We start from the raw sequence: 53897 nt of genomic DNA on the forward strand, positions 1-53897 counted from the left end.
CCCAATGAGTTTGCAATGAAAATCACTATGGAAAAAAGGGCCGCTTGAGGTCAAAATGCAAATCTAAGACTCTCCCCAAAACTGGAGGGAAGTCGGGGCTCAGGTCAGGCGGAATGCCCGGTCGGCGGATGAGCACCCATAAAGGCGTTACACACCCGCTCCGTTCAGCTTGTCCAAAACCAAACCCATTCGGTATGCGTCAGGTGCAGTTGGAACTCCGTAGTTAAATGCTTCAAATAACATAGCGCGCAGCTCGATCTTGTCGGCCTCATCGATTTCATATTGGGCTTGATGAATTTCACCATGGGCAGGATTATGCTTCTCAGCTGTATCGTAAATACAGAAAGCTCTACAGTGTGATTCCGGCATCGTGATTCTACGTAATACTTTGTTATCGGCGGTCAATACACCATGCCAAGATCGATCAGCTTTTCCAGAGATAAAATCTTTAACAAAATCTATAAGCTCTTGATTAGAAACAATAGATTCGCGCTGAATAGAACATCCGACAGTGAAAGTGTGAGAAAAAACTGCAGGCAAAATTCCCTTTCGGCCAACATGGATTGGCGAAAAAACAAATCGGGAGAGCTTTTCATCGTCGCTTAAACGCCCAGGGGAATACCTGCTGGTTAAAAACTTCTCGCAAATACAATCCGGACAACTTCCGTTGAACTTCCGTACCCGATCCTTATAATTTTCATTTGTGTCTGCATTAATATGCAGACATTTTCTTCCATATCTTGTTATCTTAGTTCTAAGCCAATCAAGCGTTAAGAATAGCTTGGAACACAACCGGCAGGTTCTTTGAGTCAAAAGAAATAACTCCTTTATGTTTATCGGAATTCCTTTTAACAAAATAAGCGATCCTTTGATCACCGAGAAACTCGATATCCGCATAAAGATCACTGGTGTGCCAGAACAGAGACGCGCGACCAGAAGCGGTGAGCATAGGTTCTGGTTCCTCAATCTTGCTGCTAGAAATAAGCCGAACGAATGCAATGGCCTCACGAAGAGAACCAACATTTGGCTTAACCGAACCTTCTCCATCCCAATCATGATCAAGAAGTGACCAATTTCTAAGAGTACCGATCAACCTCTCTTGAGAGGTAGTTTCCCGCGACGTAGCATCGACGAGCCCATCGTTAGCAACGGTCGCCGTGACGGATTCCGGATTAACTTGATAGGTTCTTAATGGCGGACATTTTACAAACACTTCAGTGACTGTTGGCACAGCGCTTACCGTCGGCGCCTGCGCCAAACTAACCGCCAGAAATAAGTTTGCCGCTGCTGCGGTGCCTAAATTCGTAGCCATAGTCAACCCACAAGACCAATTTTCTGTGCCATCGAATCGACAAGGATTTCAGTCAAAATCACTTTGTCGTAACTGTGTAACGCCTGCAAATGCGAGGCAACAAAATCCATACCGCCATTGTTCGATAGAGACGTCGTTTCGTAATTTGGCTGGTTAAACATGTCAGTGAGAACAGTCGTAACTAGTATGGAACGCCGCGGAGCAAATCCAACAATCTCTTCCAAACAATCTATATTCACATTTATAAGCCGTTTTGTTTGATTGTCGGGTCTCTCAAACGCACCAGTATGAACATGCCATAAGTCTTCTCGGGAGAAAATATGAGAAGGCACATATTTCGAAACATTCTTAATCAGCAGACGAGGATCACAATCCTTCATCTCGCCATCCCACACAAATTTATCCACAAAGTTAAGGCTAACGTTTAATAAATTGGCACCGGTGTCGAGATAAATTCCTATCACGGAAGAGAAATACCTTTGTGCCGAATCCCAAACAGTCGACCAATTGGAATACACATTAGTTCGAAAAGACATTAAAGTTTGTTCGACACGGAGCTCGCTCTCAATCGAGCCGTTGGACGCATTTCGATGCAACAGAACCCCCGTGATTGGAGCATGTTGCTGATGATTAATAGGAACCTGCATACCAGCTGGAAATCCAATCATCAACGGAAACACGCCTTGGATCGGCCCTCCTCCCGGCAGCTCTTCTTTGAACTGCTTGGTTATTTCATTTACGGCCGCCAATTGATCATAGTTAAGTTGCCGATCGAAGTTCACCATAATGACCGCTTGCTCGATAGAGTGCGCCGCATGAACCGGCCTGAATGAACCCTTGCAGGGTTGGATGCTTGGCATGGGTCTTCTTCCTTGGCAATTTGATTAGACTTTAAACAATAAATAGACGCGGTGATCCGAAGCCGCCATAGCTCGCCTGCAGTATCTTCTAAAATCCACGAACAACTTTTCCCGCATCGCAAACTTCTAAGCGCTAGACATCCAATTTTATTGAAGCAACATCGGAGTCCACCACCACCTCCTCCCCGCCCGAAGATCGTATTTTTTGCGCTAGATCGTTTATATGAGTCTGGAAGGCACCTTCTAGCTTACTAACGTATTCCGAGAGCCAGGCAATAATGGCAGGCCAATTGTCTTGATTATAACCGTCGAATTTTTTAGAGTAGACAATCCGACTTTGCTTTTTTTCATTCATGCGTCTCCATTCGAGTTTCTCGCCGAATGACTCTTCAATACTGGCACGTCTTTCATAAAGCTTATCAAATATCCATTTATTTTCACTGTTTGACGACCGATTCATCGATAATTCCACACGAGCTTCTTCTTTGCCAAAGATCATGGTGTACGGGCAGGCACCTAGTCCCGAACCCGCATTCAGCCAATGGTCTCGCGATGGGCTAACATTTGCAAAGATACCGACATTATCCCTGCGCAACTGATCCAGCACCTTAGTCCAAAACAACCGACGCAAGTCGTTGCGCTTTTTTTGAACGCCCTGAACCACACTTTCATCAACCTCTTTTGACGAAATCCCAATCATATAATCGGCGGCTTCTGGAGGAGGTATGATTTGTTGAAGGTCGACAAATAGCTCCTCTCCAAACCCGTAGGGCACAACTCGGAAACATTGCGCTCGTATACCGCGGCTTAGCAGCCAGAGCACCGTTGCGGTGACTTCCTTCCGGAATTTCGCGGCGATGAAGATCATTCTCTGTCCGTTTCCAGGATTCAGAACGGCCTCATCAACCTCCTCAACCTCCATAAACTCGCAAATGCGGGAAACTGCAGAGCCGCCCCCTGCAAATTTATCTAGATATTGTTGATATATTTCAATTATTTGCGTTTTATTTAAACCTGAAACATAGGCCGTATATTTTAATGCTTGCCAAGTAACATCGCGGCCTGAGTCGTCTAACTTATTTTCAACTACGACAAGGTTTCCTTGTTTATCCAAAGCGAGAAGATCCAACCTTTCGCGAGTCTCATCAAAACCGTCGAATTCCTTCTGGATAATCAACAAATCCTCTCCCAACGCATCCGGCTGATGAACGATCCACTCTTGCAGGTTGTCCCTTTCCCGCAATCCGAGATCGCCAAAATTCTTTTGCGATAGTCGTGAAATTCGATTCTGATTCCGATCAACTCGATACATTCATCTACCTATTCTGCCTGAGCCGCAGTAACATCCGCATCGCAGCCTCCCTACTTCGTGGTGAACCTGCCGATGTACCGTCCGATTAGATTGACCTCATCGAGCAGCACCTCATATGGTTCATATTTCCGGTTGTCTGAAATGATCCGGATACGCTGCGGTTCGCTGTCGCGCACCAGCTGCACACTTTTCACGACGACGCCGTTACCGTCATGAAGCACAAAAATGCCTTCCGGATGCGGGTGCTGGTAACGCATATCGACGAAGACGCGATCGCCCTCGTAGAGCCGCGGCTCCATGCTGTCGCCAACCACTTCGAAGGCACGGATATTCGGGGCCGATGAATGCAACAATTCCGACACGACCCTACCCGGCAGAATCCACTCGTCACGCACGCCTTCGGTAAGATATGTGTTGCCGTTACCGTCACTGACATAATGCTCAACCGGCAATCCGCCACCGCCAGCTCCGGCGCGCACGTCGATCTCAAGGATCATTTCCTTTGATGTGCCAATTTCCGACTGAATTGGCTTGTCAGGGCCGTCAGACGATTCTTCGTAATTTGGCGGCGCCGAACCTTGGCCAGTAAGCAGCCACGTAAAATCGACCCGATAAGCCTTCGAAATCTTTTTTACTTCATCCTGACTGGGAATGCCTCGAATGCCGTTTTCGCGACTCTTATAAGTGTTCGGGTTCCATCCAAATTTTTCGGCTGCAGCAGCAGGGCTTTTAAAGCCCGCCTTTATCCTGGCGAACCGCAGTCGTTCGGCAAATTTTTGATTTTCATTCATAGACCAAACGTACCAAAAATATTGGTACATTGTGTCTTGCATTTTTCCGGTACTTATCGTACCAATAAGAAATGACAAGCATACATTCCGTACCTGACTTGATTGACGCCTGGCCGTCTCTTGCTGTGTTCGCTTCAGACGCCGGTGTAAGTTATGAGGCCGCTAAGCAAATGCGAAGGCGTGGTTCCATTCGCGTTGAATATTGGCCAGCGCTGGTTCAATCGGTTACCGGCAATCTGCACTCAGTCTCCTATGAAATGTTAGTTCGGCTTCATGCGGGCGAACGAACGCAAAGCCACGATATCGTCGCAACAGGCGCAAAGCCCTCTCGCAAGAAGCCGGAGGCCGCATGATCCCTCAACGGCGCCCCTTCCCCACGCTCAGATATTCCTCGCTCGGGCCTCATGGCCGGTCTGTCTTCTCCCGTCTCCGGCGGCTGGGTGCGAGAAACCGCAGGATTTTTCCCGACACCAGGAGGCTGGATTGAGCGCCCCCCTTAACCCCGCCACGAACAGCCCTGTGCGCTGTTCCTGCACATGTTGTTACCGCGTTCGTTTTAGAACGAAGAGTGCAGGCCCAGAAGTTTGGGCACGTTTTGCTGAGGGGATCATCACGAAATCCCGCCTGGGACCGACGTTCGATAAAATTGAAGCATCTCAATCACGGCCGAATGAGAATTTATCTTTCGAGATGCACGCTCAAATCCCGTCAGGCCATCAACCAGATGTTCCTCAAACTCGGGATCTTGCGCCATGATTTTCATCACAACGAACAATGATTGTCTGAGTCCTTCGATTTGGCCTTTCAGGGTTTCAATTTCATCGACTTGCATGTCTTTCCTCATGGGTTTGGTTGGCCCCTCCCATGATGAAGAGGGCCGGGAGATTCGCAAGGGTCTCCCGGCCCGTTTTGTTGCCTCGACAGCGAGGCTTTCACCTAAACATGGAGGCCAATTTGAAAAAGCATGAATTGATCGACGCGCTGGCGGAAGCCACGGGCGAACCAAAAATCGCCTGCGAAAAGATGCTCGGCGCACTGGCGGATGTCATCCACAAAAATCTGAAGGGCCATGCGAAGCTCGTATTGCACGGCATCGGCACGTTCCAGCTCTCGAAGACCGCCGCGCGCCGCGGCCGCAATCCGCACACCGGCGAAGCCATCCATATTCCTGCCGGCGTCCGGATTTCCTTCAAGGCGGCAAGCGCCCTCAAGGAAGCCGTTCACTAGGCTTTAGGCTCCGGTCGCTTGGCGTCCGGGGCTTTTTTGCCATCGAAAGCGGGCGAAGCCGTCTCGTCAAAGACGGCCTCGCTCCTTCCCGGAAAACAGGTCGCCATGAGGTCCCGCACAAAGGCCTCGAGCGGCTTAAAGTCTTCAGCGTTTTCAGCAGGTTCAGGTTCTTTCTTCAAGTCAATCGCCCTCCAGAGCTCAGTCACATTGACACAGGAGCTTTTGCATGGGGCGCAAACGGAATTTGTTTTCGGATCAAAAAATGAACATGGCGGTGCAAAAAGCAAGCATGTGGATTTCCTCGATGGTCGAGCGCGAAATGCGTGGTCCGCATGACCTCAAGCCTGCCATGGAGCGGCTGGCGCGACGTTATCGCCTGCCCAAAAACCTGTTTTGGACGCTGCGCTATCGTCCGCCCAAGGACATCTTCGCCTCCGTCTACCTCAAGCTCGAAGCCGCGTATCAGGCAGAAATTACCCGTCAAGAGAGGCTTTTGGCCCATGAAATCGCTTTGTCGAACGCCAAGGGCGCGACTGCCGAGGCTCTGGTTCGCACGGCTTCTCGTTTGGCTGGCGAAACAGATATCTCGCCCCAGAAGGAAATCAAACCATGAATGATTCTGTCTCTGAAAAAATCGTCAATGCCAAGCAACTCGTCGCGCTGATCAAGGAAGCCGACCAGAAGAAAGCCAGGATGCAGAGCATTTCCGGCGAATTGGGCGAGCGCATCAAGGCCGCGATCGACAACGGCCATCTGCATCGCGGCGTTTTTGCCCTGATGGTGAAACTCTATCGTCAGGATGAACTCAAGCGCGAAGATTTCATCCGCCAGTTCAATCTCTATGTCGACATGTGCCGCGAGCATGAGCTGTTCGGGACCGAGCACGTCGACGATCTCGCCGATATGGCCGAGCGCAAGACCGATGAATCCGAGTCCGAACCCGATGCGGATGAACAGGCCGCAGCGGCCAATACCAAAGCCCTCGAGGGCGGCATCAAACCGCTCGAGGACGAAGCTACCGGCAGCTACAAACTGATCAACTGAGGCAAGCCGTGCGGATCCTCGCTCTCGACATTGCGACTGTCACCGGATTTGCGTGTGGCGAGGCCGGAACGATTCCGCGTTCCGGCAGCGTCCGCCTCAAGAAGCCCGATGAAAGCCCAGACATTGCGGCCTTCAATATGTGGGCCTTCCTGCGCGATCAGTTCGTCCTCGACAAGCCGGACCTGGTGGTAATTGAAGATTTCATCAATCCGGTTGGCCATAAGAGCGCTGCGGCCATCATTCTCGTGATCCAATGCTTTGGCGCGGCCGTTGCCTATTGCCGGGCGCAGAACGTGCCCCACCAGGCCGTGAACATGCAGACGGTGCGCAAGCACTTCATCGGCCAGGCCCGCGCCAAGAAGGAAGAAAACATCAAGCAGCTCGTGGTCAATCGCGCGCGCCTGCTTGGCTATATTTCGCGCGACTGCCGCGATCACAACCGCGCCGATGCCTGCGCCGTCTACGATTACGCCAGCGCCACCTTCGCCCGCAAAACCCCAAAATCCCTCGTCTTGTTTGGGGAGACATCCCATGCGTAAAAAGAAGAGAAAACAGGCTTACATCCCGACGATCTATCACTTCGAGCGCGACCAGCGCGTGCCTGTGCCGCCCAATCCGCTGCACCAGATCCCGCTCGAGCCCGACGACCGCAGCATGATCCTGCCGGGCACGAATGCCCGCCTGATCGCTCCGATCCTGCCACCCAGATATGTCGACCTAGGCCTGCCGCCGCCCGGCCGCTCCGCCCTCGACAAACGCAGGACGGGCATTATCGAGGAAGACGAGCCGCCCGCGAGCCGCGATTTTGACGGCCGCAGGACGCCGCGCGTCACTCTGCCTAGCCTCAAATTTCTGGAGCGGGCCTGATGCCCTACGTCTGCGCCGAAAAGATCGCGCTGGCCGTTGTGACGGCCGCTCGTTTGACGGGCGAAAATCCGCTCGAGATCGACGATCAGGATCTTTGCCGGCGCACCCGCGCGCTTGCCTGCGTCGCTTTGCAGGACGTTTATCCGCATTGTGATTTTCGGGCTCTGGCGCGCAGCGTCGGCTATTTCGGCGACGGCTATCACGGCTCGCGCAATTGCCATCTGTCGAAGAAGACAAAATGGTGGCGCGAGGACTGGCTCGATGAAGTCATCGGCGCGCTGGTCGGAGAGGACAAAGATCCCGGCCGCACCGTGGTCAAAAATCCCGGCCCTCCCTCAAAGTCGTCGCTCGATATAGTCAACGAGGCCGTTCATCGCGTTGGCCGCGGCCCTTCCTTCACGCGCGACATATCTGTTGCCCCGATATCCAGATCCGGCGGAACGATTGAGCGGCGATGCCGCACACCGCTTAAGCCGGCGCCGATCGAGACAAAAGCCCCCAGCCGCAAAATCATCGATTGGACCAACCAGGCCGAGGCCGAAGCTGCAATTCTGGCCGGCCATGTGCCGCCCGGCCGCGCCCTGCCTGTGATCCTGCCTGATCCGACGCTGCCGCCGGAAGGCTTGTCCGCGCTAGACCAACGGAGGGCGCAATCATGAGCGTGCGCTCGCGTGCCAAAGCCCTTTACGCCAGCCTCTTTGACAAGGCTGAATGCGCGTGCGTCGACGATTATGACGCCATGATCAACGGCAATCTTGATGCGGTCGCGGAATCGCTCCTGCGCCGGCGCGGCTCGCAGGTTACGGCCGCGGTCTTCTATGCCTATGCCGATTTCATCGTGACTTTGTGCCCCGGCACCAACTGGCAACCGGATCCCGTCAAGGTCTCATATCTCACCGCCAAGCCTGGCTTTGCCGAAAAATGCCGCCGCACCTGGGCGATATGGAGGCGCGCATGACAAGATCGGCCCCAGTTCCCCTTGCCGAACAGATTGCGGCTCTCGAATGCACGATCCTCGAGAAGCTCGATCATATCGAAACTCTCGAAGATCTCGTGGCGCGCAAAAAACGCGCCGAGCACGAAATTCCGCCAAAACGCCGCCGCGTCGAAGAGTTGCAGGCCGCGTTGGCGACCCTGAAAACCGCGAAAGAAAGACGATCATCATGAGCCTCGCAGTGACAAAAAAGCCCAAGGCCTCCCACGTCTTCGAGCGGGATCCGCATGAATTCTACATCGAGCCGCGCTGGTGCAGCGAACGCCTGTTCGATGTCGAACCCTTTTCCGGCCTTATCTACGATCCGGCCTGCGGCACAGGGCGCATTGTAGAGGCGGCCCTCAAAAAGGGATTGAAGGCTGCCGGATCCGATCTGATTGATCGCAGAGGCCTTGGCGAGACACAGGATTATCTGTCCCAGCCGGTTATGACGGCCAATATCGTCTCGAATCCGCCCTACAGGATCGGCGACGCCTTTGTGGCCAAGGCCTTGCGTGACGCCGGTCGCAAGGTCGCCCTGCTCCTGCCCGCAACCTGGCACATTGCAGATGAGCGCGCCCGCTGGTTGGAAACAACGCCGCTGCGCCGGATCCTCTATCTGACCCCGCGGCCGTCGATGCCGCCAGGACAGGTCATTCTCGATGGCGGCAAGGCCGGCAATGGCACCAAGGATTTCGTCTGGCTCATCTGGCACCAAAATTATCATGGCAAGCCAGAGGTCGGCTGGCTGCATCGTGACGCCTCGACGTTCAAGACCCTTGGCGCCGCCGCCAATGATGTCGTGCGCAAACTGCAACGGGGGCGCGCATGAACGCCGTTACCATTCCCGAGCCCAAACCCATCCCGCACAATCTCGAGGCCGAACAGGCGTTGCTGGGAGCGATCCTTACCAACAATGAGGCGTTCAATCGCATTTCGGATGTGATCAAGGCCGAAGATTTCTTCGAGGATCTGCATCGGCAAATCTTCGAGGTGATTGTGACGACGATCGCCGCCGGCAAGATCGCGGCCGCCGGCACGATCAAGACCATGTTGCCCGAGGCCAAGGCCGGCGACATGAGCCTGGGCAAATATCTTGCGCTCATCGTCGGTGAGTCGACGACCTTGCTCAACGTGCGCGACTATGCCCTCAACATCGTCGAAATGGCGCGCCGGCGGGCCTTGATCAAGCTGCATGAGCAAGGGCGCGATGAAGCCTACAACACCGCGTCCGGCAAGGCTCAGGATCTTGCTGGGGCGGCAATGACCGGCCTGCATGAACTGGCCCTGGGAAGCAGCACCCAGACCTCGCGCGGCATGATCGGCGATTGCGTCGGCGAGCTGCTCGAGCGGGCACAAAAGATCCTGAACAAGGAAATTCAGGACGAAGGCATCAAGACTGGCATTGAGGAACTTGACCGGGATACCGGCGGCTTTCGCCCCGGCACGCTCTGGGTGATTGCTGGTCGACCGGGCATGGGAAAGACCGTTCTCGCCGCCTCGCTCGCCCTCAAGGCCGCGCGCCGCGGTTGCGGCACCATGTTTTTCTCGCTCGAAGTGCCGAAAGAGCAGCTCAACGCGCGAATGCTCTCGGATTACACGTACATCCACAATCGTCCGATTTATTTTGGCCGCATCATGCGGGCCGAGGATCTCAGCGAGGAAGAGTTTTGGAGGCTCAAGGACGCCCACAAGCGCCTCAGGCAGGTACCGCTTGCCATGGACTTTTCCTCCCGCCTGTCGGTCGCGGAAATCGCAATGCGCGTGCGTGCCGAAAAGCAGCGCATGTCCAAGCGCGGGGTTCGGCTCGGCGTCATCTTCATCGACTATCTGAAATATATCAAGGCGTCGGACAGATACCGCGGCAACCGGGTATACGAGGTCGGCGAGATCACCAGCGGGCTCAAGCAGCTCGCCAAGGACGAAAATCTTTGCGTTGTGCTGCTTTGCCAGCTCAACCGCAACGTCGAAAACCGCGACCGCAAGGAACGCCGCCCCGGCCTCGCTGATCTTCGCGATTCTGGCGACATCGAGGCCGATGCCGATGTGGTCGGCTTCATTCATAGGGAAGCCTATTACGTCAAGTACTCGCCCGAGTTTCTCTCCGGCGATCCGGACGCCCGCTTTCAATATGAAGCGATCCAATATGACGCCGAATTGATCATCGGCAAGAACCGCGCCGGCCAGACGCGCACCATCGATCTTTGGTGCGACATCGGCGCTTCAATCATGACCGCAAGATCGAAGGGGTAAGTCGATGAGCAACCAGCCTTGGTTTAAATTCTATCCGACAGCTTGGCGATCGGAGCCGTCGCTTCGCATGTGCTCAATTGCAGCCCGCGGCCTTTGGATGGAAATGATCTGTCTGATGCATGAAGCCGATCCGAGAGGCTCGCTTCTGGTCAATGGGCAGCCAGTTACGGTCAGGCAATTGGCCAGCCTATGCGGACTGTCACTGAAAGAATGTACCGCACTGCTTGAAGAACTGGAAGAGGCAGGAGTTTTCAGCCGGGATAACCAGTCTATCTATAGCAGGCGTATGCGCCGCGATGAAGAGAAGCTCCAAAGGGATAAGGCCAATGGTAAGGGTGGTGGCAACCCGCAGCTTAAGGCTCAGGATAACCAAAAAAGCAAAAAGGGGATAAGCAGGGGGTTAACCCCCCCGTTAAGCATAGAAGAAGAAGCAGAAGAAGAAGCAGATAAGAATACCGAGGATAATAGCTCTTCATCCCTGAGCCCGGCCAAACTAATTCCCCGGCGATCAAAGCTTCAATCCGAATGTTTGCAGATCGTCGGCATGGAGCCGGTCGCCCTTGCAACGGACTGGCACGAGATCGAAGCCCTGTTGAGCGAAGGGATCACCGAAGACGACATCAAGGCAGGAATTCAGGCCGCCATGGGCGCGCCAAACTTCCGTCCGAGGTCCTGGGCAAAACTGGCCTCATGGTGCCGCAGGGCGGCCAAGGATCGTCTTGCCGGCCAGCCAAAGCGAGCCGTGCAGTTTGTCGCAAAACCCGTCAACACTGAACCGAAAATCGAATTTGGTGGCGGCTTCATCTGGCCGGAAAGCTCGGTGATTGCAGCGGTGCGCCGCTACGACGAAACCGGCTTCTGGCCCTACGAAATTGGCGAGCCGCCCGGCCATGCCCGCTGCAAGGTCCCGCAGCGCCTCATCGACATAGCCCGCAGCACGGGAGCCGCCGCATGACGCGCGGAACTTCGCATATGGCCGTCAAAACCCGATCCGGGCCAAAGGTCATCCGCGTCGAACGGCGCGACCTTTCGGTCAAGGCTGCGCCCGTCCTTGTCGTAGTCGACGACGAGCAGGCGACACGGGAGATCAGCGTCAGGCCGATCGCCAGAGAGATCCACGAGCTGTTGCGCAATGAGCCCCAGCAATTCCCGAAAATTCTCCACGGAGGCATGTAGATGACCCGCACGATTTGGCATCCGCTCGAGGGCGAAAAGATCGTCCGGGCCCCGACGCGCTGGGAACCGGAAATGGTCGCCGCCCGCCTTGTCGAATCGGTCAAGATCATCGAGGACACGATACGCATCACCCGCTCGAAAACCGGCTTCTGGCCCGAGATCGTGCGTGAATTCGAGGATTTTACCGGATTGAGCAACGAAGAACACGTCGAGCGCCGGAAGGACATCTGGAAATTGTGGGAACTTACGAGCCAACGTTACACTGCTGAGCAAATGAGCCGGTCTGACGAGGCATTCTACTGGCCGATCCAACATCTCGCCCATTACGAAGGCGCCAGACGTGTCGTCAATCTCTGGGCAACGTGTCGCGCCCGCAATAGGCCATTCTCGACAGCGTGTCGCCGCAAAGGCTGGGCGGAAACCACTGTTAAGCGTCGACTCGCGCAAGGACTGTCGACCATTACCGAGCACCTTAGGGCTGGCAACGTCGAAATCCGCGAAGCTCGTCTGGACTTGATCGAAAAAATTCGCTGAGACGAATTTAGAACCCAAAAAAAAATCTTGACGGGGTGGCCCAAATGGCCCAAATTTTTACTATCGAATCAGTCAGGCTCGGAGTATTTCGCTCTGGGCCTTTTTTGTTGGCTGAACAGAGCGTTATTTCGGGGCAAAAGATGTGAATTTGCTCGTCATTTCAAGATTATAGCAGAGTAGAGCATCGGTAGCTCGCCAGGCTCATAACCTGGAGGCAGGCGGTTCAATTCCGCCCTCTGCAACCAATCACCAGATCAAGCGCCGAGTGAGCCTGGACGCGGGCTCGAAGTGCAGGAAATCCCCGGATTGCCCAGGCAAAGCCCTGCCCGCTTGAGTCCAACCACGCATTTGAAACCAGTTCCGGGTCGCAGGCGGTTCCTTGCCGGACTCCCCCCAAAGCCTGCGATCCGGAAGCCCGGCAGACAAATGCCACAAACCAGCTAGAGGTGATTTCCAACGCTCGACTCCTGAGTGCAGGACATCAGATTTGCTCAAATGCCAGTCCTTTCAAATCCGAAGTGGGAGATATTTGCTCAAGAGGTCGCGAAAGGCGTTTCGGCCGCGCAGGCCTACGTGACCGCCGGCTATGCTGAAAGCGATAGCAATGCTTCCCGACTGAGAAGCAATGAGAAGGTCAAGGCCCGCGTCCAGGAACTTCTCGAGGATGCCGCAGCAAAGTCCGGCGTTACCGTCGAGCGCATCGTCGCTGAACTGGCCAAGATCGCCTTCGCCAACGCCTCCGATTATTTCGAGTGGAATGGAGGCGGTGTGAACATCCGTCCGTCGAGCGAACTGACACCAGATCAGCTTGCCGTCGTCGCCGAGGTGCAAGAGACCAAGGCCAAGGGGCACGGCGAGACAACGATCAAGATCAAGCTATCCGACAAACAAGCTGCGCTCGAAAAGCTGGGGCGGCATCTCGGCATGTTCAAGGATCGCGTCGAGGCTGACGGTTCCTTCCAGGTCATCATCCAGGGCAACGATGCGAAGCTGTGACATCACCGGCCTTCCAACTGACGGAGAAACAATCGGCTCTGCGTGACGCTGCGGCGTCAAGCGCCAGACATGTTTTAGCCTATGGCGGTTCACGCTCCGGCAAAACATTCGGCTTTTGCTATTGCGTCGCGGTTCGCGGATTGCTGGCGCCGACCAGCCGTCACCTGATCGCGCGCCGACAGAACATTGACGCGCGCCAGTCAGTCATGATGGACACCTGGCCGAAGATGATGCGAATGGCCTTTCCGCAGGTACCTTTTAAGCTCAACAAGGTTGACCAGTTGGCAATTTTTCCGAACGGCTCGGAAATCTGGTTCGGCGGTCTCGACGACAAAGATCGCGTCGAGAAGATTCTCGGCAAGGAATATGCGACGATTTACGCCAATGAAACGTCGCAGATTGCCTATGACACGATCACGACGCTGCGCACACGTCTGGCACAAAACTGTCTGCGAAGCGACGGAACGCCGCTTGCGCTCAAAATGTATTACGATCTGAACCCCACAGGACGCGGGCACTACACCTTTCAGGAATTTGTTCTTGGCTTGCAGCCTGCAACCGGGTTACCGCTGGCATCTTCGTCGCATACACATGTAACTCTGAACCCAGTCGATAATCCCTACCTGCCTGCCGAGTATATCGACGAGCTGCGTAATCTGCCGGAGCGTCAAAGGCAGCGCTTCCTTGATGGCAAGTATCTGTCTGAGGTCCCCGGTACACTCTGGCCACTCTCACGCATCGAAGCACTCCGTCGCCAAGAGCCTGCAACATTCAAACGGGTTGTTATCGGCGTGGACCCTTCCGGCTCGGACGGATCGGGCGGCGACTGCCAGGGCATCGTGGTGGCGGGCCTCGGCGACGATGGAGAGGCCTATGTGCTTGCCGATCTTTCGGATCGGCTTTCACCCGACGGCTGGGCACAGAAAGTCGCCAAGGCGGCCAGCGATTTTTACGCAGACCGGGTCGTTGCCGAACGCAACTTCGGAGGTGCGATGGTTGAAGCCGTCCTCCGTTCGGCTGCGCCGAACTTGCCAATTACGTTGGTGACGGCGTCGCGGGGCAAGGTTGTACGGGCCGAGCCGATTGCCGCACTTTACGAACAGGGCAAGGTTCATCATGTCGACGTCTTTCCCGAACTCGAGGAACAGATGGGCATGATGACAACGGCAGGTTACCAGGGCAGCGGCTCGCCCGACCGCGTCGATGCTCTGGTCTGGGCCATGGACGACTTGATGCTCAAGCCCGGCCGGGCGCAACTCTTGTATGGATGAATAGATGGGTCTGCTTGACTATTTCAAGGGCAAGCGCCCTGGACGCATGCGCCGGCAACCGCAGCGCGAAACAATTCAATTTCCAAACCTGATCCAGCAGACGCAGGTTGGACTAACCCGTCGGCTGGCCTACAAACCGACGCCTCGCAATCTGCGCTATTTCGCCACCACGCCTTACGCCCGCCGCGCCATTAACGCTATTAAGAACCCGATTGGACTGCTTGATTGGGAGATCGTCCCGATCAAAGGCGTTGAACTGAACACGGAAATCGAACGACAGATCGAGATCGCCAGCTACTGCATCGAGCACCCCAACGGCGACGACAGTGCCCGTACTCTGATCGAGCAGGTCATTGAGGACATGTGCCTTGGCGCCGGCGCCATTGAGACACAGCTTTCCGGAGACCCGCTGCGCCCCTTGTGGATGTGGCCGGTTGACGGTCTCACAGTGCAGCTTTATCCGCTCTGGTCAGGCGATCGATCAGAACCACGCTATGTCCAGATCATAGGCTATGGCAATTTTGCCGGATCAGGCGGTGGCCAACAGATCACTCTGCGCAATGACGAACTGATCTACATCCGCCCAAATCCAACCAGCGCATCGCCGTTCGGCATGGGCCCCTTGGAGATCGCTTTCAACTCGGTCTCGCGCCTACTTGGAGTCGGCGAGTTTGCCGGAAACGTCGCAACAAATGCACGGCCCTCGATCGGACTCGATCTGGGCGGCGGGATATCTCCCGAGATGCTCGGGGCATTTCGACAATACTGGCGCAATGATGTCGAGGGACAAGGCAACATGCCGATCTTCGGAATGGCCGAGGAAGGCAAGGACGGCAAGGTTCGCGGCCCCAATGTTCTACGCTTTTATCCTGAAGGCGATGATGGCCTCTATCTGAAATATCAGGAATTCCTGAAATCCGAAATTGCCATTGCTTTCGACTTGTCACCCCAAAATCTTGGCGTTGAACGCGACGTCAACCGATCGACCGCGGAGGTCGCTGAAGAACGTGATCGTCAACAAGCGATCAAGCCGATGGCGCATCTGTTGCAATCGCACCTGACGCGTGAGGCGCTGCATGGCCGGCTCGGATTTTCAAACCTACGTTTCCAGTTCAAAGGCATCGACCAGGAAGACGAACTCAACCTCGCCAACGTGTTCGAACGCGAATACCGCTCGAATGCGGTGACTCCAAACGAATATCGCGAACGTCGCGGCATGTCCCGCTCCGAGAATCCATTTGCCGATATGACTTTCGCCGACGTCGAAATCGCGAAGGAAGCCGCCCGGGGCGCGAAGGTTGTTGATGACCCAAATTTGCAGCCAACTGCCAAAGGCGCGAAGGCCAAAATGCCAGACCGCAAAGGAGAATAGCTATGTCACTTGATAAACGCGTCACGCAGGTGCTGGACGGATCTTCCGGCGCCTATACCGATCGTGAAATCGTCGGCATCCAGATCGGTGTCGCAAATGCCGCCGGCGGCAGCGCTGGCGCAGCTGTCACGACGGCGGTGACATTCGCCGAACCACTCCCGACAAGCTACATGGTTCTTGTCGCGGCTAATCAGGACGCAACCGCCTATGTGTCCGGCAAGACGTCGTCCGGATTCAACGTGACGCTAACGCCTCGCCTTGCCACAAACACGCTCGCCGCGGGGACGTTCGACGTCCTTCTCGTTGCATAAGGACACGCGCCATGACCGTTATGACCGATCTCAAAGCGATCACGCTGACATCCAATGCCAAAACAGTTGCGCAGGCTAAGGGAACGGACCTTAATGCGCTGGTCCTGCAGGCCGAACGCGCGACCGCCGAACTGCAAGCGATCCTCAAACAGATCATCGCCTACCACCCAACGGGCGGCGCGGACGCCACAGTTCTGACGGCGCTCAACGCCGTCGTCTCGGAACTTGCCTGATGTCGACCCCGAGGCAAAGTTCGGCCCAAACCGGAGCGTCAACCGCGAGCAAATTTCCAAAGCGCGGCTTCCCGATCGAAGAATTTACTATTTCGAGAGAAAGCCCCCGGCTGCTGGAGCTTCTGGCCGGATCCGGTGGCGACCTCCATGCCGTCGAAACCCGCCTTGCTGAAATCTCGAATATCCTGCCGAAGGCCATCGGGCAAGCAGCTCCTGACGTCAGATCCGCGTTGGAGAGCCTTGCTGCTCTCATTTAGAGGCTAAACCATGGCGAATCTGAAGAAGTCCGAGCGCGATGCACTGCCGGACAGCGATTTTGCTGTACCTGATCTCCGGAAGCTGCCCATTCATGATGAGCACCACGTAAGGCTCGCCCATGACATGCTGGAACGCACGCAGGGTTTGAGTGAGGAGCAGAGGGCCGAGGCGCGGCGCCGCATCCTACGCAAGGCAAAGGAGCTAGGCGTTGATACCGACGACTGGCGCAAGGTCAAGGCCATGCGTCTCGACGCCATGGCGCTCAACATCGCCAACGACGACGATCACCCGAACAAGATGCCATTTTCCGGCATTCTAACCCGGGTCGACGAACCAAGCGACATGCCGCCCGGCGGATCCAACGGCCGCCGCATTATCGTTTCCAGACTCGCAGCAGAGCAAGCGCTCAATTCATTGCTCGGCATGGCAGTCGATTTTACGCCGTCTTTCGACGGACACGACACGCAAGCCAAGATCGGACTTATCACGTCAGCCGAAATCGTCGGCAACGCGATCATGATCTCCGGCTTCGTTTACGCAGCCGATTTCCCTGAGATCGCCGCGCATATCAAGGCCAACAGATCCACTCTAGGTTTCTCCTTCGAAGCACAGCGGATCATGGTCGAAGATCCAGGCGCGGACATTCTCAGCATATCGGAACTGGTATTCACGGGCGCAGCCATTCTCCGCAAGGACAAGGCGGCCTACCAAACCACCTCCCTAGCCGCCTCGGCGGAAGACAAGGATATTAATATGACCCCTGAAGAACTGAAGGCTTTGCTAGGCGAAGCAATCGCACCGCTCACTGCCCGCCTCGACAAGATCGAGTCTGCATCCACTACCAAGATCGAAGCCAACCAGAACGTAATGAACGCCGTTGAGCCGCATGTCAAGGCTCTGGAAAGCTGCGCCGCTGCAATGGAAGCTTCGGGCATCGGCGCCGACCCCACCCGCGGCCATAGCGCGTTCCTGCGCCGTATGGCCGGTTCGATGCGCGCAGAGGCTGCTGTCGGCAAAATGCCGCATATTTTCCGCGACCACGACTATCCCTATTATGCCTCGGTCGACTCCCGTTCGACTGATGACGTGAAGAGAATTGTCGAAGAGGCCACAAAGCCGCTGCTCGACAAACTTTCGGCGTCTGAAACCCAGATTGCCGATCTTAAAGCTGCCGCGAGATCCGCTTTGCCCGGTCCAGAACGCAAGACTCTGCCCGCTTCAGTGTCCGCCATTCTGGCCAAAGCCGGCATAACTGAACCGGAAGGCAGCGAAAAACTGTCCGTTGCAAAGGTCGACAAAGCCCTCGCCGACGTCAACCTGCCCGTAGCCAAGCGACTGGAAGTCAAGACGGGCCTCGCCCGCGCCGGCCTTCTCTGAGCGGTAGAAAGGATATTTCAACATGAGCAAGACTGCTGCCGCATTCAAGGATCTGCAGGCCGCCGCCGACTATCTCGGCAACGGCGCCATCGAAGTGAACCGTTATGAGACCGAGATCTACGATATCATCCGTCGAAATTCGGTTTTTCTGCAGCGCGTCGACCGCAAGCCCGCGACTGGTCACCCGCATCGTTATTTCGAGCAGACCGCAATTGCCTCTGCCGCGTTTACCGATCCGCGCAACATCAGCCCGACTCCGACCGGCCCGACCCGCGTCGAGCGTTCGGCCTATATCAAGGCCATCACCAACCAGACCAACCTGTCTCTGTTTGACGTCGACGTAACTCGTCAGCAGGGCCAATTCGCCTATGTCGAGGCCAAGGACATCGAGGATGTCGTCAACTCCGTCGTTGTCTCGTCGGCTTCGGCAGTCTGGACTGGGACAGACACGTCCCTAACGACGCCGACCACGACGCAGTATGTTTCGGCGCTGACCCAGATCACCACGCAGGGCACGGTCGCCCAAGGCGCGTCGATCATAGATGGACTCAAGGCACAGATCGCTAAACTGGTGGCCAACACCACCTATGCTGTGCGTCCGACCGCGATCTACATCGATCCGATTCTTGGCGATTACATCGACCGCGAGGCAAAGGCTTCGCAGATCACGATGGACAAGGTGGAGGTGACAGCCGGCGTGTGGGTGCGCACTCTCCAGACGCAGGCCGGCCCCCTGCCGCTTATCGCTGATCCGTTCCTGGCAGGCGCCATCACCGCCGCCGGTGTTGCCGCATACGGCTTTTCGGCAGTTCCGACCGGCAACAAGGGCTATTATGCAGTGATTGTCACCGAGAATGATATTGAAATGCCGGTGATCCACGGTGGCGACGGCAATCTCAATCCGCGGCTTTTCCAACTCGGTCTGCTCTCCGGCTTGCAAGGCCAGTATGTCAGCGTCGTCTTCGACGCGCTGATCGTCAAAGGCGCCGGCTATGCGCATGCCGTTGTCCAGGTGATCCGTCCGTAAACTGAAAAGTTTACTTGAAATCTCTGGCCCCGCGGCTTTGTCGCGGGGCTTCTAAATTTGGGAATTCCATGAAAATCTATCTTTCCGGCGCAAGGGCACGGACGTCGCCCTCGCATATCGTGATGATTTGCCCAGCCGGCCATCTCGAAGGACAGGAAATGCCCCGAGAATGGGTCACCGAGACCAACGAGCCGATCAATATACCGATCGAATTTCGCTATGGCGTAGCTGAAGTGCCGTCCAATGTCGGTCAATACATGATCGCACACGGCCTTGCAGCTCGCTCGCCGCTCATCATCCCGATCGGCGCCAAAGTCGCTTAAGGACGCACCATGCCGCAGGTTTCGAACGAATTGAACACCCAATACTGGGAACCAGTCGCTGCTGGACCGGTCGCGCAGGCCGACCTTTCAACATGGGCCGGCGTCGGCTCCGTGCCGGCAACAATTCCGGCCTCGGGCAATTTCACGTCGAATGTCATCGTCGCTGATGGGTTCAAATACGTCGCCGCGGCCGTCAATTCGAGCCAGAACGGCACGATTCAGATCCAGCGCTATATCGACAAGGCGGGTACGATCGCTCAGGGCGCAGCGATTTCGACATCGATCACTGGCGGCACCCCGGCTGTCGTCAACGCCGGATCGGACAATTTCCCGTTCCAGTCGTTCACGGTTAAAATCACCAATTCAGGCGCGTCCGCGGCCAATATCTCCAATTTCGCACTTCTGCTGAACGCGGCTTGAAATGGGATCAAATTATCTTATCAACGTTACCGGCGGCTTCAACCAACCTGCTCCTTCGATCGCTGGCTTGTCACAACAAGCCTCGGCCGTGATCGACGCCTATCTCAAACGCCCCGAAGGCCTTGTCTACAATGTCGACGCCAGCGGTTCGCCTTGCTCCATGGCGGCCGCAGTTCCAAGTCTGACTTTTCAGATTGCAACAGGTATCTCGCCAGGTACAAATGTCGCAGCGACGGTAACTCCTGCTCTTCTCAAACAGGATTACGTCGGACGCATCCTCGTACTCGACAACGCCAGCAACACGCTGCGCGAAGCCGTCACTATTGCTTCGGTGATCGGCAATAACCAGTTGACCCTCTCGAAAGTTCAATTTTCCCATGCAAGCAACTCGACAGCACAATTCGGGCTGACGATATCCGAAGATCGATCGCTACCATCGAAACGCGCTATCGGTCGTCTGGCCAAATGGCCGATTGCCAATGTACTATCGATCCTCGGAAGATATGCCTATGGCCGGAGATCCGACCAGGTCGGCGGCCTGTATCAGGAGATGAATCTTCTGGCCTCGGTCCAGACCTTTGGCGGGCCCCCGATGTGGATCCCAGTCGACCCGTCGCAATGCTCCTGGTCCGATGCCACCGGCGAGATTTGGGTGCCGGCCGGCATGCTCATGGCCTATTATTCAGACATCCGCGTCGAATATATCGCCGGCTATCCAGCGGGCGGCGTACCAGATCCCATCGTCCAGGCAACACTCCAGGTCGCCAATTCCCTTAATTCCGGGATGGATGCGACGACACGGGTTATGAAAGCTGGCGATACATCGATCGAGCGTTTCGTTTCCAGCGTGATCAGCGACGACGTGCGCATGGCGCTCTCACCCTTTAAAGCCCGGTCTATGTTCTAATGAGTTTTCTCTACCCACGTTCAATCTCGGTTTATCGCTTGACGGGTCAACCGGTCGGCAATGCCGGATTTGGCGCGCAGACCTATCAGGAACCTCAGGCCGTCAATTCAGCCAGCGTCTGGTCGCAGACGCCGCTATTCTCCGCAATTGCCTGCTCGATCCAGTTTGAGCGCAACGGACCTCGGCCTGGGCCCGATCTGCCCGGCGACGCACAATATGATCCAACGTGGCGGATTTTTGTTCCCGCAAGTGGCCTTGCCAAAGGCGCATTGCAGATCCGTGACTTCGTCCTCGACGACCTCGGCGTCAGATACCAAGTCTATGCACCCTATTGGAACTCGCTCGGATACAGGCTGCACTGCCTGATGTTGGAGGTTTGAGTTGGCCGACATTTCGGACGTTGAAAACGCACTGGTCAACCTGATCACGACAACGATCTATCCCAACGGCACGGCAGCGGCATCCAATATCGTGCTGCCTGGCGGTCAAATATTGAATGCGCGCATTTTTCCGGGCTGGCCGATTCCGGCTGACCTCGAGGCCGATCTCGGCGCAAATCCGCCGGTCATCAATGTTTCGGTCTTTGCGCAGCCCGGCATGGAGCGCATTACCACAAGGTATATGCGTGAATGGAAGGACGCTGTCGTCACGAAGCCATCCCTGACGGCTACCGTCTCGAACAACACAGTGACCATCGGCGGAACAGTCACTGCTGGCAATTATGTGACGATTGTCGTCAAAGCCAAGGGCTATTCCTACGCAGCCCTCTCGACCGATACGACGGCCACGATTGCCACGGCGCTAGCCGGATTGATCAATGCGGATATTCCCGCTTCAGCCTCCGGCTCTATCGTTAACGTTCCAGCCAACTATTCTGGTTCGCTGGCGGCTCTAACCGGCGCGCCAGGCACAGCGGTTCGCGAACTCACGCGAAGCATGCAGCGTTTCCTTATCACCGTCTGGGCGCCGACCAATGCCGCGCGGGTTGCCACTGCATCTCTGATCCGACCAGCGCTGGATGCGACAGACAACCTCGTTCTGCCCGATACCTCGGCAGCCTGGCTGAAATACGAAAATTCAAACGATGTCGACCGGTCTGCGAAATTGGGCATGCTCTGCCGCGATCTATTCTACTGGGTCGAATATCCGACCACCCAAACGATGACCAGCTACCCGATCACAGCGTTCACCATCACGATCCAGCCACAGACGGTCGATGAAACGCTGCAACCTTCCGTTCCGGTGACGAACTAAGGACTGACCCATGTATGACCTCGTTGTGACCCATCCCTTCGCCTCCTACCAGATCGGGGACAGAATTACCGATCCGGCCAAGGTTGAAGAGGTTCTCGCCTCTCATCCCACGCATGTCGTGAAGGTTGACGCGAACCCGCCCACCCCTTCCGCGTAACCCGTCCACCCCTTCGCTCATAGCCCGCTTCTAGCGGGCTTTTTTATTGGAGAAATGCCTTGCCTATCGCTCAACTTGGCACCGTCAACATCAGCGCTCTGAGCGTTCCGCAGGCGCTTGTCCAGATCGTTCCGCCCCAATATCTCTTTGGCGGCGTATCGACCAACCTTGGCGGCTTTGTCGGCACCGCCTCATGGGGGCCGGTTGGCGTTCCCGTCACTATCGGGAACTACCAGCAATACGCCTCGACCTTCGGCCCGACGATCAACCGCAAATACGACATGGGCGCGCATGTCATCCTCGCCTCGATGCAGGGTGCCAGCTATTTCGCCTGCGTTCGCGCCACGGACGGCACCGACACGGCAGCCACCGGCACCGTCGGCTCAACCGGCCTGACCCTGACGGCCAAATACACCGGCTCGCTCGGCTCGAAAGTCAGCATCACCGTGGCAGCAGGCACTCAGGCCAGCAGCTACAAGCTGATTGTCTCCTGTCCCGGTCTGGCCACGGAAGTCTTTGACAACCTCGCCGCCGGATTGACCGCGAATGCCGTTTGGGTGGCTTTGGCCGCAGCAATCAACAGCGGCTCGTCCAGCACCCGCCCGCCCTCGAATATCCTCGTGGCTGCGGCGGGCGCATCTGTCGCGGCTCCGGCCAATGGCACGACGACCCTGACGGGCGGCACCGATGGCGTGACCACGATCAACGCGGCCAAGCTGCTCGGCGTCGATACCTCGCCCCGCACCGGCATGTATGCCCTGCGCGGCACCGGCATTGCCCGCTTCGATCTGTGCGACCTCGACGATGTGACCAGCATTGCGACGCAGATCACCTTCGCGCAGGATGTGGGCGCTGAGGCCATCTGTGTGACACCGGCCAGCGATACGCTGACCAGCGCAGCGACCGAGCTTTCCACGAATGGCATTGATACCTATTCCGCAACGGTGATTTTTGGCGACTGGGTCTATTACCTCGATACGGTCAACAATATCCCGCTGCGCATGGTCTCGCCGCAGGCGGTCAAGATGGGCATCCGCGGCAATCTCTCGCCGCAGAACTCGGCGCTCAACAAGCCCATTCAGGGCATTATCGGGACGCAATCGACGATCCTCGGCAAGACCTATTCCTACGCGGATTTTCAGGCTTTGGCTGCGGCGCGGCTGGATCTGGTTTCGGTGCAGTCGCCGGGCGGGAATTACTTCTCGTTCCGCTTCGGCGTCAACACCTCGTCCAATCCGGTCTTACAGGACGATGCCTATACGGACGTCACCAATTTTCTCGCCAAGTCTGTTCTCCAGATCGCGGGCCAATATGTCGGCCTGACGCAGACGGCGGACGAGCGGCGCAGGGCCAAGACCAGCCTGCAGACCTTCCTCGCCTTTGCCCAGAACAACGGGATCATCGGCACGGCGGACGGATCGCAGGCCTATCAGGTGGTGCTGGATAACACGAACAACACCGCGTCCTCGGTTGCCCTTGGCTACCAGTTCGCCTACGTCAAGGCGGTCTATCTGGGCATCGTGCGCTACTTCATCGTCAACCTCGAGGGCGGCGCATCTGTCACCGTCTCGAACACGCCTCCGGGCCTTTAATTTCCCCTTTTTGCGAACTTTGGAGGCTTGAATGCCGCTTAATAATTTCAGTGTCGGCCATGACCTGGCCGTTGACATTGTCGATCCTGTGACGGGAGCCGTGGTGACATGGCCCTCGCCCACCGGCTTCGATGCCGAGCCGAACACCAAGCAGATCATGTCCGAACCGCTCTCCGGGCCGCCGCTCTATGCGGAATTGCCCGCAGGCTGGAAAGGCTCGATTGAATTTGACCGCTCGGACAATACGATTGACGCGTTTTTTGCCCGCAACGAAGCGCTGTATTTTGCCGGCCAGAACCTGCTTTACGGCACGATCACCGAAACGATTCAGGAGAAAAACGGCAACGTTTCCCAGTATCGCTTCGTCAATGTCGCGTTCAAATACGCGCAGGCCGGCAAATGGAAGGCTCAGGACAAGGTGCCGATCCGCATTGATTGGGTTGCATCGACCCGCATTCAGGTGATTTAACCAAGGCTGACACATGACCAAAGTCTCTAACGTCAAGGTCGCGGAAACCGAAAGCAAGCGCATCATTGCCGATGCCAATGCCACGGTGACAATAACCGACGGCCTCGGTCGCAAGATCGAGATCCGCAAGCCGAGCCATATTACCCGTCGAAACGCCAACAAGGCAATTTCAGCGGAATCGCAGGCCAAGCCGAACCTGTATTATGAATATATGATTGTCTTTCTGATCGTGGCGATTGACGGCGAGCCGGTGGCGGTTCCCAAGAACGAACTGCAGGCCGAAGCCTTGCAGGATCGCCTCGGTGACGAAGGTCTGGCCTCTGTCGCCAAGGCAGTCGCGGAAAATTGGAGCGCGGCAGCGGATGACGGGGACGACGACGCAAAAAACTAGCCGGGGACGCTGAATTGCGCGGGAATCTCTTCCTCGTGAAAAACGGCGTCCCTTTCGATGTGGCTTTCGCGCTCAACAGCACTGAGCGCTTTGCCTATTGCGTGATTTTGGGTGAATTGAACGGCGGCGAGTTCGACTGGGAACGCCGCAGATGGGTTGAGCCGAAATGAGCGACCTGACCCTCGACGAGATGGGCAAGATGCTGTTCGTGATGGCCGCAGCCATGCCGATGGCCGAGCAGGCGGCGCTTGAACACGCGGCGAAGATTGTCCAGGCCGAAGCCAAGGCCGAGATCGGCACCTATCAGGATGCGGCGGGGCCGTTTGCCGCATGGGCGCCTCTGGCGCAAAGCACGCTCGATGACAAGGAACGTCAGGGCTATTCAACGCCCTCGCCCCTGATGCGCACCGGCGAAATGCGGGATTCGATTGAATATAACGTGCAGAAGCGCGTGGCTTATGTCGGCTCAAATGAGGATAAAGCCGTCTGGCAGGAATTGGGAACGGACAAGATACCGCCCCGTTCATTCCTTGGCGGCGCAGCCGTGCGCAAAGAGAAAGACATTCACGAACTGACGGGCCGGATTGTCCATTCGGTTCTGACCAGCGGCGGCAGAAGCATTACGGTTTCAGAATAGCCAAGATGATCGCGCTCACGAACATGGTGGCAACGATGCCAACCAGTCCGACGAACAGCAAGAGCGTGATATAAAGCAGCATGATGCAAATCTTATAAATCAGCGGCTGCGGGCCGCGCATTTGCTTCATGACCCATTGATGCAGGTTTTTTACCGGCTTTTCCGGCGGCGGCAACACACCATTGCCGTCCATGTCGAGGATGGTCACATCGCACCGCATCAGTTGCATACCAAGGTCTGTGGCGGCCCGCTCGATGGCCTGAATGGCATGAGAGGCGGAGACGGCGAACCATTCGCCATTCTGCCGGTGGTGATGCAGCAGTTCATGGGCGCGGCTCTCGATGGAGCGGGCGTTGCCGTTCGTCGCGCCAAGGTATTCGGCTTTGAGACGGATGGGCGACGCGGTGTTAAGGCTCGACACCCTCGCATCCGGCGAGGTCGATATGCCTATCTTCGAATAGCCGTGATCACCGGACACGACATAGATAAAGCCTAATTTATTCATGCGGGAAGCATAGCACATGGCTGACGTTTATAAAATAGGCATGGAGATTGCACTGACCGGCAATGCGCTGGCGGGCTTGCAGGCTCTGGGCGCACGTCTGACCGGATTGCACAAGCAGGCCGACGAGGTGAACGGCAAGTTTTCGCGCATGGGTGTGCTGCTGGCGGGTGCGGGCGCAGTCATGGCAGGCTCTGGCATTCTCGCAAGCCTCAAGGGCATTGCCGATCATGGCGACAAGCTGCTCAACCAGCAAGACCAGATGGTGCGCTCTGGCCTCAAATTGAATGAGGTTTTGAAGGTTCAGGCGGACTATTATAACAAGGTTTCAAAAGCCATTCCGACTTCGACCGGCGCGGAATATCTCAAGCAGGTCAATGAATTGCGTTCCGTTACCGGTTCAACAGATGCCGCTGAGGCCTTGGCGCCGCGTGCAATGAAAGTCGACGCCCTGCTCGGCAACACGTTCGGCAAGGATATGTCCGGCGAATATTACAAACTGCTTCGCTCGGCTGAAATGAAAGGCATTTCGACCAATCCCGAAAAGCTGCAAGATTTTACCGATAAGACGTTTTCCTACATCACGGCTTTCGGCGGCAAGCTGACAGCCAATGATTTTCAGGTGATGGCGCGGCGCGGTGGCGCGGCCTATATGAACGCCGATATCGACAAGGCTTTGGGGCCGATGGCGGTTCTCGCGGCTGACGTGGGCGGCGCAGCGGCAGGCACGGCGGCCATGTCGCTTTATCAGTTGCAGATGGGCGCGACGACACTTTCCAAGCAACAGGGCGAAGTGCTGCGCAGTCTCGGCCTGATTGATATGCGGAAGGTCAAAGCCACGGGCTTCGGGGGCGGTCGGCTGCAGATGGAGCCGGGTGCGATGATTGGCTCGCTGGAATATGGCAATGATACACCCGGCTGGATTAAAAACGTGGTCTACCCGGCAATTCTGAAAAGAACACACGGCGACGAGGCTTTGACACAGGCCTTGATTTCCAAGATCGCGCCAAACCGCAATCAAAACAAATTGATTGAAATGTTCGGAAATGAACACTTCCTCGACCAGCAAATGAAAGATTTGGGCCTTTCGAGCAAGGTTCTGTCGATTGACGAATCCTACGCCAATTATATTTCAAAAAATCCGATGGGCGCGAAAAAAGGCTTCAACGATCAATATGAAAGCATGATGCAAGCCATTGGCGCACCGTTGATGCAGGCCGCTTTGCCCGTGATGCAGCAAGTGACCGAAATGTTCAATAAAATCGGCGAGTTTGCGAACAAGAATCCGCAAACGATCAAGATCATTGGCGAGGGGCTGGCGGCTCTTGGCGTGGCTCTGGTCGGTGCTGGCGCGGTGGCGATCATGGCGGCGCTTGGGCCTGCGGGCTGGATCACCTTGGGCATTCTCGCACTTGGCTCGGCTGCGGCCATTGCCTATGCCAACTTCCCGAAATTCGCCAACATGTTCGATGCTGTCATTCAAAAGCTGGAATCCGCATTGAAGTCGATCACAGACGCGCTGCAATCTTTCGTCGATTGGCTGCAAGCCCTGCCCTCTAAAATCTACGGCGCCCTTGCGGCATTCGGCGCCGGCGCATCGGGAACGGGCGGCGCATCGCTCGGCGGGGCTGCGGGCGCTGCGGTCGGCCACATGTTCGCGGCCCCTCCGGTTCCTCCGGCCAATTCGAACAAGCTGGAGCATCATTCGTCCATCTATCTCGACGGCCAGCGGGTCGGCACGATGATTGAAAAGCGGATCGTGGCAGACAATCGCACCGTGCGCGGCGCGGCGGGGCATGACGGACGTGCAGACTGGCAAATGCCTGACTACGTGGTGGCTTGAACATGGCAGATACACGCGTCATCCTCGGCGGCTTCGTTTTCCAAGACTGGGAAATCCCGAACGAGATCAACATTGGCGGCAAGCAGCAGGCGGTCGTCCACAAGATGATCGGCGGGCAGCGGGTCGTCGATGCAATGGGCTGGGATCCAGACGACAAATCGTGGTCGGGCATGTTTCGCGGCCCGAACGCGCTGGATCGCGCCCGCGAACTGGAAGGCATGGCGCAGGCCGGTGCCGCGCTGAATCTCTCATGGTTCGGCATTTATTACACGGTTCTGATCTCGTCCTTCTCGGCGCATACGCATAAATATTACGAAGTTCCCTATTCGATCTCGTGCATTGTGGTCGTTGATCCGAGCGCGTCCGCAGGCTCGTTTCTGTCCAGTCTTGACTCTCTTGTGTCCAACGACCTCACGGCGGCCCTTGCGACGGGCGTGGGCGTCATCTCCTCGGTGCAGAGCGCTCTTGCCTCCGCTGGCACCTTGCAGGGCGCGAGCGGGGCTGTGCTGTCGTCTCTGGCCAATACGGTCGGGACAAGTTCAGTCTCGCTCGAAGCCTCTGTCGCAAGCACGGATCTGTTGATCTCGACTGCCTCGCCGGATGGGTCTGACCCCGCCGTCATTTCGTCCTGGCTCTCCGGCGTATCGGGCAATCTGATCACCCAGACCAATCAGGTGACGGCGCTCAACTATCTGAACCGCATCGGCACCAACCTCGCTCTGAATGTGGACTGAGATGACCACCATTCTCGCACCCGTGACAGCCAAGATCGTGACGGTTGCTTATGGCAATCTGTTTCAGCTTGCGGCGCAATATCTCGGTGACGCCACCCAATGGAACCGGATCGCGGCCCTCAATGACATGACCGACCCGTTCTTCACCGGCGTCGTGACGCTGAAAATCCCGCCGGTCAATGCCAATGCCGGAAACGGCGGAATCCTTGGCGAATGACCGGAATTTTACGCAATCCCACGGCATTTTTGATTATCAACGGGGAAAATATCCCTGTGGCGCAGGCCGAAGTGCATCAGAGTAAGACCAAGCGCGGGGACAGCTTTCGCGCCTCAGTGCCGTTCGAGGCCTTGCCGTCCGGCATGGATGAATATTGGTTTTCGACCGCGCCCGACATTGCCGCACAGATGAGCATCAATGGCGTGCAGATGTTCGACGGCAAGATTGATCACACAGACTATGACTTCAATTCCCGTCTGTTGCAGATATCGGGACGGGACAAGGGCGCGGCTCTGATCGACACGCTGTCATCCGAGAAGTTTCAGAACATGAATCCGGGCGATATTGTCCAGGCTCTGGCCTCGCGGCATGGGCTGCAGGCCGATATTGACGCGGTGACGGACAAGGCGGGCAAAAATTACCAGATCGACTGGGCGAAAATCTCGCACCGCTGCTCAGAATGGACATTGATCAACGATCTGGCCGACCATTACGGCATGAATGCCTATATCACGGGCGGCAAGGTCTATTTCAAAAAGGCGGACGAAAGCCTGCCCTCATATGCGATCAATTATCAGCGACCGACACCGGAAAGCTACGCGAGCGGCAATTTCATGCGCCTCACCTGCTCGCGCAACCACATTCTGGGCCGTCCGGTCAAGACCACTGTGCATTCGCATAATCACAAGCGTAAATCCGTCATTTCAGCCAAGGAAAGCCGCGACGGCGTGGGCATTCCGCTCGATTATCATTATGTCATCCCCGGTCTGGCGCAGGATCAGGCGCAGCGCATTGCCACAAAAAAACACAATGAGCATCTGGCCCATGAGCTGACGCTGACAGGGCTGGAAATCCCCGGCGACGAGAATTTGACCCCGCTGTATCTGATCACTCTGAGCGGGACGAACACGGCGTTTGACCAAGACTATGAAATCACCGGCCTCGATCATCGGATCGGGTTTTCGGAAGGCTATCGCACCACCATCGGCTGCAAGAACAAGTCCAAGAAGGGCGGCAAATGAGCCTCGACAATCTCATGCGCCGCGAGATGGGGCGCGGATCGACCCGCAAATCTGAAACCATCACCGGCTTGGTCGATAGCTATGACCCGACCAATCACGCGGTCAAAGTCAAGGTTCTGACCGATCTAGACAGCAATGGCCAGCCAAGAATTACCGGCTGGATTCCAATCCGCACCATGTCGGCAGGGGCGAAGGCCTCGATTGTCTTTGGCCCGACCATTGGCGATCAGGTGACGATCGAACATCTTGAGGGCGATTCCGAAACACCCGTTGCCACCGGATTCATGCACAATGACATCGACCGGCCTCCGACTGTGCAATCGGGCGAGATGGCTATTCAGTTTGCAGCAGGCACCACCATCAAGGTCGATGCGTCAGGCAATGTCACCATCACGGCAGCAAGCGGCAATGCCACGGTGACGGCACCAAACATCACCTTGCACGGGAATGTCTCGGTCAATGGCAATTTTGCCGCGACAAACGGCACGTTCACGCACAATAGCCATGATGTCGGCTCGACCCATCTGCACACCGGCGTCACACCGGGCGCAAGCGATACCGGCCCGCCAGTCTAAGGATAAACCATGCCGGACATTAACCACACATGGGGCGGGGACATTGTTCTCGGCCCGACAGGCGACCTCGGCCTTGTCGATGGCCGTGAACTGACCATCCAGCGCATTCTGCGCCGCCTGATGACCAACGAGGGCGAATATATCTGGCATACGACCTATGGCGCTTCGGTTCCGCGCCGGGTGGGCGACGTTCTCGACGCCAGCCTGATCAAATCGGTGATCAACGCGCAGATTTTGAAAGAAAGTGCCGTGGCGCGAAATCCGGCCCCGGTGATCACCGTCACGCCGGGGATCAACTCGGTTCTGGTCGATATTGTCTATACGGACGCCGTGACGGGCCAGCAAATCAGTCTTTCCTTTGACGCGAAAAACTAGGGCGCACAATGGCAACCTTAAACATCAAGTCCATTGCCACGATCATTTCGGATCAGGTCGCGGCAATTCAGACCAAGGCCTCGTCGCTCATCGACTTTTCGACCGGCTCAATCCTGCGCTCCATCGTCGAAGCCAACGCGGCGGTCGGCGTCTGGCTGCAAGCGCTCGTCCTGCAAGTTTTGGCCGTCTCGCGCCTTTCGACCTCGACCGGCTCGGACGTCGACACGTTCGTCAACGATTGGGGGCTGTATCGCCTGAGCGCGTCAGCCTCTGCCGGATCCGTGACCTTCGCCCGCTTCACCGCCACCAGTTCGGCAGTGATTCCGATTGGCGCAAAAGTCCAGACGGCGGATGGCTCGCAAAGTTTCGCCGTGATCGTCGATGCGACCAACACGGCCTATTCCGCGACCGCAGGCGGCTATCTCCTGCCGGTGGGCGTGACCTCGGTTATTGTTCCGGTGCAATCGACCAATACCGGCACACAGACCAATGTCGCGGCAGGCGCGATCAATGCGATTGTCTCGAATATCTCCGGCGTCGATACGGTGACAAACGCTCTGGCTTTTGCCGGCGGGGCGAATGCCGAGACAGACCTTGCCCTGCAAACGCGATTCATCGCTTACATCGGCTCACTGTCCAAGGCGACGGTCGCGGCGATTGAATATGCCGTGACATCGTTGCAGTTGAATGTTCAGGCCACGATCATCGAAAACACCAATCTCGACGGGTCAAACAATCCCGGCTTTATCCTTGTGACGATTGATGATGGCACCGGCTACCCCTCTTCAACACTGATTGCCAATGCGCAGGCGGCGGTCAATGCGACGCGGGCCGCCTCAATCAATTTCGCGGTGGTAGCGCCGGTGGTGGTCAGCGTCAATGTCTCGTGCGCCCTGACCACGGCGAGCGGCTACGATCACAATACGCTGGTCGCCGGGGCGGCTTCTGCGATCACAGCCTATCTGAATGCGCTTCCACTTGGTTCTGGCCTGCCCTACACGCGGGCGGCGCAGATCATCTACGACTCGTCTCCTGGCATCACCAATGTCGGCTCGCTCTTGATTAACAATTCAACGCAGGACATTGCCGCCAATCCGCGCAATGCGCTCCTGCCCGGAACGGTGAGTGTGGTCTGATGGCGACAGGCGACTCAAACGACCTCTTTAACCGGCTGAAAGCGCTTCTCCCGGCCTCGTGGTTCCCCGACAGTTCGCCGGTTCTTTCCGGCGTTCTGACCGGCTTTGCCACGGTCGGCACGTGGGCTTATGGCCTGATCTCTTTTGCCAAGTTGCAGACCCGCGTCGCCACCGCGTCGGGAATTTTTCTCGATCTGATGGCCTTCGACTTTTTCGGGCGGCGTCTCAAGCGCAAGACCGCTCAGCCAGATGCCTCGTTTCGCAACACGATTCAAACCGAAGTGCTGCGCGAGCGCGCCACGCGCAAGGGCGTATTGAAGGCGGTGTCCGATCTGACACAAACGCCGGTTTCCGCGATTGAACCGTGGAATGCCAACGATACGGGCGGCCTGAATGTCAATTTCTTCCTGAGCGAGAACTCGTCCAGCATCGGTTCAAACAAATATCCGTATTCGATCTTCATCAATGCTATTGAGCCAATCGGCACCGGGATCGCAAGCCTCGCGGGCCTTGGCACGGCCTACGGCGGGTTAGGCGCTGGCGCGTTCGCTCTGGCCGACAAGTCGCTCATTCAAGGCAATGTAACCAACAGCGACATTTACAACGCGATTGAAGCCTCGCGCGCTGCAGGTGTGACGGCATGGGTCAATATTGGGCCGCCCTCGATCAATGCCGGACGGCTGAACACCTCGTTCATTCTGGACACGTCTCTACTCGGCTGAATTTTCGCACATCATTCTTTCCCCAAGGCTCGCGTTCTGCGGGCTTTTTTATTGAGGACGCCTTATGGATCGCTTTCTTGTCTATCCCTCCGAGCAGCTTACCGACACAACTCTCCTGACCTCGGAACGCGCCAAGATGATTGCGCTCGGCTATCTGGCGCAGGGCGTTCTCGGCACCTCGACCATCGTTGACGGGTTTCCTGCCGCGCCCACCTCGCCCGCGACAATGGCGGTGCAGATCGGCGCAGGGTCGATCTATACCTTGACCTCGGTTGATACCACGGCTTACGGCTCGCTCGGCGTCGATGCCGTTGACCAGATCGTCAAACAGGGCGTCATATTGTCCACGACCTCGCTGACGCTGGTTCCGCCCTCGACCGGCGGCTATGCGATCAACTATCTGATTCAGGCGCAGCTTTCCGAGACAGACACCGGCTCGACGGTGCTCTCCTATTTCAACTCGGCCAATCCGCTTGTCCCGCTGACAGGGCCAGCAGGCTCCGGCACGGCGCAGCCGACCATCCGGCAGTCAAGTGTCGCCCTTGTCGCCAAGGCAGGCACTGCCGCCACCGCAGGCACACAGGTCACGCCAAGCCCTGACGCCGGTTATGTCGGTCTGTGGGTGGTCACGGTCGCCAATGGCGCGACCTCGATCACCTCGGCCAACATCAGCCAATATACCTCAGCCCCGTTTGTTTCGGTGAAACTGCCGCAGCTTCCGGCATGGGTGCAGTCCGGCTCCTATCGCTGGGCGACGGACACCGGCACGGCCAATGCCATTGCCATTGCGCTGAATCCGGCACCGGCCTCGATCAGTGCGGGCTTTGAAGTGGCATTCAAAAAGCTGGTCACATCGACCGGCGCGGTGACGATTGCGGTCAATGGTGCGTCTCCGGTGGCCGTGGTCAACGATGACGGCTCGGCGCTTTCAGGCTCAACGCCGATGAATGCCAATATCCTTGTGAAGTTGACCTTTGACGGCACGTCCTGGCGCTGGACAAACTCGGCGGTTTCGACCTCGGTCGGCTCGCTGACTGCGGCAAGCGGCGAAGGTATTAACGTCGCGGGCGGCGCGGTGGTCAATCTGAATTACCCGGCGCTTACGGTCAATTCGACCTTGGCGGCAACGGATCTGATCTCGTTCTATTCGCAGGCCGACACGCATCACCGCGTCCAATCGGCCTCGCAGTTGGCGAATAACCTGATTCCGCTCATGGCGAGTCAGACACCGGGCCGCCTGCTGCGCAAACGCTATCTGACCTCCGGTTCGGCCTCAAACTTTTCGAGCGATACGACGCACGTTCTGGTTCGCATCGTCGGTGCAGGCGGTTCGGGCGGCGGCGGCCAGACCAATACCGGCTCGGCAGGTTCGGGCGGCGGCGGCGCGGGTGGCTATGCGGAGAAATATCTCGCGGTCACGGCGGGCGCAGCCTTCACCTACTTCCTCGGCGCCGGCGGCTCGTCGGTGTCGGGCGTTACAGACGGCAACACCGGCGGTTCAACGACTTTCTCCTACTCGACCACGACCCTGACGGCCAATGGCGGCACGGGCGGCAAAAACTCGAACACCTACGGCTTCGGTGGTCTGGGCGGCACGGCCACGGGCGGCGATCTGAATTGGCAGGGCGACGCAGGACAGGGCGGCACACCTCCGGGCTTCCCTACAGCCTCAGGCAAGGGCGGGTTTTCTCCGTTCGGTGGCGGCGGTCAGGGTGCATGTGATTATTACACCCCGACCGGTCAGGCGGGCAGCGGCTACGGCTCAGGCGGCGGCGGCGCATCGGGGACGGGCCTTTCGGGCGCGGGCGCTCCGGGCTTTATCGAAATCTGGGAATTTGCATAAGGGACTGACCTATGACTTCATTCGTCGCTGGGCAGGCTCTTACGGCTGCCGCACTCAATGCCGCTTTCGCGCAATATCAGCCCGTAGGCACGATATCTTCCTTCTCTGCCACCTTGCTCACCCAGACCGCGCTTGCGGGCTGGATGACCAATTTGAGCCTGCCGACAGCCTCGGTGGGAACAGCCAACGGCCTTGCACAGTTGGATGCAACGGGCAAACTGCCGCTTGCGCAGCTTCCGACTGCCGTTGCCAACGGCATGACCTATCAAGGCACATGGAACGCCTCGACCAACTCGCCGGTGCTGGCGAGCGGGACGGGAACAAAGGGCTATATCTACAAAGTTACCGTTGCAGGCTCGACCAATCTGGACGGCATCACGCAATGGAATGTTGGCGATCAGGCCGTATTCAACGGTACGACATGGGACAAGTGGGACGGCATTTCCTCCGAGGTGCTGTCTGTGGCGGGTCGCACCGGCGCGGTGGTGCTGTCCTCGGCTGATCTCTCGGACGTGTCCACGCTGGCCCCTCTCGCCTCGCCCGCTCTGACCGGCACACCCACGGCTCCGACAGCCACGGCGGGGACGAATACGACGCAAGTTGCAACTACGGCATTTGTCACAACGGCTGTCGCTGCTTCGGTCACGCCGGTTTCATCCGTGCGTCAGACGGTGCAGCAAGGGCCGATATCTGCCGGTGCGCCGTCATTCCTGCCCGCAACCTCGGCCAGCTTGTCGATCACCTCGCAGAATATCTCAACTGGTGCGAATGCCTTGGTGGTGTCATCTGCCAATGGGTTCAATGCAACGGGCGGCACAAACGACAGCTACGGCGTTTCGACCGCGAACCTGACGTGGAGCGGCTTGCAAGCATCAAGCACGAATTACCTGATTGTGTTTGTGTCTGGTGGCGGCCTGACTACAGCCGTATCGGTGAACGCCCCGATTTACCAATTTGGCGGAACAATCTCGACGGTCAACGGCCAGTTAACGTTCGACATTTCGCAGATGAAAATGTTTCTCGGCAATGGTTCAGTGGCAAATCAGACCAATGCTGTTGTTGTAGGTGAGGCCGTCACAGGCGCGTCCTCGGTCACAAGTACGGTGGCTTATCAGTATAACGGGTATTATGTCGGAGCGTGGCAGTCTCAATCATCGACCGGACTTGTTTCGTTTACGCACAATCTTGGGCTTGGAAATTATGGCGCGGTTCTTGCCCGAATAGAAATGAAAAACATTACGGCGGAACAAGGGTATTCTGTCGGCGATATTATTGCAAATCCAATGAATTACGGCGGCAGCAACCCAATTATTATGCTGAATCTTCGGCGCAATACAGCATCTTATTATCAATTTACGACAAGCCTTGGAATTATGTCCAATTCAACGGGCGGGTTGGTTCAATCGACCGCCGCTGATTGGCAAATTCGCCCTGTCGTTTCAAGGGGGTGGTAATGACCTATTGGATAAATTCACAAAGCCAGATTTATCAAGGCGATTGCGTCCCCGGCGATACTGCCGCGACCGCTGCCCAGATTGCCGCATGGCAGGCCGCACACCCCGCGCCGGTCAACTCGGTGCAGGTTAATTCAACTTCGACCCCGGCCGTCAATGGCACTTATTCAATCCTGCCTGCCGCGATCCAGAACGTCGAAGCAGTTTCGCTCTACATCCAGGTCAACGCCAAGTTTCCGGATGGTTACACGTCAATGCCCTGGTATGACACATCCGGCACGGTGCATCTGTTTCCTAGCACCTCGCTATTCCAGGCTTTTGCCACTGCCCTTGCCGATTATATGACCGCGCTCAATACCGGCCAGAACCCCGCAACTCCATTGGCGATTCCGTGAGGGTGCCATGCACGCATCGTTTATTTTAGCCGGATTGATTTTTCTTGGCACACTTGTGATGACGTTTGTCGTCGGTTTTGCCGCAGCCATGTCAGACGCTCCGCAGGACAATTCAGCGACAGCGCCGCTCACGATCCTCATATCCGGAACGCTTATCTCAATCGCCGTGGCTGCAAGTCATTGGCTGCAACTCTCTTGGTGAGGCCCTGACATGCCCGACGCTGCACCTATTCTGCCCGGATTTATCGGACTGGCCCTGATCATCATGCTTGGTGTTTTGTTCATTCTCCGGCCGCGCGAGTAAATCTCGCCAATCAACCCGTTTCGCGCCGCCCTTCCGGGCGGTTTTTTTATGACCTCACGCGAGGATCCCATGAGCAATTACGATGCAATCGGCGCAGGCGACGTGTTCGCGGTGCGCGGCACAACCCCGCTTTCGGAAATCGTCGAACACGTTGAAGGCGGCGCGTATTCGCATGTCGCCATCGCCTATCCAATGGATGACGGCCTTTACGTCCTCGAGGCGCGCGAAGGTTACGGCGTGCGCCAGATCGCCGCCGCCGGCTATCTCGATCAATATACCGTCGATCTGATCAAGACCAATGTGCATTGGACGCCGGATCTCGAGGCTTTCGCGCTCTCGAAAGTCGGCCAGCCCTATTCCTATGTTGCCGCCGTCGAAGTCGGCCTCGATCTGACGCCGCCGGACCATGCCGAAATCTGCTCGCTCTACGTCCGGGACATCCTGGTGCAGGCCGGCTTCACCCTTCCCCGCAAGGGGGAAACACCGCAGGCGCTCGTCAATGATCTCATTGACGCCGGCTGCATTCTCCATGGCCTTATTCACCCAGAGAAAGCATGAAAATCCGATGTAGTCTTTATGTCCTTGTCGCAAGCATGTGCATGTGGCCGGGCATGGTTCTCGCCGGCAATCACGGCCCCAGCCTCGATTCTCCGGCTTACACCAAACCCCAGGCAAACGAGCCTTCCGATCTGATCGGAATTGCCCTCAAATACGTCAATCTCGGCAATGTCACCGGCTTTCACGGTCCATGGTGCCGGGCTTTCATCAATATGGTCATGCGTCAAGCCGGGCATCCGCTCGCTGACACATCGCTGCGCGCACGCGATGCCGTCCACCTTGGACGCAGAATCGCCGCGCCCCGTCCGGGCGCTCTGTTCGTGCAACCCCATCATGTCGGTTTCGTCATCCGGCCGCTTTCAACAGGCGCGTTTCTGGCGATCTCCGGCAATCACCGTCATCACGTCATGGTTTCGGTCTATTCGACACATGGCGTCACATTCGTTCTGCCCGATTAACGGATCCCGCCATGAACTACGAAATCATCAAGGACGTTTTCGCCGCTATCGGCATTTTCTGCGCGGCCGGCGTCGCGCTGGTTTTCGGCGTGCTGATCATCTGCGGCGAGAACATTGTCGGTGACATTTTCGATTGGAGGAAAGGGTGAAACAGAACCGCATAGCCATTATCAACCGCGTGCTCGTCTCCGAGGGCGGCTACGTCGACAATCCCTCGGATCCCGGCGGCGCCACCAACATGGGCATCACGTTGCGCACATTGTCGGCCTGGCGGCACAAGATCGTCTCCAAGTTGGATGTGCGCAATCTGACGCGTGCCGAGGCCATCGACATTGATACGGCCGATTACTGGAATGTCGTCTGCGGCGACTTCCTGCCCAGCGGCGTCGATTATGAAGTGATGGATGCCGCGATCAACTCCGGCCCTGTGCGCGGGATCCAATGGCTGCAACAGGTCTTGCATGTGCCCGTCACCGGCCATGTCGACCTGGTGACAAAGGACGCGCTCTTAAAGGTCAAGGATCCGGTAGCCCTGGTCAAGGCCTATGGCGCGGCGCGCCTGTCCTTCCTCGAACGTCTGACGATCTGGCGCGTCTTTGGGCGCGGCTGGTCATCCCGCGTCGCCTCCGTCAACAAGATCTCGATCGTCATGGCGACGGCCGTTCCTGCCGTGCCTTTGGCGGCGGCGGCATAACCCGCACACTCGATTTAACCCGCCACCCCAAAAGGATCATTCTCATGAAAACCGCTCTTTTGGCGGCGCTTGCGCTCGCCCTGATCGCCGGCCCCGCTCATGCCGTCGACCTCAACCCAACGGCGGATCTCGCCGGCACGTTCATCAATACGGCGCTCGGCCCGACGATCATCGCTCTCTTGCTGGCCATAGCGCACCGCTTTCCGATCTTGCAGGTCGTCATCAATCTCATTGGCAAGCAGGCCATTGAGGATGCGATCAACAAGGCCATTGCCTATGGCGTCGCCTCGGTGCTCAATTCGCTCGAGGCGCCGCTCGCGGAAGTGGATTTCAAGAATATGGTGGCCAATATCGCCGCCGTCTGGATCCAGGATCATGAAGGCCGGATGCTGGCCCGCGCCGGCATTACGCCGGACAAGGTGCGCGATCGCCTTGTTGCCTATGTCGACTCGCACCAGGCCGTGATTGACGCCGTGGGCTCGATGAAGGGACCGGCCGCGCTTGTGCTGGCCACCCCGACGCCAAACCCCGTTTCCCCTCCTGCTCCTGCGCAGCCGCTCAATCTGCATCCTGCATCGGCAGCCGTTCCCCAGGATGCACCGGCGACCACGATGGCCGCTCCTGCCGCTCCGATGGATGGCCCCGGACTGGCGTCTCTTGCCTTATCGGCCATGTCTGCCGGCTAAAGGCTTTCCTCTTATAAAAGGATACTTCCCATGAAAAAGTTTTCTCTCGTGGGCGCGCTTATTGTGTGCGCCCTGGCCCTGGCTGGCTGCTCCCAGGACAAGTTCAACCAGTTCATGACCAACCTGACCACGGCCACCAACCAGGTGAACCAACTCAATACCCAGATCGTGCAGGTCAATCTCAACCTCATCAAAACCAATGAGGAACTGGCGCAGGCCGTGGCAACGGTCGTCTGCCCGATCGTCAATGCCTCCGTCAACCTCGGCAAGGCGATTGAAGCGGATCCGGCCGTAGGCGCCAAGGTCAAGGCCAAGATCGCCAAGGCTGGCCCGGCGGGCGCGATTGCCGAGGATCTGTGCATCGCGGCAGGTTTCGGCCCGACCGTGGCGGCACCGGCCACCGGCGGCTAATATGGCTGCGCCGCTTATCGTCGGCATTGTCAGTCTGATCACCGGCATCGGAGCAGGGGCTTACGTCCCTGCCCTGACCGGCGCGGTGAAGGTCGAGGCTGTGATTGCCGACATCTACGCCAAGATCCCGGTCCTTTGCGAAGCCACCGGCCCGCTCGTGATCAAACTGCAAGAGCGTCACCCCAAATCCAGGGAACTTTATAAATTGCGCGCGGCAGGCGCGGCGATCTGCGCTGCGGCTGGGCGATCCGACAATCCGATTAACCAGGCGCGGCTCTTTGCCGACGCGCTGATTGCCATCGACCAGGCCGAGAAAAAACTCGGGGGAGCCAAATGAGTGATGTCCACGCTCGCAGTCTGAATGGGACCAAACCGCGAAAGAAGAAAGTTATGCCCCCTGCCCCTCATGGCGAAAGACTAGCCATACTCGAAAAGACTTTTGAATTTTTCCAGCACGTCACGAAACAAGGCTACGAGGACACAAGGAACTCAATCGCCACCTTGGTTGATAAATTCGATTCCCTCGACTCTAAGGTTGAAGGGCGCATCGAAGTTATCAAGAATCAGGTCGCGGCTCAGATCGCCGCGGCAGACGAGCGCAATGACGGCAAGCTCGAGAAGATCGAAGAGCGGCTCAAGGGCTTCGAAGAAAAGCTCGATCGCGTGCTTGCCAACCACGAGCAGAACGCCGGCAGTCGCGTTGCCTGGAAGACGCTCGCCGGCTGGATCCTTGCGCTCTCGGGCGCAGGCGCGACCCTGCTTGCGGCCTTCTATTCGCGCAAGTGACTGGCCCCCTTCCGAAGGGTTTTCCGATAAAAGCTCTTGTTCTGGCGGCTTCACTTGCGGCCGCTCTTTCTTCTTTCGCGCGCGCCGATCAATGCGCGCCAAACGCCATGCTGATCGGTGAGGCCTCGAGCCTTGGCTCACTGCTTGTCTTTAAAGGCGAGGATGCCGCCCAGCTTCGCGAAATCGTCAATATGTTGCCGCGGGCAACGAATTATTAGGCCGATAAGATCTTTGTCGCGCTCTATAGCGACCACGCTAACGTCTTCGTCAGATTTTCCATCGAGGCGCGGACCCACGATTATCTGATTTTCAATCGCACCATTTGTGATGAGCTTTATCGCCTATGGAACGGCGATCCGACATAAGCAAGCAAATCCATACTGCCATTACACGAAACAGTTTAGCCATCCGGCTCCTTAGCCTGGGCGCATTGCGCTGATGAGCATCGCCGGCATCGGAATGTGCCATTGTCCGTTATCGGCGAACCGCTGAACCTCGCCAATGAGAGCATTTTGAATTGCGCGCTGATTGGCCAGTGGTTGCGCCGCAAGCATGCCGGCTGCGCGCGCGGTGGCCTTCGCAAATACCTCCCAGAATTGCTCGGGAGCGCTGAGCCGCAAACTGCATTCAACGCGCCGGAACGCTATGCGCTCGAACCGGATGCTTTTCAGCACATCGCGGGCAAAATCCTCATTGGCAAACTGATGAAAATCCGGAGCCGGAGGCAAGACGACGTCCGGGCTGCCGCATTGACGTATCGCGGCATATAAAATTCCCATGCAGGGCGAGTCTTGAGGGCCGAACCACGCGGTCATCGCCAAACGGCCGCCCGGACGCAGCACGCGATAGGCTTCCCTGAGCGCCAACTCTTGTTCAGGCACATGCGGAATACCAACATTTGAGAGCACGATGTCGAAGTGCTGGTCTGCAAAAGGCAGCTGCTGTGCATCCCCTTCAATAAAGGTGGCATCGGGGACATTAGCCCGCGCCAGTTCCAGCATAGCGGGAGAAAAATCAAGGCCCGTTACTTTGCAGCCGGCGGCGACCAAAGCCTTCGCCACAGAACCGTGACCGCAGCAAAGGTCTAATGCTTCGTCGCCCGCATGAACATCAACCGCAGCGAGCAGATCCGGTATTGCCTGTTGGGGAACGCCAGCGAAAAGCTGCACATAATCGGCAGCCCGGGTATTTTCCTTCCAGGCCGAACTTTCCATATGCTCAAAGGTGCTGAAGTCGCTCATGTCGCCTCAAGGGATGACGCCAGCCAGAGTATCTGCGAATGATATCGAACAAGAATTTAGCGAGCAATAAGCCGCAGACCGATTTTAGTTTTGTCCCACAGACAGGAAACAACAGGACGGAGCAGTACCAGTTTGCGCAGATCCTGACCCGATAATACTATCTATTTTTTACCCAATGGCAGCGGGGCGGTTGGCCTCGCTGCGCAAAGATCTGGCGGGTTCGCAATGCGGCTATTCAATAAACTGTCAAACTTTTTCGAACGTCGCCTAACCGTGACCGACGGCTTTCAGTCCCTTCTTGAGATCGTCAGCCGTCATGACCGGCGTATAGTGCACCTCTGCTCCGAGCTCCATGAAGAAACCCTCAGCCGTAGACGGCATCGTGCTCGAATCCTGCATGTCAAAGACAAAGAATGCTGTTCTTTTTCCACAATCCACCGTGAAATAAGCCGCTTCAGGTTTGTGCTTTTCGATAAATCCCATCATAACCTTCGGTAGTGTTCCGCTTCTGATCCCTTCATTTCCATGCGCAGCGTCTACGCGAACACGAAGCATCATACGCATTTGTGCCTCCCTTGAATTGCCTGAACCTGTCGTTGCAAGCAGGACAATTGTAGACCTATCGGGGGACACCCACAATGCGGGTCTGATTTGCCGGGCAGCTTTTGACCAGCTGACCTATTTTTGCGATTGAATAGTCTTTCGCAGATCCCTGACATCGGCCGACAGATTGTCAATGGATTGTGCCAGCTTGTTACAACGCGTTTCCTCGTGCGCCGAATGTTCAATAATTCGGTTCATGTGCACGTCAGCGTGCTTTTCAATATAGAGCGCAACCAGAACAAAACCGCCGAAGGTAAATGCCATCGACGTAAGCGCAATCACAACGATTGGCCAAAGCCGTCGAAGATTTGATGTTCTTTTTGGCGATAACTCGCTCATTATTTGGTTCTCGGACGACGAACAACATATCTTTGCTATAAGAAAAACAGCTAAAAAGCAGTTAAATTATTGAAAAAGTTATCGATATCACGCCAAAGCAGGCATGTTTTTTAATTTGTGTAGGCAATGTAGGAATTTCAATCGCCAAACGAGGAACAGTCAGGCTGCGCTTCTGACTTGATCGACAAATCGTCCAACAGACCCACGACCGTCCTATAGCCGTAAATATAGGGGCCAAGTGTTCAAGCGCGCCCGCTCAAATTGATCCCGAAACGCATAGATCGCGCTCGGTTGTGCGCGATTGGCTCAAATTCTATTATTTGACTATGGATCCCGACAAAACCGGCGGCGCGAAACAGTTCTTCCCAGGCTTTTGCCTCTCGGAGGTGGAAACCATATGTCGTTTGTGCAAAATCTGGCGCCCCTCTCGGGGACAAGCAACTCATCAGCACCAAACCGCCGGGGCGCAGCACCCGGCGCACTTCCGTCAGAGACTTTGCCGGATCAGCCCAAAAATGCATGGCGCCAATCGAGAAGACCCGATCAAAATAATTGTCGTCAAATGGCATTTGCTCGGTTGAACCAATGTAAAAGCTGGCATTGCCAGCGGAGACCAAATCAGCGTTCAGCGCAGAAGCCAATTCAACCATTCCGGACGATCTATCGATGCCAAAGTAGCGAACGTCCTCCGCTTGACTGATCACATCCCGCACGGCCCTGCCGTTGCCAAAGCCAATTTCGAGGACGCGGTTGCCAGACTGCACCTTCAGCAGCGCGGCAGTGACCGCGTTCACCTTCTTGCTGTTCGCGTCGAGCCAGTCGGCCAAAGCGACGTCAAAAGCGCCCTCTGATTTGCCGAGTTGTCGAGCGCGCTCTGCTGCGCTCAGGATTTCAAAGATGGCCATCGGATAGCTCCAATGCGCGAAAATGTGACCAACGCGCAACGGCGATGTTCAGCTTTTCAAGTGATTTAAGATGGCAAAACATTTTCTATTCCAAAATCTGCGGGAAAATCGGATCTCGGAACGGTTTTTAAAGCTATTGCGCGATGGTTCTATCATTGCATTGACATTTGTCAGGAGCGCCAACGCGTGGTCGACACTGCAATTAGCACGCACTCGCCAAATTTGGCTCGATTCGTTTCCCTCTCCCTCTCTCAAATTTTAGAAGTGGTTAACCCCGGCATGTTTACATGCCCGCGTGATATCAAATAGGGAGAACGTCCGATGTCTAGCCTAGAGATACGCCCCTACCCCATTGTACGAGAAGAGGATGCACGAATTACAACGCTGCGCGCTCTGGAAGTTCTTGACACGGACTTTGATCCCGCATTCGAACATATAGTTGAACTGGCTCGCAAGATATTTAATGTTCCCATAGCGGTGATTTCACTTGTTGATGAAAAGCGGCAATGGTTCAAAGCCAAGCGCGGTATAGATGTGCGCGAAACCGACCGCAAAGTCGCATTTTGTAATTACACGATATTATCGGATGAACTTTTTATTGTTGAAAATGCTTCACAGGATGATCGCTTCAAGAATAACGATCTCGTGACTGACGGTCCCAGAATACGCTTTTACGCCGGCTGCCCGCTTGAAATGGACGAAGGGTTGATGGCAGGCAGCCTCTGTTTGATCGATCAGAAGCCGCGGCGGCTTGGTCCGAAACAAAAAGAAGCGCTTAAGTCGCTGGGCACGATCGCTGCTTCACTGATCTTGCAGTATCGAGCTGCCGCAAAAAACGCTGAACTTTCCCAAGAATTACTTACGAAAAATGAGAAAATTGAATCTCAATCCAATGATTTGCAAACGCAAAAGCGAATTCTTCAATGTGCATCGGACCTGGCAAAGATCGGCGCTTGGGAGAAAGACTGCCGCACCGGCAAGCTCACCTGGAGCGAAGGTATGTATCGCATTCACGAGGTGAGCGAAGATTTCATTCCTTCGTTTGAAAAATTGGACCTGTTTTATCCGCCCGACGAATATCAGCGTGTGCGGCAAATTGTGAGCGAGTCTGAGGCGAACAATCAACCCTACACCTATGAAGGCCGGATGTTTACGGCAAAGGGTAAGCTTCGTTGGGTCAGAGTATTGGGAAATATCGAATTCAAGGACGGCGTGCCTGTCCGTAGATATGGAATGAAGCAGGACATAACCGAAGAAAAGACTGCGATCGAACAAATCAAGCGGCTTGCCGAAGTCGATATGCTCACAGGTTTATTCAATCGGTCGCAATTGGTGAAGCATATCGGTAGACTGAGTGAAAGCAAGGCAGGCTTTTCATTGTTTCTTCTCGACCTGGATGGGTTTAAGGAAATAAATGATATTTATGGCCACGCAGCAGGCGATCTTTGCCTAAAAGTCGTCAGCGACCGCATCAACAGCGTTTTTGTAGAGAACAAGTTCGTTTCCCGGGTTGGGGGCGACGAATTCGCGATTGTGATCGAAGATCTCGTTACAAGATCAGATATCACCCCAATCGCCGAAAGGATCTTAAACGTAGCCGCCCAACCCATCATTTGGCAAGGCAGCACACTTCAGTTCACGATTTCGATCGGCATAGCGATACATCAGCGCAACGATGAAATGGCGCAAGCTGAATTGATGAGCGAGGCGGATCTTGCGCTTTACGAGGCCAAGGCCAGCGGGCGTGATTGCTTTATGTTCTTTGAACCCCGAATGCGGGAACTTACCGAAAAAAAGTCCAAAATTCTAACTGCTATCCGAAATGCTTTGTGTCGGGACGAATTAGAACTTTATTATCAGGCAAAGGTTGATCTTTCGACCAGGCGCACGGTCGGTTATGAGGCCTTGTTGCGATGGAATAGCGAGGATGGCGTACAGACGCCCGGAGATTTCAGATCTGCGCTTGAGGATCCGCGGCTTTCCACTGATATCGGCAATTTCGTACTTCGAAATGCTCTGGATCAGGCTGCCTTGTGGATGCGACAAGGCTTCGAGTTTGGATCGATTGCCATCAATATCGGGCCGAGCCATTTCAAGGACGAGCGATTTGCTGAAATGGTTATTACGGAAATCAAAAAGCGCAACCTAGACCCCTCTTCTATTGAAATTGAAGTCACCGAGGATGTTTTCATGTCTCGCGGTCCCAATATTGTTCAGAAAAATTGCGATCGCCTTCGGGCGAGCGGCGTTCGAATTGGTCTCGATGATTTCGGCACGGGCTTTGCGTCCCTCACCCATCTGTTGGAATATTCTGTTTCCACGGTCAAAATAGATCGGTCTTTTGTCTCGGGACTGACCAAACGGGCAGGATCCGCAGTCGTTGTAAAAGCCATAGTGGATATTGGCGTAAGCCTCGGCATCGATGTCGTTGCCGAAGGTGTCGAGACTGAAGAGCAAGCAGCCTTTTTACGCAATGTCGGCTGCACCATAGCTCAAGGCTACCTGTTTCATGTTCCGTCGCCAGCCAGCGACCTTAAGACAGAGATTTGCGCAAATCCGATCATGTCAAAACTGCGAGTCGCGCCGTTCGGCCTGACGCGCTAACTCGACACATTGAATGTCGCGATAGCTACATCGCAAATCGAACAAAAATTGCCAAACGAAAGCCCGATAATCCACACGTAAGGATTATCGGGCCGGCCAAAGTAGCAATGACCTTTCTCCCCAAAATGAAGCTTTGAATACGTTCAATCGCAATCAGCTTGCACGTACGAAAAATTCCACACGAAATGTCTACAGTCTTGCGAGATCATTGTTGATCTAAAGCCCCGCGCTCGCGACACAATTTACATTTCAGGCTTTTGTGAACTTCTCGGCGAATTCGTCACAGAATTTTCTTACATTCTCGCCAACACTATAGACAAGACGCTGATCGTGCCAGAATTCATTAAAAATCCCCGCATCCTTCAACCAGCCGATCCTGCGATAGACCGAAGCGCGAGATAATTTCGACAATGGGATAAGATCCTCCGCTGTTGTCAAAACGCCAGCTTCCTCCCGCTTAATCAATTCGTCCAGCAGTTCTCGGGAGCCATGATCCAAATGAAACAGGCCATGGCGACGTTGCATGGAATTCAATATACCGAAAAAATTTGACACGCCCGACACTGTAATCCTCGTTTATTTAACCGGTTTAAAGATCAAATAATCCCTATCGAGATCAACCTCTCACATCAGCCTAACCGGCTCTGCCTCGCACCGGCACCATCCAATCGGACAATGATGATCGCCAGGAAAGCCGATTTTAGGAGGAGCTGAATATCGAAAACGCCGGCCGTTGAACTTCGCGCATTCATCACAAACATCTCCGTCATCGGCGGTCCGCCAGATGAAATACTTGCAGCCAATCGCAACGGCATGCTCGCGATTAATTCTTGAGATAGATCGAAACCGCTCCGCCATTTCATTTTCAAACCGGATACGGTCGGCGGTAACTTCGTCGGCCGAATATTGGCCGCTCTTTGTTATCGGTCTCTGAACAAATGGCCACGGATCCGGGCTCGTCCTTGACGACGCCGCAGACATCAGCGAATGCGCGGTGCCGCTTCGCCAACCGTATAAATAGGCAATGAACTGCCAAATGCGCATGGCCGACCCAACATTGATATCGTATGACGATTAAATTCCAGTCACTCACAAATGTCCAGACCGTAAGTTAAAAGTTTGACCAACCATATCTTGTCCGCCCTCTGACGGAGTTAAATTTTCGTTGGTGGGTGACACAAAAATCCCCTCCTCACGACAGGAGACGTAATTCGGTGTCAAGAGAGTTGGACAAATGTCGCACCAGCACAGGTCAGTCGTAGATCCCGCAATTGAGATTACGAGTAGTAACAGTCACAGACCCATCTTTACTAAAATGGCCGAGGTCATATTTTTTTGAAGCAACCTCCTCAATTTTATTTCGCAACTGCAAAAAAACCTCGATGTAGTTCAACGCTGGGTCTTCAGAACCGTGCTGAACCGCATCTTCCAACGCTGCTCTATCGACCCAACACACCACCAATTGATTCTCGTTCCTCATAGAGAATCCGACACGCTCCGAATGCACCCAGGGCTTTTCACTTCCTGAAGTCAAAGGCATTTCGCGCTCCTTTTCCGACGGGGACAGAAAAATGTCGACGACGTCCCGACAAGCTGAAAAAATTTACCCCAGCCAAATATAATATTCGAGCTGGCCGCTCCGAAATGCACAAAATCGCGCGTCACGATTCGCACCTTTTTGGCATCCTAACAAGGTGGTTGCAAACGGAAACTGTGCGGAAACTGTGCGGAAAAGAAGAAGCGCTAAGGAAATTATTTTTATAACATATTGATTTTATTTATAAATTCTGGTGGGCGGTAACGGGCTCGAACCGCTGACCCTCTCGGTGTAAACGAGATGCTCTACCAACTGAGCTAACCGCCCCCGGCAAATCTCTACCTTGGAGCCACGGGAAATTGCAAGCCCCAAAACGCATCAGGGCGTCATATCAGCCATATGCGGAGGGCAATCGATTCTCGGAGCTGATGGGCCTAATGTTCAGCCGTAATGTAGGCGATGACATCCTCGATGTCCTTTTTGCTGTGAAGGCCGGGAAATGTCATCGCCGTTTTCGGATTATATTTGCGAGGATTGGCAAGAAAAGCGGGCAGGTTTTCAACTCCCACCCGCTCGGTATAGGGCAAAGCCATGTGGCAGGTATGACAATTGGTCTCGAAGACGCGCTTGCCAGCAACGGGGTCGCCTCCCGCCAAAGCGCCGCCGGGCACCATCAGACCAAGCAAAGCAAGCAGACCCAATGCCCGCAAGGTCTGAACGGCTATTTTCATACACTTACCCCATCATGCAACTGCTGTTCGGGCGTCCTATTTCGTCCGCACGACCTGACCGCGTATTTCACCGGCGGGATTTTTAGCAGTGTGGATATTGAAATACCAACGGCCGTCCCGCAGTTCCTTGGCCTGCTTGGCTGTGATCTTGGACGAACCCTTGAACGGACTGACCTGCGGATCAGGAGCGCCGACCTGAATAGGTGCATTCTGCTCCGAGGTCTTGCCGATATAAGACACCGGACCGTGGAAATGCGCCCCCGTGACGGGGCCGCTCAGCCCCGTATAGGTGACGGTCCAGCTCAGCGTGTCGGTGGCCGTGTCGAGAACGGCGTCAAGATGGCCGGTGCCGGGCACATCCAACGGCGGAACCTCGCCGCCGCCTGTCAGATCCGCCTTGAAAGGAAGGCTCGCCGCCAGAACCGCAGAAGAGACGGAAACGCTCAATGCCAGAGCGAGCGGAAGGAATGCCAGCCTGACTGCACGTGAAAGGACAGCCCCGCGCCCTGCGCCAGACAGCGCCGCAGTGGCCAGGCCGCATGCCTGAAGGGCAGCAGACGAAGATGCAATTTCCTCAGTTTTAAGACTCATGTTGTTCTCCCAGGCTAGCAAATATCAAAACGGCATTCCTCAAAACGGTCCGGACGCAGGCCGATGATTCAGTTCCTCATTTCGGGTATTCATATCAAACTGATAAAATTAGCTGTTTTAAATAATTTAGCCTACCGGCTCATGCTCTGAACCGAAAAACCTGCCGCCTCACTGCCATCGAAAGGCGCTAGCGCCATAAAATCAATGATTCAAATCAAAAAGCTTGGCTTGTCCCCACCAATCGGCCTCAAATCCGCGAAAACACCGGATTGAAACACCCGGGTTAAGCACCTAAAGTTGCAGCCACCGAGTCCGGCAATAGAACACAGGAAACGCATGTTGCACACTATCATCGGCATAGGCGAGGCCATGGTTGAAATGGCCCCTGTGGGCGGCCAGCTTTTCCGGCGCAGTTTTGCCGGAGACACACTCAATACCAGCTGGTATCTGCGCCACCTTCTCGAAGACGTGCTTGCCGTCGAATATGTCACCCGCATTGGCACAGATCAGATTTCATTGGAAATGCTGCGTTTTTTTGAGGAAAGCGGTATCGGAACCCGGCATATTTCGCGCGATCCGACGCGGACGCTGGGCCTTTATATGATCGACCTCGATGGGGCGGAACGGCGATTTTCATATTGGCGCGACACATCCGCGGCCAAACGCCTCGCTGATGAACCGGCTTCCCTCGAAGCGGCGTTCAAGGAAGCCCGCCTTGTGCACGTGTCGGGCATCACGCTCGCCATCATCGGGGAAGACGGGCGTCGCAACCTATTGGACGCTTTGGCGAAGGCACGTCGGCAAGGCACGCTGGTTTCGTTCGACCCCAACATCCGCCGCCGCCTCTGGCAAAGCGAGGATGAGATTCGCACATCTGTCGAAGACATGTGGGCTCTTGCCGATATCGGCCTTCCGAGCTTTGACGACGAAACCCAATATTGGAGCGACTCCGACCCGCAGGCCACAGCGAAGCGTCTGGCTGGGTATGGCGTAAAGGAAATTGTCGTCAAGAACGGCATGAGCCCGGCCTTTTTAATGCATGACGGGCTCTCGGTCAGCGTTCCGGCCAAAAATGTGAGCGACGCGCGCGACACCACTGGCGCGGGAGACTCTTTCAATGCCGGCTATCTTGCCGCAAGGCTTCTGAACCTCCCCGCCCCCGAAGCCTGCCGCTATGCACATGAACTGGCTGGCGAGGTCGTGCGGCACCCCGGCGCCCTCATACCAGTTACGGCGCTTGAGGCACTTGTCAGACTGCTGCGCCGGGGCTGAGACAGCAAAAGCCCGCGCCTGAGACAAGCGCGGGCTTTTCAACAGTGGTTTCCGATAATCTCAGGCCTTCATGCGTTCCGCGACCATGGCGCGCAGGCTGCGCAGATCCTTTGTGAACACGCGGATCCCCTCGGAAAGCTTTTCGGTCGCCATGGCATCTTCATTGAGCAGGAACCGGAAGGTCTTTTCGTCAATGTGGAGTCTTGCCGGGGCGTTGGCGGCCGCGCTGGCCGGATCGAGACGGCGCGCAAGCGTGCCCTCGTCCTTCTGCAAGGCGTCCAGCAGCTGCGGCGAAATGGTCAGACGGTCGCAACCGGCCAGCGCCTCGATCTCGCCCGTATTGCGGAACGACGCACCCATCACCACCGTGTTGATGCCGTAAGCGCGGTAATAGGCGTAGATCGACCGCACTGAAAGCACGCCCGGATCTTCTTCTGCGGTGTAGGTTTTGCCTTCATTCTTGACGTACCAGTCGAAAATCCGGCCAACGAAAGGCGAAATCAGGAATACGCCGGCATCGCCGCAGGCCACGGCCTGCGCCAGAGAGAAAAGCAGCGTCAGGTTGCAGTCGGTGCCTTCCTTCTGCAGAATTTCGGCCGCGCGGATGCCCTCCCATGTGGAGGCGATCTTGATCAGCACACGCTCGCGGCCAATGCCGCGCGACGCATATTCGGCTATGATGGCACGCGCGGCGGCAACAGTGGCCTGCGTATCGAAAGACAGGTCCGCATCGACCTCAGTCGATACGCGTCCGGGTACGATCTTGGCCAGTTCGGCACCAAAATTCACCGCAAGGCGCTGTGTCACCGCGTGAACATCGGCACCCTTGGCCTTGCCCCATCTCACAGCCTCATCCACCAGCCCCGAATAGGCAGGCATCTGCGCCGCCTTGAGAATCAGAGACGGATTAGTGGTTGCATCAGTGGGATGAAAGGCGCGGATCGCGTCCATATCGCCCGTATCGGCAACGACGACGGTCATGGCCTTGAGTTGATCAAGCTTATTCATCATATCCTCTCATGAATCCCCGGAGTGAATGTTTTACGCCAATGTGGCAATAACACGATCCACAATATCGATATAGCCCTCAGCTTCCCATGCGGAACGGCCGATGAACAGCCCGTCGATATGCGGCTGGCTGACGAGTTCGCAACAATTACCCGGATTGACGCTGCCGCCATAGACGACTTCGAGCGGAGCTCCGAGCAGATCCGCGCACAGCGATTTGATCAATTCGTGCTGGAGATTGGCAAAGGACGGCTCTGCCGGGGTGCCGCCCTCGCCGATCGACCAGACCGGCTCATAGGCCAGCACAACCTTGCCAAGACCATGCCTGCCCACAAGGCTGAGCGCCGCGCGCACCTGTCTGGCCAGAGCGTCAGCCGTCCGGCCCGATTCAAATTCGGCGCGGGTATCGCCGATACAGACAAGCGCAAGCAGATCGTGATCGAGCGCCGCCCTGACCTTCAACGCCACAGTCTCGTCGGTCTCGCCAAAATGCTCGCGCCGCTCGCTATGGCCAAGCTCGATTATCGTGGCTCCGCAATCCTTGACCATGAGGGGTGAAATCTCTCCAGTCCATGCACCATGATCTTTCCAGTGCATGTTCTGCGCGCCGATCCTGACACGCGAGCCGGCCAGCACTTCGGCGACATCCGCAATATAAGGAAAAGGCGGGATGAGAAATGGGCGGATTTTCTCCGTACCGGCGACATGCGAAGCGGCAATTCCGGCAGCATAACTGCGCGCCTGCGCCCGTACCTTGTTCATTTTCCAGCTTGTGCCGATCCAGGGCCGAGATGTCATCTTCATACTCCTATTTCGGCTGGCCGACATCGATATATGGCTTCCAGAACGCAACAGATTCCCTGATCATCGGTATGACATTGCGGTCTGCCGGCTCGCGTTCGCGGAAGGCGAATTCCATGCAAAGCTCGTTATCCACACCGCCGCCTGCGCGGATCGTCTCGAGAAGCTTAACCGGTTCAATCCGGCCATTTCTGTTATATTCGGCTGCGAAAGGCCAGTGTCCACCCTTGTTCGGAGAGCTTTGCTTGATGTGGATAATGGGCGAACGGGCGGCAAAATTGCGCGCCCATGCATAAGGATCTGTATCATCCGGATTGGGCGAACTGACGTCGCCGTGGTCGATATCGATCATCACCTTCAGCGGAACCGCCAGATCAGCCGCATCGAGCCAGTCCTGCAGGCTGGCGGTATCGGCGATGGTGTGGCCCAGTTCCCTGCCGACCGACATCGGCTCCCAGAAGAGATAGGACAGGCCCCGCCGTGCGGCATGTTCAGCCACGCGCTGCCAGCACTCCAGCGCCTGCCCGAGGCGCTCCTTGCGCCGCGCCGCGTCGTCGTAATCCTCGTAGGTCAGAATGGCATATTGCGAACCTGCGGTATCGCTGCCCAGATCGGCGGCGATATCGACAAGCCCCTTGAACCAGCCGACATAATATTCCCGCACGCCGGCGTCGGGATGGCCGAAATGGTTAAGCCGGCCATATGGCCCCGTCATCACCGAGGTCACGCGGACATTATGGCGGGCGCATTGCGCCGCCATCTCGTCGGTCATGCGGCGCACAACGTCGGCAGGCCAGGCCGGATTGATGAATTCATTGGTGAGCTGGACATAGCCGATGCCCAGTTCTGTTGCCATCATTTCGATCAGTGCGCTAGGCTCGACCACGCGGTTGAGAAATGGATTCGTGGCGAGCGAAAGTCGGAACGACATTCAGAAGATCTCCATCCCGGTTGGACAGGCGGCCGGTTCAGGCCTTCTTGCCATACTTTTGCTCGACCTGTCCGATAGCATCGACATTGCCCGCGGATGGCCCCGCGGGATCGAAAAACGACTGGAGAAAGGTATCGACAATCGACTTGGCCAGTTCAGGGCCGATAACGCGGGCTCCCATTGTGATGATCTGGGCATTGTTCGATTTTGCGGCGCGTTCCGCCGAATAGGTATCGTGAGTCTGGGCGGCGCGGATGCCCGGCACCTTGTTCGCTGAAATACAAACGCCGATCCCTGTGCCGCAAAACAGGATGGCGCGGTCCGCCGCGCCCTGAATCACTGCCGAAGCCACCTCATCGGCGACATTGGCGTAATAACCAGGCTTGCTCAGGTCGGTGACTTCAAATTCGGGTTTGCCGGCCAGATGAGCTGCAATCACATCAAGCAGGGGCTTGCCTGCACTGTCCGCACCAAGAGCAATCTTCATCCTGTCCCTCCCCGAGAAAACGTTCCGTTCCGATATGAATTTACGGATGTCAGTTTCGAATATCACACGTCCCGGCACCGGTCGTTCGAATTCAATAATGGGCCTGACCAACACCGCTTGACAATAAGACATGAAAATGAAACAAATTTCAATATAAGAAAAATTTTTCGGAAACGCCATGCTGACGAAACCGCCAAAAGCCCCGAATGCCGAGGATTACGATCTGTGCGTGCGTGCAGCCTGGCTGCATTTCGGCGGCGGCCTCACGCAGGGCGAGGTGGCCAAACGTCTGGGCATTCCCAGCCTGAAGGCACACCGGCTCATCGCCAAGGCTAAGGAAGACGGCCTTGTGCGTTTCTCGATCGATGGCGAAATTTCGGAATGCCTTGATCTCGAAGACAAGCTCCGGGCGCGTTACGGATTGAAATTCTGTGAGGTCTGCCCAGATCTCGACGACGAGCCGCTGCCCCTTCAGGCGCTTGGCATTGCCGGAGCGCGCTTCCTCAAAACAGCTTTTGAAAGCGGCGAAGACAAGGTCATCGGCTTTGGCCATGGCCGCACGCTGGCGGCGGCGGTGCGGCTTCTGCCCAAGCTGAATGTGCGCGACGTCAAGCTGGTGTCCCTCATGGGCGGCCTGACCCAACGTTTTGCAGCTACGCCTTTCGATGTCATCCACCGCCTTGCCGAGCGCACCGGCGCGGAAACCTATGTTCTGCCCCTGCCCTTCTACGCCAATACAGTGGAAGACCGGGCCGTATTTCTCAATCAACGCGGTGTGCCAAACGTCA

Annotated in this window: 74 protein-coding genes and 2 tRNA genes (1 of these 76 running past the window's edge); 55 read left to right on the top strand and 21 right to left on the bottom strand. The window is 56.2% G+C overall.

What is annotated here, in order from left to right; all coding sequences use genetic code 11:
• Positions 1-147: 147 nt before the first annotated feature.
• The 6 genes from AC0N03_RS11725 to AC0N03_RS11750 all read right to left on the bottom strand — a co-directional run bounded on the left by AC0N03_RS11725 (position 148) and on the right by AC0N03_RS11750 (position 5107).
• Complete coding sequence (locus AC0N03_RS11725; protein WP_474288965.1) at positions 148-813, bottom strand: hypothetical protein; 666 nt, start codon at positions 811-813, stop codon at positions 148-150.
• Positions 764-1312, bottom strand: coding sequence for a hypothetical protein (locus tag AC0N03_RS11730; protein WP_474288966.1), 549 nt, complete (start codon positions 1310-1312; stop codon positions 764-766). The genes AC0N03_RS11725 and AC0N03_RS11730 overlap by 50 nt, the downstream gene beginning before the upstream one ends.
• 2 nt (positions 1313-1314) lie before the next feature.
• Positions 1315-2172, bottom strand: a complete 858-nt coding sequence (locus AC0N03_RS11735) for a TIGR04255 family protein (protein ID WP_474288967.1) — start codon at positions 2170-2172, stop codon at positions 1315-1317.
• 133 nt (positions 2173-2305) lie between these two features.
• Positions 2306-3484, bottom strand: coding sequence for a DUF4268 domain-containing protein (locus tag AC0N03_RS11740; RefSeq protein ID WP_474288968.1), 1179 nt, complete (start codon positions 3482-3484; stop codon positions 2306-2308).
• A 50-nt stretch (positions 3485-3534) separates the two neighbouring features.
• Positions 3535-4275 carry a LexA family transcriptional regulator gene (locus tag AC0N03_RS11745; RefSeq protein WP_474288969.1) on the bottom strand — a complete coding sequence of 247 codons (741 nt, stop codon included), beginning with the start codon at positions 4273-4275 and terminating at the stop codon, positions 3535-3537.
• Between the two features lie 610 nt (positions 4276-4885).
• On the bottom strand, positions 4886-5107 hold the full coding sequence (locus AC0N03_RS11750) for a hypothetical protein (protein ID WP_474288970.1): 222 nt from the start codon (positions 5105-5107) through the stop codon (positions 4886-4888).
• Between the two features lie 122 nt (positions 5108-5229).
• Between AC0N03_RS11750 and AC0N03_RS11755 the strand changes: the two genes are divergently transcribed.
• Positions 5230-5502 carry an HU family DNA-binding protein gene (locus AC0N03_RS11755; protein WP_474288972.1) on the top strand — a complete coding sequence of 91 codons (273 nt, stop codon included), beginning with the start codon at positions 5230-5232 and terminating at the stop codon, positions 5500-5502.
• Here the strand turns inward: AC0N03_RS11755 and AC0N03_RS11760 are convergent.
• On the bottom strand, positions 5499-5681 hold the full coding sequence (locus AC0N03_RS11760) for a hypothetical protein (RefSeq protein WP_474288974.1): 183 nt from the start codon (positions 5679-5681) through the stop codon (positions 5499-5501). The genes AC0N03_RS11755 and AC0N03_RS11760 overlap by 4 nt on opposite strands.
• Before the next feature lie 47 nt (positions 5682-5728).
• Between AC0N03_RS11760 and AC0N03_RS11765 the strand changes: the two genes are divergently transcribed.
• The 32 genes from AC0N03_RS11765 (at position 5729) to AC0N03_RS11920 (ending at position 25344) form a co-directional block, all read left to right on the top strand.
• Positions 5729-6115, top strand: a complete 387-nt coding sequence (locus AC0N03_RS11765) for a hypothetical protein (RefSeq protein ID WP_474288975.1) — start codon at positions 5729-5731, stop codon at positions 6113-6115.
• Complete coding sequence (locus AC0N03_RS11770; protein ID WP_474288976.1) at positions 6112-6546, top strand: hypothetical protein; 435 nt, start codon at positions 6112-6114, stop codon at positions 6544-6546. Before AC0N03_RS11765 ends, AC0N03_RS11770 begins: the two co-directional genes overlap by 4 nt.
• Before the next feature lie 8 nt (positions 6547-6554).
• Positions 6555-7085 (top strand): hypothetical protein, encoded by a 531-nt coding sequence (locus AC0N03_RS11775; protein WP_474288978.1) that lies wholly within the window; start codon positions 6555-6557, stop codon positions 7083-7085.
• On the top strand, positions 7078-7413 hold the full coding sequence (locus AC0N03_RS11780) for a hypothetical protein (protein WP_474288979.1): 336 nt from the start codon (positions 7078-7080) through the stop codon (positions 7411-7413). Before AC0N03_RS11775 ends, AC0N03_RS11780 begins: the two co-directional genes overlap by 8 nt.
• On the top strand, positions 7413-8072 hold the full coding sequence (locus tag AC0N03_RS11785; protein ID WP_474288981.1) for a hypothetical protein: 660 nt from the start codon (positions 7413-7415) through the stop codon (positions 8070-8072). Before AC0N03_RS11780 ends, AC0N03_RS11785 begins: the two co-directional genes overlap by 1 nt.
• Positions 8069-8371 carry a hypothetical protein gene (locus AC0N03_RS11790; protein WP_474288982.1) on the top strand — a complete coding sequence of 101 codons (303 nt, stop codon included), beginning with the start codon at positions 8069-8071 and terminating at the stop codon, positions 8369-8371. The genes AC0N03_RS11785 and AC0N03_RS11790 overlap by 4 nt, the downstream gene beginning before the upstream one ends.
• Entirely contained in the window at positions 8368-8580 is a 213-nt protein-coding gene (locus tag AC0N03_RS11795; protein ID WP_474288983.1) for a hypothetical protein, read from the top strand. Before AC0N03_RS11790 ends, AC0N03_RS11795 begins: the two co-directional genes overlap by 4 nt.
• On the top strand, positions 8577-9218 hold the full coding sequence (locus AC0N03_RS11800; RefSeq protein ID WP_474288984.1) for a hypothetical protein: 642 nt from the start codon (positions 8577-8579) through the stop codon (positions 9216-9218). The genes AC0N03_RS11795 and AC0N03_RS11800 overlap by 4 nt, the downstream gene beginning before the upstream one ends.
• Positions 9215-10639, top strand: coding sequence for a replicative DNA helicase (locus AC0N03_RS11805; RefSeq protein ID WP_474288985.1), 1425 nt, complete (start codon positions 9215-9217; stop codon positions 10637-10639). Before AC0N03_RS11800 ends, AC0N03_RS11805 begins: the two co-directional genes overlap by 4 nt.
• 4 nt (positions 10640-10643) lie before the next feature.
• Positions 10644-11594, top strand: coding sequence for a hypothetical protein (locus tag AC0N03_RS11810; RefSeq protein ID WP_474288986.1), 951 nt, complete (start codon positions 10644-10646; stop codon positions 11592-11594).
• Positions 11591-11815, top strand: coding sequence for a hypothetical protein (locus tag AC0N03_RS11815; protein WP_474288987.1), 225 nt, complete (start codon positions 11591-11593; stop codon positions 11813-11815). The genes AC0N03_RS11810 and AC0N03_RS11815 overlap by 4 nt, the downstream gene beginning before the upstream one ends.
• Complete coding sequence (locus AC0N03_RS11820) at positions 11816-12349, top strand: hypothetical protein (protein ID WP_474288988.1); 534 nt, start codon at positions 11816-11818, stop codon at positions 12347-12349.
• Positions 12350-12519: 170 nt separating this feature from the next.
• Positions 12520-12594, top strand: a tRNA-Met gene (locus tag AC0N03_RS11825).
• A gap of 226 nt (positions 12595-12820) precedes the next feature.
• The gene (locus AC0N03_RS11830) at positions 12821-13345 is read left to right on the top strand and encodes a terminase small subunit (RefSeq protein WP_474288989.1); all 525 of its coding nucleotides are present in this window, start codon (positions 12821-12823) and stop codon (positions 13343-13345) included.
• Entirely contained in the window at positions 13342-14616 is a 1275-nt protein-coding gene (locus tag AC0N03_RS11835) for a phage terminase large subunit (protein WP_474288990.1), read from the top strand. The genes AC0N03_RS11830 and AC0N03_RS11835 overlap by 4 nt, the downstream gene beginning before the upstream one ends.
• 4 nt (positions 14617-14620) lie before the next feature.
• On the top strand, positions 14621-15988 hold the full coding sequence (locus AC0N03_RS11840) for a phage portal protein (protein WP_474288991.1): 1368 nt from the start codon (positions 14621-14623) through the stop codon (positions 15986-15988).
• A 2-nt stretch (positions 15989-15990) separates the two neighbouring features.
• Positions 15991-16299, top strand: a complete 309-nt coding sequence (locus tag AC0N03_RS11845) for a hypothetical protein (RefSeq protein ID WP_474288992.1) — start codon at positions 15991-15993, stop codon at positions 16297-16299.
• Between the two features lie 11 nt (positions 16300-16310).
• On the top strand, positions 16311-16532 hold the full coding sequence (locus tag AC0N03_RS11850) for a hypothetical protein (RefSeq protein WP_474288994.1): 222 nt from the start codon (positions 16311-16313) through the stop codon (positions 16530-16532).
• Positions 16532-16789 (top strand): hypothetical protein, encoded by a 258-nt coding sequence (locus AC0N03_RS11855; protein ID WP_474288995.1) that lies wholly within the window; start codon positions 16532-16534, stop codon positions 16787-16789. Before AC0N03_RS11850 ends, AC0N03_RS11855 begins: the two co-directional genes overlap by 1 nt.
• A 10-nt stretch (positions 16790-16799) precedes the next feature.
• Positions 16800-18167, top strand: coding sequence for a DUF6582 domain-containing protein (locus AC0N03_RS11860; protein ID WP_474288996.1), 1368 nt, complete (start codon positions 16800-16802; stop codon positions 18165-18167).
• A 22-nt stretch (positions 18168-18189) separates the two neighbouring features.
• Complete coding sequence (locus AC0N03_RS11865; protein ID WP_474288997.1) at positions 18190-19194, top strand: hypothetical protein; 1005 nt, start codon at positions 18190-18192, stop codon at positions 19192-19194.
• Between the two features lie 68 nt (positions 19195-19262).
• A complete protein-coding gene (locus AC0N03_RS11870; RefSeq protein WP_474288998.1) occupies positions 19263-19517 on the top strand; it encodes a hypothetical protein in 255 nt (84 codons plus the stop codon).
• Positions 19518-19526: 9 nt separating this feature from the next.
• Positions 19527-19937, top strand: coding sequence for a hypothetical protein (locus AC0N03_RS11875; protein ID WP_474288999.1), 411 nt, complete (start codon positions 19527-19529; stop codon positions 19935-19937).
• A 1-nt stretch (position 19938) separates the two neighbouring features.
• Complete coding sequence (locus AC0N03_RS11880; RefSeq protein WP_474289000.1) at positions 19939-20844, top strand: hypothetical protein; 906 nt, start codon at positions 19939-19941, stop codon at positions 20842-20844.
• A 38-nt stretch (positions 20845-20882) separates the two neighbouring features.
• The gene (locus AC0N03_RS11885) at positions 20883-21224 is read left to right on the top strand and encodes a hypothetical protein (RefSeq protein WP_474289001.1); all 342 of its coding nucleotides are present in this window, start codon (positions 20883-20885) and stop codon (positions 21222-21224) included.
• 1 nt (position 21225) lies between these two features.
• A complete protein-coding gene (locus AC0N03_RS11890; RefSeq protein WP_474289002.1) occupies positions 21226-22098 on the top strand; it encodes a hypothetical protein in 873 nt (290 codons plus the stop codon).
• A gap of 10 nt (positions 22099-22108) precedes the next feature.
• Positions 22109-22255: a hypothetical protein gene (locus tag AC0N03_RS11895; protein ID WP_474289003.1), complete on the top strand. Its 147-nt coding sequence runs from the start codon at positions 22109-22111 to the stop codon at positions 22253-22255.
• 59 nt (positions 22256-22314) lie between these two features.
• Positions 22315-23847, top strand: coding sequence for a hypothetical protein (locus tag AC0N03_RS11900; RefSeq protein ID WP_474289004.1), 1533 nt, complete (start codon positions 22315-22317; stop codon positions 23845-23847).
• 31 nt (positions 23848-23878) lie between these two features.
• A complete protein-coding gene (locus tag AC0N03_RS11905) occupies positions 23879-24316 on the top strand; it encodes a hypothetical protein (protein WP_474289006.1) in 438 nt (145 codons plus the stop codon).
• 13 nt (positions 24317-24329) lie between these two features.
• Positions 24330-24707 (top strand): hypothetical protein, encoded by a 378-nt coding sequence (locus tag AC0N03_RS11910; RefSeq protein WP_474289007.1) that lies wholly within the window; start codon positions 24330-24332, stop codon positions 24705-24707.
• Between the two features lie 35 nt (positions 24708-24742).
• Positions 24743-24877 (top strand): hypothetical protein, encoded by a 135-nt coding sequence (locus tag AC0N03_RS11915; RefSeq protein ID WP_474289009.1) that lies wholly within the window; start codon positions 24743-24745, stop codon positions 24875-24877.
• The gene (locus AC0N03_RS11920) at positions 24874-25344 is read left to right on the top strand and encodes a phage virion morphogenesis protein (protein ID WP_474289011.1); all 471 of its coding nucleotides are present in this window, start codon (positions 24874-24876) and stop codon (positions 25342-25344) included. The genes AC0N03_RS11915 and AC0N03_RS11920 overlap by 4 nt, the downstream gene beginning before the upstream one ends.
• On the opposite strand, the gene AC0N03_RS11925 is transcribed toward AC0N03_RS11920, so the two are convergent.
• On the bottom strand, positions 25328-25849 hold the full coding sequence (locus AC0N03_RS11925) for a GIY-YIG nuclease family protein (RefSeq protein WP_474289012.1): 522 nt from the start codon (positions 25847-25849) through the stop codon (positions 25328-25330). The two genes, AC0N03_RS11920 and AC0N03_RS11925, sit on opposite strands and share 17 nt — an antisense overlap.
• A 16-nt stretch (positions 25850-25865) precedes the next feature.
• Between AC0N03_RS11925 and AC0N03_RS11930 the strand changes: the two genes are divergently transcribed.
• The 19 genes from AC0N03_RS11930 to AC0N03_RS12020 all read left to right on the top strand — a co-directional run bounded on the left by AC0N03_RS11930 (position 25866) and on the right by AC0N03_RS12020 (position 40059).
• A complete protein-coding gene (locus AC0N03_RS11930) occupies positions 25866-27689 on the top strand; it encodes a phage tail tape measure protein (protein WP_474289013.1) in 1824 nt (607 codons plus the stop codon).
• A 2-nt stretch (positions 27690-27691) separates the two neighbouring features.
• The gene (locus tag AC0N03_RS11935) at positions 27692-28423 is read left to right on the top strand and encodes a hypothetical protein (RefSeq protein ID WP_474289015.1); all 732 of its coding nucleotides are present in this window, start codon (positions 27692-27694) and stop codon (positions 28421-28423) included.
• A gap of 1 nt (position 28424) precedes the next feature.
• On the top strand, positions 28425-28640 hold the full coding sequence (locus tag AC0N03_RS11940; protein ID WP_474289016.1) for a hypothetical protein: 216 nt from the start codon (positions 28425-28427) through the stop codon (positions 28638-28640).
• Positions 28637-29662 carry a phage late control D family protein gene (locus AC0N03_RS11945; protein WP_474289017.1) on the top strand — a complete coding sequence of 342 codons (1026 nt, stop codon included), beginning with the start codon at positions 28637-28639 and terminating at the stop codon, positions 29660-29662. Before AC0N03_RS11940 ends, AC0N03_RS11945 begins: the two co-directional genes overlap by 4 nt.
• Positions 29659-30237, top strand: a complete 579-nt coding sequence (locus tag AC0N03_RS11950) for a phage baseplate assembly protein V (RefSeq protein ID WP_474289019.1) — start codon at positions 29659-29661, stop codon at positions 30235-30237. Before AC0N03_RS11945 ends, AC0N03_RS11950 begins: the two co-directional genes overlap by 4 nt.
• 9 nt (positions 30238-30246) lie before the next feature.
• Positions 30247-30612 (top strand): contractile injection system sheath initiator, encoded by a 366-nt coding sequence (locus AC0N03_RS11955; RefSeq protein ID WP_474289020.1) that lies wholly within the window; start codon positions 30247-30249, stop codon positions 30610-30612.
• An 8-nt stretch (positions 30613-30620) separates the two neighbouring features.
• Complete coding sequence (locus AC0N03_RS11960) at positions 30621-31748, top strand: baseplate J/gp47 family protein (RefSeq protein ID WP_474289022.1); 1128 nt, start codon at positions 30621-30623, stop codon at positions 31746-31748.
• A complete protein-coding gene (locus tag AC0N03_RS11965) occupies positions 31748-32470 on the top strand; it encodes a hypothetical protein (RefSeq protein WP_474289023.1) in 723 nt (240 codons plus the stop codon). Before AC0N03_RS11960 ends, AC0N03_RS11965 begins: the two co-directional genes overlap by 1 nt.
• Before the next feature lie 64 nt (positions 32471-32534).
• Entirely contained in the window at positions 32535-34313 is a 1779-nt protein-coding gene (locus tag AC0N03_RS11970; RefSeq protein WP_474289024.1) for a hypothetical protein, read from the top strand.
• A 143-nt stretch (positions 34314-34456) separates the two neighbouring features.
• On the top strand, positions 34457-35767 hold the full coding sequence (locus AC0N03_RS11975; RefSeq protein ID WP_474289025.1) for a hypothetical protein: 1311 nt from the start codon (positions 34457-34459) through the stop codon (positions 35765-35767).
• Complete coding sequence (locus tag AC0N03_RS11980; RefSeq protein ID WP_474289027.1) at positions 35767-36162, top strand: hypothetical protein; 396 nt, start codon at positions 35767-35769, stop codon at positions 36160-36162. The genes AC0N03_RS11975 and AC0N03_RS11980 overlap by 1 nt, the downstream gene beginning before the upstream one ends.
• A 373-nt stretch (positions 36163-36535) precedes the next feature.
• Positions 36536-37024: a hypothetical protein gene (locus AC0N03_RS11985; protein WP_474289028.1), complete on the top strand. Its 489-nt coding sequence runs from the start codon at positions 36536-36538 to the stop codon at positions 37022-37024.
• A complete protein-coding gene (locus AC0N03_RS11990) occupies positions 37021-37482 on the top strand; it encodes a C40 family peptidase (protein WP_474289029.1) in 462 nt (153 codons plus the stop codon). Before AC0N03_RS11985 ends, AC0N03_RS11990 begins: the two co-directional genes overlap by 4 nt.
• A gap of 11 nt (positions 37483-37493) precedes the next feature.
• Positions 37494-37631 (top strand): hypothetical protein, encoded by a 138-nt coding sequence (locus tag AC0N03_RS11995; protein ID WP_474289031.1) that lies wholly within the window; start codon positions 37494-37496, stop codon positions 37629-37631.
• Positions 37628-38176 (top strand): glycoside hydrolase family 108 protein, encoded by a 549-nt coding sequence (locus AC0N03_RS12000; RefSeq protein WP_474289033.1) that lies wholly within the window; start codon positions 37628-37630, stop codon positions 38174-38176. The genes AC0N03_RS11995 and AC0N03_RS12000 overlap by 4 nt, the downstream gene beginning before the upstream one ends.
• A 44-nt stretch (positions 38177-38220) precedes the next feature.
• Positions 38221-38862, top strand: coding sequence for a hypothetical protein (locus AC0N03_RS12005; RefSeq protein ID WP_474289034.1), 642 nt, complete (start codon positions 38221-38223; stop codon positions 38860-38862).
• Positions 38863-38892: 30 nt separating this feature from the next.
• Positions 38893-39273 carry a hypothetical protein gene (locus AC0N03_RS12010; protein ID WP_474289035.1) on the top strand — a complete coding sequence of 127 codons (381 nt, stop codon included), beginning with the start codon at positions 38893-38895 and terminating at the stop codon, positions 39271-39273.
• Between the two features lies 1 nt (position 39274).
• On the top strand, positions 39275-39610 hold the full coding sequence (locus AC0N03_RS12015; protein ID WP_474289036.1) for a hypothetical protein: 336 nt from the start codon (positions 39275-39277) through the stop codon (positions 39608-39610).
• Positions 39607-40059, top strand: a complete 453-nt coding sequence (locus AC0N03_RS12020; protein ID WP_474289037.1) for a hypothetical protein — start codon at positions 39607-39609, stop codon at positions 40057-40059. Before AC0N03_RS12015 ends, AC0N03_RS12020 begins: the two co-directional genes overlap by 4 nt.
• Positions 40060-40475: 416 nt before the next feature.
• Here AC0N03_RS12020 and AC0N03_RS12025 read toward each other — a convergent pair whose 3' ends face one another.
• From AC0N03_RS12025 to AC0N03_RS12040, 4 genes are all read right to left on the bottom strand, one after another.
• Positions 40476-41300, bottom strand: a complete 825-nt coding sequence (locus tag AC0N03_RS12025) for a class I SAM-dependent methyltransferase (protein WP_474289038.1) — start codon at positions 41298-41300, stop codon at positions 40476-40478.
• Between the two features lie 267 nt (positions 41301-41567).
• Positions 41568-41864, bottom strand: a complete 297-nt coding sequence (locus tag AC0N03_RS12030) for a hypothetical protein (protein WP_474289040.1) — start codon at positions 41862-41864, stop codon at positions 41568-41570.
• A gap of 114 nt (positions 41865-41978) precedes the next feature.
• Positions 41979-42242 carry a hypothetical protein gene (locus AC0N03_RS12035; RefSeq protein ID WP_474289042.1) on the bottom strand — a complete coding sequence of 88 codons (264 nt, stop codon included), beginning with the start codon at positions 42240-42242 and terminating at the stop codon, positions 41979-41981.
• Between the two features lie 242 nt (positions 42243-42484).
• The gene (locus tag AC0N03_RS12040; RefSeq protein WP_474289043.1) at positions 42485-43147 is read right to left on the bottom strand and encodes a class I SAM-dependent methyltransferase; all 663 of its coding nucleotides are present in this window, start codon (positions 43145-43147) and stop codon (positions 42485-42487) included.
• Between the two features lie 321 nt (positions 43148-43468).
• On the opposite strand from AC0N03_RS12040, the gene AC0N03_RS12045 reads away from it, so the two are divergent.
• Positions 43469-45751 (top strand): sensor domain-containing phosphodiesterase, encoded by a 2283-nt coding sequence (locus tag AC0N03_RS12045; RefSeq protein ID WP_474289044.1) that lies wholly within the window; start codon positions 43469-43471, stop codon positions 45749-45751.
• A 249-nt stretch (positions 45752-46000) separates the two neighbouring features.
• Here AC0N03_RS12045 and AC0N03_RS12050 read toward each other — a convergent pair whose 3' ends face one another.
• From AC0N03_RS12050 to AC0N03_RS12070, 5 genes are all read right to left on the bottom strand, one after another.
• Positions 46001-46315, bottom strand: coding sequence for a hypothetical protein (locus AC0N03_RS12050; protein ID WP_474289045.1), 315 nt, complete (start codon positions 46313-46315; stop codon positions 46001-46003).
• A 688-nt stretch (positions 46316-47003) separates the two neighbouring features.
• Positions 47004-47291, bottom strand: a complete 288-nt coding sequence (locus AC0N03_RS12055) for a DUF1488 family protein (protein ID WP_474289046.1) — start codon at positions 47289-47291, stop codon at positions 47004-47006.
• A 248-nt stretch (positions 47292-47539) separates the two neighbouring features.
• Positions 47540-47615 (bottom strand) — tRNA-Val (locus AC0N03_RS12060).
• Positions 47616-47722: 107 nt separating this feature from the next.
• Entirely contained in the window at positions 47723-48019 is a 297-nt protein-coding gene (locus tag AC0N03_RS12065; RefSeq protein ID WP_474289047.1) for a c-type cytochrome, read from the bottom strand.
• 36 nt (positions 48020-48055) lie between these two features.
• Positions 48056-48610 carry a CHRD domain-containing protein gene (locus AC0N03_RS12070; RefSeq protein WP_474289048.1) on the bottom strand — a complete coding sequence of 185 codons (555 nt, stop codon included), beginning with the start codon at positions 48608-48610 and terminating at the stop codon, positions 48056-48058.
• A 336-nt stretch (positions 48611-48946) separates the two neighbouring features.
• Here AC0N03_RS12070 and AC0N03_RS12075 point away from each other — a divergent pair, with 336 nt between their 5' ends.
• Positions 48947-49882 (top strand): sugar kinase, encoded by a 936-nt coding sequence (locus AC0N03_RS12075; RefSeq protein ID WP_474289049.1) that lies wholly within the window; start codon positions 48947-48949, stop codon positions 49880-49882.
• Positions 49883-49942: 60 nt separating this feature from the next.
• Here AC0N03_RS12075 and tal read toward each other — a convergent pair whose 3' ends face one another.
• Genes tal through derI form a run of 4 tightly spaced genes read right to left on the bottom strand, consistent with a single transcriptional unit; the run spans position 49943 to position 53109 of the window.
• The gene (tal, locus tag AC0N03_RS12080) at positions 49943-50893 is read right to left on the bottom strand and encodes a transaldolase (protein ID WP_474289050.1); all 951 of its coding nucleotides are present in this window, start codon (positions 50891-50893) and stop codon (positions 49943-49945) included.
• Positions 50894-50923: 30 nt separating this feature from the next.
• Positions 50924-51688 (bottom strand): triose-phosphate isomerase, encoded by a 765-nt coding sequence (locus AC0N03_RS12085; RefSeq protein WP_474289051.1) that lies wholly within the window; start codon positions 51686-51688, stop codon positions 50924-50926.
• 10 nt (positions 51689-51698) lie between these two features.
• Complete coding sequence (locus AC0N03_RS12090; protein WP_474289052.1) at positions 51699-52622, bottom strand: sugar phosphate isomerase/epimerase family protein; 924 nt, start codon at positions 52620-52622, stop codon at positions 51699-51701.
• A 37-nt stretch (positions 52623-52659) separates the two neighbouring features.
• Positions 52660-53109, bottom strand: coding sequence for a D-erythrulose-4-phosphate isomerase (derI, locus tag AC0N03_RS12095; RefSeq protein ID WP_474289053.1), 450 nt, complete (start codon positions 53107-53109; stop codon positions 52660-52662).
• 178 nt (positions 53110-53287) lie between these two features.
• On the opposite strand from derI, the gene AC0N03_RS12100 reads away from it, so the two are divergent.
• Positions 53288-53897, top strand: the 5' portion of a protein-coding gene (locus AC0N03_RS12100; protein ID WP_474289055.1) for a sugar-binding transcriptional regulator. Its footprint extends 350 nt past the window's final position; 610 of the gene's 960 nt are visible here — the first part of the coding sequence; it begins with the start codon at positions 53288-53290; the stop codon falls past the right edge of the window.

Source organism: Methylocystis sp. sgz306128 (assembly GCF_056032725.1).

Excerpts from the sequence above, each read along its gene's own strand:
- AC0N03_RS11730 (WP_474288966.1), bottom strand. The coding sequence starts at position 1,312 with ATGGCTACGAATTTAGGCACCGCAGCAGCGGCAAACTTATTTCTGGCG.
- AC0N03_RS11735 (WP_474288967.1), bottom strand. The coding sequence starts at position 2,172 with ATGCCAAGCATCCAACCCTGCAAGGGTTCATTCAGGCCGGTTCATGCG.
- AC0N03_RS11740 (WP_474288968.1), bottom strand. The coding sequence starts at position 3,484 with ATGTATCGAGTTGATCGGAATCAGAATCGAATTTCACGACTATCGCAA.
- AC0N03_RS11745 (WP_474288969.1), bottom strand. The coding sequence starts at position 4,275 with ATGAATGAAAATCAAAAATTTGCCGAACGACTGCGGTTCGCCAGGATA.
- AC0N03_RS11750 (WP_474288970.1), bottom strand. The coding sequence starts at position 5,107 with ATGCAAGTCGATGAAATTGAAACCCTGAAAGGCCAAATCGAAGGACTC.
- AC0N03_RS11765 (WP_474288975.1), top strand. The coding sequence starts at position 5,729 with ATGGGGCGCAAACGGAATTTGTTTTCGGATCAAAAAATGAACATGGCG.
- AC0N03_RS11770 (WP_474288976.1), top strand. The coding sequence starts at position 6,112 with ATGAATGATTCTGTCTCTGAAAAAATCGTCAATGCCAAGCAACTCGTC.
- AC0N03_RS11780 (WP_474288979.1), top strand. The coding sequence starts at position 7,078 with ATGCGTAAAAAGAAGAGAAAACAGGCTTACATCCCGACGATCTATCAC.
- AC0N03_RS11785 (WP_474288981.1), top strand. The coding sequence starts at position 7,413 with ATGCCCTACGTCTGCGCCGAAAAGATCGCGCTGGCCGTTGTGACGGCC.
- AC0N03_RS11790 (WP_474288982.1), top strand. The coding sequence starts at position 8,069 with ATGAGCGTGCGCTCGCGTGCCAAAGCCCTTTACGCCAGCCTCTTTGAC.
- AC0N03_RS11795 (WP_474288983.1), top strand. The coding sequence starts at position 8,368 with ATGACAAGATCGGCCCCAGTTCCCCTTGCCGAACAGATTGCGGCTCTC.
- AC0N03_RS11800 (WP_474288984.1), top strand. The coding sequence starts at position 8,577 with ATGAGCCTCGCAGTGACAAAAAAGCCCAAGGCCTCCCACGTCTTCGAG.
- AC0N03_RS11805 (WP_474288985.1), top strand. The coding sequence starts at position 9,215 with ATGAACGCCGTTACCATTCCCGAGCCCAAACCCATCCCGCACAATCTC.
- AC0N03_RS11810 (WP_474288986.1), top strand. The coding sequence starts at position 10,644 with ATGAGCAACCAGCCTTGGTTTAAATTCTATCCGACAGCTTGGCGATCG.
- AC0N03_RS11815 (WP_474288987.1), top strand. The coding sequence starts at position 11,591 with ATGACGCGCGGAACTTCGCATATGGCCGTCAAAACCCGATCCGGGCCA.
- AC0N03_RS11820 (WP_474288988.1), top strand. The coding sequence starts at position 11,816 with ATGACCCGCACGATTTGGCATCCGCTCGAGGGCGAAAAGATCGTCCGG.
- AC0N03_RS11840 (WP_474288991.1), top strand. The coding sequence starts at position 14,621 with ATGGGTCTGCTTGACTATTTCAAGGGCAAGCGCCCTGGACGCATGCGC.
- AC0N03_RS11845 (WP_474288992.1), top strand. The coding sequence starts at position 15,991 with ATGTCACTTGATAAACGCGTCACGCAGGTGCTGGACGGATCTTCCGGC.
- AC0N03_RS11850 (WP_474288994.1), top strand. The coding sequence starts at position 16,311 with ATGACCGTTATGACCGATCTCAAAGCGATCACGCTGACATCCAATGCC.
- AC0N03_RS11855 (WP_474288995.1), top strand. The coding sequence starts at position 16,532 with ATGTCGACCCCGAGGCAAAGTTCGGCCCAAACCGGAGCGTCAACCGCG.
- AC0N03_RS11860 (WP_474288996.1), top strand. The coding sequence starts at position 16,800 with ATGGCGAATCTGAAGAAGTCCGAGCGCGATGCACTGCCGGACAGCGAT.
- AC0N03_RS11865 (WP_474288997.1), top strand. The coding sequence starts at position 18,190 with ATGAGCAAGACTGCTGCCGCATTCAAGGATCTGCAGGCCGCCGCCGAC.
- AC0N03_RS11870 (WP_474288998.1), top strand. The coding sequence starts at position 19,263 with ATGAAAATCTATCTTTCCGGCGCAAGGGCACGGACGTCGCCCTCGCAT.
- AC0N03_RS11875 (WP_474288999.1), top strand. The coding sequence starts at position 19,527 with ATGCCGCAGGTTTCGAACGAATTGAACACCCAATACTGGGAACCAGTC.
- AC0N03_RS11880 (WP_474289000.1), top strand. The coding sequence starts at position 19,939 with ATGGGATCAAATTATCTTATCAACGTTACCGGCGGCTTCAACCAACCT.
- AC0N03_RS11895 (WP_474289003.1), top strand. The coding sequence starts at position 22,109 with ATGTATGACCTCGTTGTGACCCATCCCTTCGCCTCCTACCAGATCGGG.
- AC0N03_RS11905 (WP_474289006.1), top strand. The coding sequence starts at position 23,879 with ATGCCGCTTAATAATTTCAGTGTCGGCCATGACCTGGCCGTTGACATT.
- AC0N03_RS11910 (WP_474289007.1), top strand. The coding sequence starts at position 24,330 with ATGACCAAAGTCTCTAACGTCAAGGTCGCGGAAACCGAAAGCAAGCGC.
- AC0N03_RS11920 (WP_474289011.1), top strand. The coding sequence starts at position 24,874 with ATGAGCGACCTGACCCTCGACGAGATGGGCAAGATGCTGTTCGTGATG.
- AC0N03_RS11925 (WP_474289012.1), bottom strand. The coding sequence starts at position 25,849 with ATGAATAAATTAGGCTTTATCTATGTCGTGTCCGGTGATCACGGCTAT.
- AC0N03_RS11930 (WP_474289013.1), top strand. The coding sequence starts at position 25,866 with ATGGCTGACGTTTATAAAATAGGCATGGAGATTGCACTGACCGGCAAT.
- AC0N03_RS11935 (WP_474289015.1), top strand. The coding sequence starts at position 27,692 with ATGGCAGATACACGCGTCATCCTCGGCGGCTTCGTTTTCCAAGACTGG.
- AC0N03_RS11940 (WP_474289016.1), top strand. The coding sequence starts at position 28,425 with ATGACCACCATTCTCGCACCCGTGACAGCCAAGATCGTGACGGTTGCT.
- AC0N03_RS11945 (WP_474289017.1), top strand. The coding sequence starts at position 28,637 with ATGACCGGAATTTTACGCAATCCCACGGCATTTTTGATTATCAACGGG.
- AC0N03_RS11950 (WP_474289019.1), top strand. The coding sequence starts at position 29,659 with ATGAGCCTCGACAATCTCATGCGCCGCGAGATGGGGCGCGGATCGACC.
- AC0N03_RS11955 (WP_474289020.1), top strand. The coding sequence starts at position 30,247 with ATGCCGGACATTAACCACACATGGGGCGGGGACATTGTTCTCGGCCCG.
- AC0N03_RS11960 (WP_474289022.1), top strand. The coding sequence starts at position 30,621 with ATGGCAACCTTAAACATCAAGTCCATTGCCACGATCATTTCGGATCAG.
- AC0N03_RS11965 (WP_474289023.1), top strand. The coding sequence starts at position 31,748 with ATGGCGACAGGCGACTCAAACGACCTCTTTAACCGGCTGAAAGCGCTT.
- AC0N03_RS11970 (WP_474289024.1), top strand. The coding sequence starts at position 32,535 with ATGGATCGCTTTCTTGTCTATCCCTCCGAGCAGCTTACCGACACAACT.
- AC0N03_RS11975 (WP_474289025.1), top strand. The coding sequence starts at position 34,457 with ATGACCAATTTGAGCCTGCCGACAGCCTCGGTGGGAACAGCCAACGGC.
- AC0N03_RS11980 (WP_474289027.1), top strand. The coding sequence starts at position 35,767 with ATGACCTATTGGATAAATTCACAAAGCCAGATTTATCAAGGCGATTGC.
- AC0N03_RS11985 (WP_474289028.1), top strand. The coding sequence starts at position 36,536 with ATGAGCAATTACGATGCAATCGGCGCAGGCGACGTGTTCGCGGTGCGC.
- AC0N03_RS11990 (WP_474289029.1), top strand. The coding sequence starts at position 37,021 with ATGAAAATCCGATGTAGTCTTTATGTCCTTGTCGCAAGCATGTGCATG.
- AC0N03_RS11995 (WP_474289031.1), top strand. The coding sequence starts at position 37,494 with ATGAACTACGAAATCATCAAGGACGTTTTCGCCGCTATCGGCATTTTC.
- AC0N03_RS12005 (WP_474289034.1), top strand. The coding sequence starts at position 38,221 with ATGAAAACCGCTCTTTTGGCGGCGCTTGCGCTCGCCCTGATCGCCGGC.
- AC0N03_RS12010 (WP_474289035.1), top strand. The coding sequence starts at position 38,893 with ATGAAAAAGTTTTCTCTCGTGGGCGCGCTTATTGTGTGCGCCCTGGCC.
- AC0N03_RS12015 (WP_474289036.1), top strand. The coding sequence starts at position 39,275 with ATGGCTGCGCCGCTTATCGTCGGCATTGTCAGTCTGATCACCGGCATC.
- AC0N03_RS12020 (WP_474289037.1), top strand. The coding sequence starts at position 39,607 with ATGAGTGATGTCCACGCTCGCAGTCTGAATGGGACCAAACCGCGAAAG.
- AC0N03_RS12025 (WP_474289038.1), bottom strand. The coding sequence starts at position 41,300 with ATGAGCGACTTCAGCACCTTTGAGCATATGGAAAGTTCGGCCTGGAAG.
- AC0N03_RS12030 (WP_474289040.1), bottom strand. The coding sequence starts at position 41,864 with ATGCGTATGATGCTTCGTGTTCGCGTAGACGCTGCGCATGGAAATGAA.
- AC0N03_RS12035 (WP_474289042.1), bottom strand. The coding sequence starts at position 42,242 with ATGAGCGAGTTATCGCCAAAAAGAACATCAAATCTTCGACGGCTTTGG.
- AC0N03_RS12040 (WP_474289043.1), bottom strand. The coding sequence starts at position 43,147 with ATGGCCATCTTTGAAATCCTGAGCGCAGCAGAGCGCGCTCGACAACTC.
- AC0N03_RS12045 (WP_474289044.1), top strand. The coding sequence starts at position 43,469 with ATGTCTAGCCTAGAGATACGCCCCTACCCCATTGTACGAGAAGAGGAT.
- AC0N03_RS12055 (WP_474289046.1), bottom strand. The coding sequence starts at position 47,291 with ATGCCTTTGACTTCAGGAAGTGAAAAGCCCTGGGTGCATTCGGAGCGT.
- AC0N03_RS12065 (WP_474289047.1), bottom strand. The coding sequence starts at position 48,019 with ATGAAAATAGCCGTTCAGACCTTGCGGGCATTGGGTCTGCTTGCTTTG.
- AC0N03_RS12070 (WP_474289048.1), bottom strand. The coding sequence starts at position 48,610 with ATGAGTCTTAAAACTGAGGAAATTGCATCTTCGTCTGCTGCCCTTCAG.
- AC0N03_RS12075 (WP_474289049.1), top strand. The coding sequence starts at position 48,947 with ATGTTGCACACTATCATCGGCATAGGCGAGGCCATGGTTGAAATGGCC.
- tal (WP_474289050.1), bottom strand. The coding sequence starts at position 50,893 with ATGATGAATAAGCTTGATCAACTCAAGGCCATGACCGTCGTCGTTGCC.
- AC0N03_RS12085 (WP_474289051.1), bottom strand. The coding sequence starts at position 51,688 with ATGACATCTCGGCCCTGGATCGGCACAAGCTGGAAAATGAACAAGGTA.
- AC0N03_RS12090 (WP_474289052.1), bottom strand. The coding sequence starts at position 52,622 with ATGTCGTTCCGACTTTCGCTCGCCACGAATCCATTTCTCAACCGCGTG.
- derI (WP_474289053.1), bottom strand. The coding sequence starts at position 53,109 with ATGAAGATTGCTCTTGGTGCGGACAGTGCAGGCAAGCCCCTGCTTGAT.